The organism is Oceaniferula marina, from assembly GCF_013391475.1.
Lineage (GTDB): Bacteria > Verrucomicrobiota > Verrucomicrobiia > Verrucomicrobiales > Akkermansiaceae > Oceaniferula > Oceaniferula marina.
Genome location: NZ_JACBAZ010000001.1, coordinates 692058 through 749728 on the forward strand (window position 1 = coordinate 692058; position 57671 = coordinate 749728).

The 57671-nt window shown below is 48.0% G+C and carries 36 protein-coding genes (2 of these 36 cut by a window edge); 6 read left to right on the plus strand and 30 right to left on the minus strand.

The window, feature by feature from the left end:
• The 10 genes from HW115_RS02805 to HW115_RS02850 form a co-directional block, all read right to left on the minus strand.
• Positions 1 to 131, minus strand: partial view of a hypothetical protein gene (locus tag HW115_RS02805; protein WP_178931047.1) — the beginning only. The gene continues 448 nt to the left of window position 1, outside the view; the window shows 131 of its 579 coding nt (coding positions 1–131); it begins with the start codon at positions 129 to 131; its stop codon lies beyond the left edge, outside the window.
• Between the two features lie 131 nt (positions 132 to 262).
• A complete protein-coding gene (locus HW115_RS02810) occupies positions 263 to 724 on the minus strand; it encodes a hypothetical protein (RefSeq protein WP_178931048.1) in 462 nt (153 codons plus the stop codon).
• A 78-nt stretch (positions 725 to 802) separates the two neighbouring features.
• Positions 803 to 1540, minus strand: a complete 738-nt coding sequence (locus tag HW115_RS02815; RefSeq protein ID WP_178931049.1) for a PEP-CTERM sorting domain-containing protein — start codon at positions 1538 to 1540, stop codon at positions 803 to 805.
• 251 nt (positions 1541 to 1791) lie between these two features.
• Positions 1792 to 2457, minus strand: a complete 666-nt coding sequence (locus HW115_RS02820) for a response regulator transcription factor (protein ID WP_178931050.1) — start codon at positions 2455 to 2457, stop codon at positions 1792 to 1794.
• A 31-nt stretch (positions 2458 to 2488) separates the two neighbouring features.
• Positions 2489 to 4510, minus strand: a complete 2022-nt coding sequence (locus tag HW115_RS02825; RefSeq protein WP_178931051.1) for an ATP-binding protein — start codon at positions 4508 to 4510, stop codon at positions 2489 to 2491.
• A gap of 217 nt (positions 4511 to 4727) precedes the next feature.
• Positions 4728 to 7841 (minus strand): glycoside hydrolase family 2 TIM barrel-domain containing protein, encoded by a 3114-nt coding sequence (locus tag HW115_RS02830; protein WP_227021233.1) that lies wholly within the window; start codon positions 7839 to 7841, stop codon positions 4728 to 4730.
• Positions 7842 to 7947: 106 nt separating this feature from the next.
• Positions 7948 to 10458 carry a glycoside hydrolase family 95 protein gene (locus HW115_RS02835; RefSeq protein WP_178931053.1) on the minus strand — a complete coding sequence of 837 codons (2511 nt, stop codon included), beginning with the start codon at positions 10456 to 10458 and terminating at the stop codon, positions 7948 to 7950.
• 60 nt (positions 10459 to 10518) lie between these two features.
• Positions 10519 to 13155, minus strand: a complete 2637-nt coding sequence (locus HW115_RS02840) for an alpha-amylase family protein (protein ID WP_178931054.1) — start codon at positions 13153 to 13155, stop codon at positions 10519 to 10521.
• Positions 13156 to 13249: 94 nt separating this feature from the next.
• Positions 13250 to 13513 carry a hypothetical protein gene (locus HW115_RS02845; protein WP_178931055.1) on the minus strand — a complete coding sequence of 88 codons (264 nt, stop codon included), beginning with the start codon at positions 13511 to 13513 and terminating at the stop codon, positions 13250 to 13252.
• Positions 13514 to 13724: 211 nt separating this feature from the next.
• The gene (locus HW115_RS02850) at positions 13725 to 15206 is read right to left on the minus strand and encodes an arylsulfatase (RefSeq protein WP_227021234.1); all 1482 of its coding nucleotides are present in this window, start codon (positions 15204 to 15206) and stop codon (positions 13725 to 13727) included.
• A 258-nt stretch (positions 15207 to 15464) separates the two neighbouring features.
• Here HW115_RS02850 and HW115_RS02855 point away from each other — a divergent pair, with 258 nt between their 5' ends.
• Positions 15465 to 17342 carry a glycoside hydrolase family 2 protein gene (locus HW115_RS02855; protein WP_178931056.1) on the plus strand — a complete coding sequence of 626 codons (1878 nt, stop codon included), beginning with the start codon at positions 15465 to 15467 and terminating at the stop codon, positions 17340 to 17342.
• A gap of 145 nt (positions 17343 to 17487) precedes the next feature.
• On the opposite strand, the gene HW115_RS02860 is transcribed toward HW115_RS02855, so the two are convergent.
• Positions 17488 to 19806 (minus strand): carboxylesterase family protein, encoded by a 2319-nt coding sequence (locus HW115_RS02860; protein ID WP_178931057.1) that lies wholly within the window; start codon positions 19804 to 19806, stop codon positions 17488 to 17490.
• 338 nt (positions 19807 to 20144) lie between these two features.
• Here HW115_RS02860 and HW115_RS02865 point away from each other — a divergent pair, with 338 nt between their 5' ends.
• Positions 20145 to 20960, plus strand: coding sequence for a PEP-CTERM sorting domain-containing protein (locus HW115_RS02865; RefSeq protein WP_178931058.1), 816 nt, complete (start codon positions 20145 to 20147; stop codon positions 20958 to 20960).
• A gap of 111 nt (positions 20961 to 21071) precedes the next feature.
• Positions 21072 to 22655 (plus strand): arylsulfatase, encoded by a 1584-nt coding sequence (locus HW115_RS02870; protein WP_178931059.1) that lies wholly within the window; start codon positions 21072 to 21074, stop codon positions 22653 to 22655.
• Positions 22656 to 22678: 23 nt separating this feature from the next.
• Here HW115_RS02870 and HW115_RS02875 read toward each other — a convergent pair whose 3' ends face one another.
• The 13 genes from HW115_RS02875 to HW115_RS02935 form a co-directional block, all read right to left on the minus strand.
• Positions 22679 to 24322: a sulfatase family protein gene (locus HW115_RS02875; RefSeq protein ID WP_425498130.1), complete on the minus strand. Its 1644-nt coding sequence runs from the start codon at positions 24320 to 24322 to the stop codon at positions 22679 to 22681.
• Positions 24322 to 25830, minus strand: coding sequence for a sulfatase family protein (locus HW115_RS02880; RefSeq protein ID WP_178931060.1), 1509 nt, complete (start codon positions 25828 to 25830; stop codon positions 24322 to 24324). The genes HW115_RS02875 and HW115_RS02880 overlap by 1 nt, the downstream gene beginning before the upstream one ends.
• 66 nt (positions 25831 to 25896) lie before the next feature.
• A complete protein-coding gene (locus HW115_RS02885) occupies positions 25897 to 27315 on the minus strand; it encodes a sulfatase family protein (protein ID WP_319609253.1) in 1419 nt (472 codons plus the stop codon).
• A gap of 119 nt (positions 27316 to 27434) precedes the next feature.
• Positions 27435 to 29045 (minus strand): sulfatase family protein, encoded by a 1611-nt coding sequence (locus tag HW115_RS02890; protein WP_178931062.1) that lies wholly within the window; start codon positions 29043 to 29045, stop codon positions 27435 to 27437.
• A gap of 112 nt (positions 29046 to 29157) precedes the next feature.
• Positions 29158 to 29961, minus strand: coding sequence for a hypothetical protein (locus HW115_RS02895; RefSeq protein ID WP_227021235.1), 804 nt, complete (start codon positions 29959 to 29961; stop codon positions 29158 to 29160).
• Positions 29951 to 33655 (minus strand): pilus assembly PilX family protein, encoded by a 3705-nt coding sequence (locus tag HW115_RS02900; RefSeq protein ID WP_178931064.1) that lies wholly within the window; start codon positions 33653 to 33655, stop codon positions 29951 to 29953. Before HW115_RS02900 ends, HW115_RS02895 begins: the two co-directional genes overlap by 11 nt.
• Positions 33656 to 33922: 267 nt before the next feature.
• The gene (locus HW115_RS02905; protein ID WP_178931065.1) at positions 33923 to 35347 is read right to left on the minus strand and encodes a sulfatase; all 1425 of its coding nucleotides are present in this window, start codon (positions 35345 to 35347) and stop codon (positions 33923 to 33925) included.
• A 140-nt stretch (positions 35348 to 35487) separates the two neighbouring features.
• Positions 35488 to 37125, minus strand: a complete 1638-nt coding sequence (locus HW115_RS02910) for a sulfatase-like hydrolase/transferase (protein WP_178931066.1) — start codon at positions 37123 to 37125, stop codon at positions 35488 to 35490.
• 127 nt (positions 37126 to 37252) lie between these two features.
• Positions 37253 to 39697 (minus strand): sulfatase-like hydrolase/transferase, encoded by a 2445-nt coding sequence (locus HW115_RS02915; protein ID WP_178931067.1) that lies wholly within the window; start codon positions 39695 to 39697, stop codon positions 37253 to 37255.
• A gap of 262 nt (positions 39698 to 39959) precedes the next feature.
• Complete coding sequence (locus HW115_RS02920) at positions 39960 to 42851, minus strand: glycoside hydrolase family 95 protein (RefSeq protein ID WP_178931068.1); 2892 nt, start codon at positions 42849 to 42851, stop codon at positions 39960 to 39962.
• A gap of 443 nt (positions 42852 to 43294) precedes the next feature.
• The gene (locus tag HW115_RS02925; RefSeq protein WP_178931069.1) at positions 43295 to 44368 is read right to left on the minus strand and encodes a hypothetical protein; all 1074 of its coding nucleotides are present in this window, start codon (positions 44366 to 44368) and stop codon (positions 43295 to 43297) included.
• A gap of 34 nt (positions 44369 to 44402) precedes the next feature.
• Positions 44403 to 45182: a carboxylesterase family protein gene (locus HW115_RS02930; RefSeq protein WP_178931070.1), complete on the minus strand. Its 780-nt coding sequence runs from the start codon at positions 45180 to 45182 to the stop codon at positions 44403 to 44405.
• Between the two features lie 301 nt (positions 45183 to 45483).
• Positions 45484 to 46131 (minus strand): PEP-CTERM sorting domain-containing protein, encoded by a 648-nt coding sequence (locus HW115_RS02935; RefSeq protein ID WP_178931071.1) that lies wholly within the window; start codon positions 46129 to 46131, stop codon positions 45484 to 45486.
• Between the two features lie 799 nt (positions 46132 to 46930).
• Here HW115_RS02935 and HW115_RS02940 point away from each other — a divergent pair.
• Complete coding sequence (locus HW115_RS02940) at positions 46931 to 47278, plus strand: hypothetical protein (protein WP_178931072.1); 348 nt, start codon at positions 46931 to 46933, stop codon at positions 47276 to 47278.
• Positions 47279 to 47401: 123 nt separating this feature from the next.
• A complete protein-coding gene (locus tag HW115_RS02945) occupies positions 47402 to 48097 on the plus strand; it encodes an alpha/beta fold hydrolase (protein ID WP_178931073.1) in 696 nt (231 codons plus the stop codon).
• Between the two features lie 37 nt (positions 48098 to 48134).
• Here HW115_RS02945 and HW115_RS02950 read toward each other — a convergent pair whose 3' ends face one another.
• Complete coding sequence (locus HW115_RS02950; protein WP_178931074.1) at positions 48135 to 50054, minus strand: M48 family metallopeptidase; 1920 nt, start codon at positions 50052 to 50054, stop codon at positions 48135 to 48137.
• A 57-nt stretch (positions 50055 to 50111) separates the two neighbouring features.
• Entirely contained in the window at positions 50112 to 50705 is a 594-nt protein-coding gene (locus tag HW115_RS02955; protein ID WP_178931075.1) for a LemA family protein, read from the minus strand.
• Positions 50706 to 50839: 134 nt separating this feature from the next.
• Here HW115_RS02955 and HW115_RS02960 point away from each other — a divergent pair, with 134 nt between their 5' ends.
• On the plus strand, positions 50840 to 52051 hold the full coding sequence (locus tag HW115_RS02960; RefSeq protein WP_178931076.1) for a BamA/TamA family outer membrane protein: 1212 nt from the start codon (positions 50840 to 50842) through the stop codon (positions 52049 to 52051).
• Here HW115_RS02960 and HW115_RS02965 read toward each other — a convergent pair.
• The 4 genes from HW115_RS02965 to HW115_RS02980 all read right to left on the minus strand — a co-directional run.
• The gene (locus tag HW115_RS02965) at positions 52015 to 52626 is read right to left on the minus strand and encodes a hypothetical protein (protein ID WP_178931077.1); all 612 of its coding nucleotides are present in this window, start codon (positions 52624 to 52626) and stop codon (positions 52015 to 52017) included. The two genes, HW115_RS02960 and HW115_RS02965, sit on opposite strands and share 37 nt — an antisense overlap.
• Positions 52627 to 52786: 160 nt before the next feature.
• Positions 52787 to 53440 (minus strand): hypothetical protein, encoded by a 654-nt coding sequence (locus HW115_RS02970; RefSeq protein ID WP_178931078.1) that lies wholly within the window; start codon positions 53438 to 53440, stop codon positions 52787 to 52789.
• 175 nt (positions 53441 to 53615) lie between these two features.
• Positions 53616 to 56822, minus strand: coding sequence for an efflux RND transporter permease subunit (locus tag HW115_RS02975; protein WP_178931079.1), 3207 nt, complete (start codon positions 56820 to 56822; stop codon positions 53616 to 53618).
• A gap of 69 nt (positions 56823 to 56891) precedes the next feature.
• Positions 56892 to 57671 carry the 3' portion of an efflux RND transporter periplasmic adaptor subunit gene (locus HW115_RS02980; RefSeq protein WP_227021236.1) on the minus strand. The gene runs 513 nt beyond the window's last position, so the window shows 780 of its 1293 coding nt (coding positions 514–1293); the start codon falls outside the window, past its right edge — the gene reads right to left on this strand; its stop codon occupies positions 56892 to 56894.

The following is a 57671-nucleotide window of genomic DNA, read 5'->3' on the forward strand; positions in this document are numbered from 1 at the left end:
TCTGGGATTTCAACCTTCCAACCTGAAGTAGTTTTGGTGAATTTGAATGATGGCTTCCGTGGCATTTGTCTACCGCATTTACTGCCGGTATTGCCGGTATTGCCGGAATAAGTCAAGAATTGACGGAACATGGCGAATATTGGGAATATTGGGAATTGCAAGCATTGATACTCAATAAGTTACAGGTATACCGCTCGACTACGAATCAGGAGGCCGGGAGTTCGAATCTCTCCGGGTGTACCATTTATAAAGCCCTTGAAATCTACGTTTCAAGGGCTTTTCCATTTTTAAGAATCGCCCCTTTTCGGCAAAACAAAAGATTCTCGACTCCTGTCGTACTGGAAGAAAAGAGAGTCAGTGCATTTTTTGCCACACCAGCCTGAATTTTCCAATCCGCATTACTCGCTGATAGAAAATTCACATAGACAGCATACTCCGTGTTCACCGTTAAACCAGAAATGGTCATCTCCAGCTTCGCGGCATCACCATATCCGCCACTTGCACCATCTTTTTCATAGATTCCGTTATTTCCAGCCACGTCGAAACCAAACCCTGAACGAAAACGCCAGAGATTGTCACTCGTTATACTAGTCGTAGAAAAAGGCGAAGGCGTGCCACCTACAGCTTGTGTGTTGGTGACGCTGGCATCCACATAAGTGATCTGCCCTTGAGCACTCAGGGAACACAGAAAAACTGTTGCAGCTAAAACGGCGGATAGTTTCATTCAGGTTAGAATATTGGGCTTAAAAAAGGGTGTCAATCTTACGACTGACACCCTGTATATCACACAAATATAGAACTCTTAGCGGCGGCGACGGATCATCAACGCAAGACCACCCAGTCCGAGAAGAGCTGTTGAGCTAGGCTCGGGCACTAATTCATAAGATGCGCCATCATACCATACACGCTCCTCAAGTGAATTGTCATCAGAATCATCAACATAGACCTGAATTTCACCTGAGGCATTGGCTACGGCAGTACCTAAATACCCGCGGAGTCCAACACGATCAGAGTTTGAAAATCCTGTCAGTTCACTATACCCAACGGATCCAGCAGTCCCCGTAGCTGCATTGAAAGACGTAAATGTGCTGTTGTCGAGAGACCCTCTGATCCCACCACGGTCGCCGTCGGGATCGCCCCCAGACGCCCCAAAACGGACGTAATTGACGTATACATCATAGCTGGCACCATTTGTTAAACCAGTGATTACCTGGGTCAACACGGGTACGTCTTCGTCACCCGCCCCCTCCCAACTTTCCAGAACCGTAATAGAACTTTCACCAAAACCATCGCGCTGACGCCACAAAGCGTTCGTGCGGTTCTCTCCACCGCCGGTGACAGAAGTAGTGCTGGATATATTACTCAGGTTAGCAGCAACTGAAGTAAAGACAATTGCCGCCTGACTCGTCAGTGTGGCTAACGCGATCGTAGAGATTGTTGTAATAATTGATTTTTTTATCATTTTAATTTTTAGTAATTTGTGATTTTGAAGAACTAAGGCCGTTGAATGCTTATTGTTCTCGCGTTGTCTATCTGGCATATAAACCATAAAAAAAAACAGCGCTTCTCATAGTCACGGATATTCGTGACATATCGAAGGCCATGTAATGCCATTCAGCAAAACACATGAGACGATTGAAAGTCGGTTACGACTCTGAGGAAAAATACTTTATGGTCAACGAGTATTCCGGATGAATTTCTGTTCTGGCTACGTTCCACCTCAGTCACGGTACCACACCTTCGAACAGGGAGGCTGAAAATTCAAACTTCCCCTAAGATATATCTTAAAATTTACAGCAAGCCCTCCCGTAGCGCTCGGGCAACGGCAGCCGAATGCGAATGCACCTCCATTTTCTTGTAAATCCTTCGTATATAGGTGTCGGTCGTATGCACGCTGATTTCCATCTTATCACTCGCTTCACTGATGGTCATCCCTTGACTCAGCAATTCAAGGAGCTGTTTTTCTCGCGGAGCTAACTTGATATTGGATTCCTTTCCTCTCTTGGAGTGCTCCATGATAAAATTGATCATCTTATTATCCAGAACCGTCTCCCCATTTAAGACATCACGTATCCCTCTTACAATTTCCCCCACCGATGCACGCTTAAGCAGATAACCCGATGCGCCAGCATCAATGGCGGCGAGCAGCTTGTCTCGCTCTGAAAAAACCGTCAACACCAACGATTTCACCTTGGGGGCTTTCTCTGCTAACAAGCGAATACCATCCAGGCCACTTCCCCCAATCAAATTAATATCCATCAGAACGACATCGGGCCAAGCAACCCCATCTTCTTCAGCATACGCAAACATATCTTCATAACCCGAGAAGCCAGCGCTACAGTTTAACTCTTCTCGCCGCCCCAAAGCACGCATCAAGCCTTTGCGAAACATCGAGTCGTCCTCGACGATCCATACATTAGCGACATCTAAATCGCTGTCTTGAGTCTTATCTTTCATATTCATTATGCTAACATCCTAATATTACGTCCTAATATTCAACCACAAGCTTCAAGGTAGTGCCCTCACCGGGAACGGAATCAATCATCAGCTCCCCGCCTATTTTTTTTGCTCGTGTCCTCATATTATCCAATCCCGAAACTCGCTCAAGAGTATTTACGTCAAACCCGATGCCATTATCCCGGAAAACAATGATAAATCGATAATCACTAGAAACGGTTACTTCTACCTTCGTAGCATGCGCATGACGGGAGCAGTTGTAGAGAGCCTCCTTATATAATAACATGACCTGCCTTTTAAATGGAAAATCTACTACTCGATCGACGAGCTTGCCCTCGACAGAGAAAATACAAACGTTTTCCTCTAAGATGATTCTGGCTCGTTGCTCCAACCGATCTACCAAATCCGACAGGTAGATTTGATTTTTTCGGGTAAAAAAGACAGCTTCCTCTAATGCAACAGAAGTCTCGCGAGAAATCAGCTCCAGTTCCTCAAACTCCTCAGCCAATGATTCATCCTGAACCTCATCCTGCAAGTTACTGATTCCCAATGATATGCTACCCAGGTTACACCCCACATCATCATGCAAATCTCTTGAAATCTGCTCCCGAAGTCGGTGCAATGCCAATGCCTTCGCTCGACGGTTACGAATCACGAGGTAAACCACCATGACAAAAAAGATGATCATCAAGCCCCAAAGCAGGTACCTCCAAAATAATTCAATCGTTCGGTCTAGCTCAATGATCTGATGATGTACTACCGCAAGATCTCGCTCCAAAGCTTCTCTCTGAGCCAAGCCTTTTAGCCACAGGTAGGTATCGATAATTGGATATGAATCGACATACCCATCCACCAAGCGTTTTGTCTCGAGTGAATCCAACTGACCGTCCGGGGTATGAACCGTCACACCACAGTTCAGAGATAAATTTTCGTCACCTCCCCATACAATGATTTCACCAAATGCCAAAATGGAATCCTGATGATAATCTGATAGACCGGATGCCGTAACCTTCACGTACCGTCCTGAGACACCTCCCATAGGGACGGCAAAGGCTAGATCGGTCACGGGCCGAAAGTGCCTTTTAGGATGATGCTTTCGTAGTTTATAATCAGGTAAAACAAACATGTGGTATAAAGGAACCTTCATGGAGGCATCATCAAATACCTCAATCGTCAAAGAGTCAGGGTAGCCAAAATGCGGCAATAAGATATCGGAAGGTGGTTCTGCAGGATAAAAAGCCAGTCGCCCCATCGGCTTTTTCTCACCTAGATCAATAATGATTTCCACGCCCTCGCCATCACGTGCCCGGGGTAACTCAACAATAAAATCAGTATCTCGCACGTTCTCTTTGCCCAACGGAAACCCTAACGGACTCAAACGGTCGGCAATAAAACGTATGTCCCAGTATGGGTATGACTGGAAATGAGCTGACGTTGATCGCTGAGAGTAAGGTGCCACATTGACCATCCCCACCCCACGCTGCTCCATCACTACGATTTCACTCAACGCAAAAAACTCCATATCATTTACTACCTGTCCACGCTCCACAATGATTTTCATGTAGCGCGCGTTGATGTCCAAGTCTTCGAACATCACTGGAGCGACTCCTGGATTTTGAAAATCCGATTGTGTCCGGTCTATGATATGAACAACTTCTCCATCCTTTTTAGAACGAAACTCGACCCTGAACCGGCGGGGGAAGCCGTAAGATTGAAGCTGGTCACCCTGAGGATCAACAGCAGGGATAAGCGCAATCGATTTCACTGGAGTTGGGCGATTAAACTTTAGCTGCACCCACTCATTCATAGGCTCAGCCTCCGAGTCCGCATTATGGAAGATGCTATGGTAACCAAAACGCTCCGCCATCCATTTGGCATTTCGTTTCGGCAATGATGAAAGTTGACGCTCCAGCTCGCCAGCCCTCTCATCCAAAATGCCTTTCTGGGTATAAGGGTTGATCCCCTGACCATCATCATCGGAACATGAGATGAGTGTGATGGTTATTAACCCCAATAACAATCGAGTGAAAGGCAGAATAGGCAAATGCTTCATGAACTGGTATTATAGCAATTTTTCAGTCGATCACAAGGTCTCAGCCCCATCATTCAGATGAATCAAGGAATCAAGCTCAAATTGCCTATGCCATCATCATCAAAATGATGCCCATCAGGTGGCCCGCCTTAAGGCTGACCTCATTAATCGCCGTGAAAGCTGGCTTCCGTCATTAGGTGCATGATTCGATCTAGAAGGCAATGCTCACAAAACCGCATTATTCAGAAAACACGGGAATCATCCGAAATGCGTAGGTGTGAAAGTCACGATCTGCATAATAGACTCCATTTTTGAGGGGCACGGCACCCCAGCTGTTATTTCCACCAACACCAAGCTGGTGGGCATCAATGTTAAAAAAGAGATCCTCAGATCGATCCATTTCAAAAGCGTATTTGGAAGACTCCATCGTGGCGTCCGAGTAATAACGAGCTCCAATTCCAACGACTCCCTGCAGCGATTCGAAACGCAACCCGTTGCCATTGCCATCCAAGAGTGAGACCCATCGGACATCGGTTTTATATCCGTTTTCCTGAGGGCGCGCGTAATCAACCCATTGTGCATCAACACGACCACTAAACAATCCGATCCGTTCATAATTACGGTCCACATATGTCTCAGCAGGACCTCTGCCATACCACTTCATATGCTCCATCTCCCCGCTCAGTGACCACTTCATCCCCGTCCGGTGCGCTGTTCTTTGTTTTTTAGGAATAGCAGAATAGTCATAGCGAACCGTCACATCCACGGTCCCTCCTCCTGAAATTTCATAGTCCACCTTCGTTTTCGCTGACACTCCCCGATAGGAATAAGCCACACTGACTCTGGTTTTTTGAGGTGTCTCATTCTTCACAACAAACGAATTCACCTGCGGTTGCTGCATGCCCCTCCTCCATTTATTTTTCATCAGCGGGCCACCGAGTTGTGAGCCATTGCGTTTATTAGGCCGCATCGCCCCATGATCGTTATCGGTGTAAGGCCTCCACATATCCGGATGACATCCTGACACCCTATTTTTACCGTTCACGATGTAAGAGACCATCCCACCTGATTTTTTGTCCAAAGCCACGGAGAAACCCTGCCCAGAAATATCAACACGCGTATCAGATTCCACCACTTTGAGATCACTCGTAGATTCCACTGTTGTTGGCCGATAGCTTCCGGACAAAGGAAACTGTTCCCAAGAAATTTCATGTCCAGAGCTTAACATTGTAGAATCGTTTTTAACCATGAAACGAAGAGTCAGCATCAACTCCCCTTCTTTTCCTGTAAGGTCAGGTAGATTCAGTTGGACGTCTTTTTTCGTATGCGGCGCAATATCCAGCTCATCAATAGCCCCACTAGCGATCACAACGCCATCAGAGGTGACATCCCATACACCGGTTACCACATCCTTGAGGTTCGAAAAATTAAACCAGTTGCGAATAGAAATCCGACCATTTTTCAAGTCCGTCGGCTGAACGTGAACATTACGATAAACATATTTAATCGCACTCAGACCTGGACGAGGCGTCCAATCGGCCCCTACCAGTCCATTCATACAGAAATTTTTATCGTGATGATATTTCTGCTCGTGCCATCCCCCATAGGCAAAAAAGGTCTCTTTCACTGGACCTTTGCCAATGTTTTCCTTGTATTGGTCGGGAGTTTTCTCAATCAGTCCTTGATCCATCCAATCCCAGACAAAAGCTCCAGCGTGACTTTTATTTTTATAGATATTATCGTGCCAATACTCCTTAAGGTTGCCGTTCGAGTTCCCCATGGCGTGGGTATATTCACATAAGATTGACGGTCGACCATCTTTCGCAATCCAATCCTGAGGGGCATACATGCGGGAAAAAAAATCTCCCACTGAGTGGTCGCCGCCTTCATAGTGCACGGGGCGTGTCGAATCATTTTGATGCAACCATTCAGCGGCTTTCTCCAAATTCGGTCCACTGCCAGCTTCATTTCCAAGTGACCAAATCACCACGGAAGCGTGGTTTTTATCTCGATGATACATGCGCTGCACGCGGTTCAGGTGTGACTCCATCCAGTCCGGCGAGTTAGCCAACTTGTTCTTGGCATTATTTTCGTAGTCGTGACTTTCAATGTTAGCCTCATCAATGACATAGAGTCCATACTGGTCACAAAGGTCATACCACATTGGAGCGTTGGGGTAGTGACTGGTTCTTACCGCATTGATATTATACTCTTTCATCAATTTGATATCTCTCAGCATTTCTTCTTTACTGACGACCTGCCCATTGGCCGGACTGTGCTCGTGTCGGTTCACTCCCTTGAATTTAATCGGAACCCCATTGAAAAAATAAACGCCGTCTTTAATCTCAGACTTCTTGAATCCAATACGCTGAGGGATGACCTCGATCACCTTTCCTGCCGTATCTTTAAGTGTCACAGTCGCCAAATAGAGATACGGGTCTTCAGCGCTCCATTTGCGCGGGGAAACCACAGGCACGCAAAACTTCCCTTGAGAGGATTTACGAAACAGGCTTTTCCCTGCCGCATCAAATAGTTCCAGCTCAACCGTTCCGCCAGGATTTGCCACCTCGACATCCACCTTTAGTTCGGCGTTCACACATTCAGAATCGAGATCCGTCACAATCGAAAGATCCCGCACGTGAGTTGTCGCCCGAGAGGTTAGATAAACATCACGGTAAATACCACTCAACCTCCAAAAATCCTGATCTTCTAAATACGAGCCATCACACCAACGGTAAACCGCCACAGCGACCAGGTTTTTCCCGGGTTTGATGTGTTTGGTAATATTAAACTCAGCTGGGGTTCGGCTCCCTTGGCTGTATCCTACTTTTTCACCATTGACCCAAAAGTAAAACGCAGCCTTTACACCGTCAAAATTCAAAAACACCTCACGGCCCTCCCAGCTTTGAGGGATCTCCACATTGAGCCGGTAGGACCCTACCGGGTTATCATCCTGTGGAATATGGGGCGCATCCTTGGGAAAGGGGTACGTTCGATTGCTATAGAGCGGCTTGCCGTGCCCTTTCATCTCCCAATTGGAAGGGACCTCGATCGTTTGCCAGTTGGAGTCATCAAACTTCAAGGTGTGAAAATTTTCCGGTCGATCAGCAGGCTTAGCCACCCATTGAAACTTCCAATCACCATTCAACAACTGAAACCATGGCGAATTCTTACGGTCATAGGTTCGAGCCCTCTCTTGATCTGGATAAGTGTAAAAGGTCGCTCTAGGAGGCTCAACCCCTTGCTGAAGCAGCGCTACATTTGACCAATCTCTCTCAGACTCCTCTTCGGCAGTCACAACAAATCCACCCAGAGTTAACCACATGACCATGCCCGTTAGTATCTTGTTCATTCCCATCCCTTGTATTTTAGTTTCTTAATCGTTTTTCAGGTCTCGCCCCGCCTACTTGTGACCAAAATCAAAAGCCTCGATCTCAGACATTGCCATGACCACAAGGTCACAGACTTAGCTTATGATTTAACTTCAGCTTCTCCCCTTTTTGTAATTTGAGCGAAACTTTCTGATCTTTGTAACGAACCTGACAGCTACCACCGTGTTTCGATGTGATTGAGGCGTTGATGAGTTTACCGCCCTCCCATGCCATCGAAACTTCAAAGGCGCCACGTGCGACTAAGCCGCTGACCTCACCTTCGCTCCAGACTTCAGGTAAAGCGGGGAGTAGTTCAATTTCACCTCGGTGGCTTTGTAAGAGCATTTCGCTAATCCCTGCTGTGAACCCAGCACTCTGTTCCAAAGCATTACCGCCCTTCCCCATCAAGTTGGGGTGAATCACCTTCTCGCTATGGTAGCGTGTGATATATTCAAAGCTCTTTTCTACATCGTAAAAACGAGCATGCAGAGCCACCAACCAGGAGATACTCCAGCCAATCTTTCCTGCCCCCCGCTCACTTTGACTGCGAACCTCAAGCGTTTTTCTCGCCCCCTCAACCAACTTCGGCGCGTTGGCCGTGTTGAACTGGTATCCTGGATAAAAAGCAAACAGGTGGCTGACATGTCGATGCATAGGTTCACCATCAATGTAGTCCCGGGACCACTCACGGATACGCCCATCCGCTCTCAAATGAGTGGTTTCTAGGCGAGGCAAGACTTTATTAATTTCACGGGCAACAGCATCATCCTTCACCCCTAAAACTTCTGACGCTTCGAGATAGTCCTGGAATAGCTGCCAAGCCAGCTGCTGATCCATCGCAGTGCCCATATCCTCCTGCCCCCATCTTTTCTTTGCCCTGTCTTCCTCTTTAACAAGGAAGGTATTTTCCGGTGAGGCATCGGGCCCCAACACCAGCTTACCCGTCCGCGGATCTTCAACCATCCAATCGAGACAGAACATCACGTGCTCTTTCAACACCGGGAAGCCTCGTTCTTTAAGGAACTCACGATCCATCCCAAAACGATAGTGATCCATAATATGCGTCGCACACCAAGCTCCACCCATCACCCAGAAGGCACGTGGCGGCTTGCTGGGGAAAATCGAGTGATGCATACCATTAAGCACACCCACAGCGGCGCCGCGGCATCCTAACATTTTAGAAGCCAGTTTCTTCGCGGACGGCAACTGACGTTCCATCATCCCCACATAGGACTCGTGGCATTCTGAGAGATTTGTCACCTCAGCAGGCCAATAATACATCTGCGTATTAATATTGTGATGATAGTCACCAGACCACATGGGCATAAGCTCGGAATTCCACAATCCTGACAAGGGTGGTCCCATTTCACCCCGTGCCGAAGTGATCAGAATATAGCGCCCCAGTTGGAACAACTGCTCATCCAGCAAGCCGTCGTAATTCTCGCGATGGGATTGCCTGATCCCCTTCATCGAGCTGCTCCGAGCCAACCGCTTGTCCGTTGGGATGTCGTTCTTCTTTTTCGGCCCGAGACGTAGTTGCACTCGATCAAACAGCTCGCTGTGCGCACCGACGGCAGCAGCACGGGACTTCTCCCATCCCATTTTTTGGAACGCCTTAAGCAAGAGTTCAGAATCCTTGATGAGATCGCGATCCAAAGGTTTGTAGCTATCATTTTTGTTAAAATTAGTCGAGCCAGACATAATCACCAACAACTCACGGGCACCACTGACACTCAACACACCACCTTTAGACTCCACCTTACCTCCCACAGTAAAAGCACGCGCAACCGCAGCGTAACTGGTATCATAGGCAGTCTTTTTTTGTCCATGGGCAGCCCCCTTCAGGAAAATCCCATGATCTCCCAAACTTCCCGTTGCCGGCTTCTGGTGTGGAAAATTAACCGGGCGACTAAAATGAAGTGTTGTTGAAATGGTGTCCGGTCCAGATGCTTTCATGCGAATCGCAACCACATTCAAATCATCGGCAATAAAGGTCTCCCGCTGGTAGGTCGTTTTATCTAAGGTATAACGTGTATGTGTCACACCAGTGGACAGATCCAAGGCGCGGACATAGTTCTGCACCTTCTTTGCTCCACTTGAGTAATCATAGTCGAATTCAAGCAAACCAAATGTCACATATGAGCCCATACCTTGAAAACGATTATTCGCTTTCACCAGCAACTCGCTGTCGATCAGTTGATGCGCTTCATGTGCTTTTCCGTCAAAGAGAAGCTTACGCACCTGATCAACTGTTTTCGTTTTATCTGGAAGTTTGCCAAAGATGTATTTCTCATCCGCAGTCGGTGGCAGCCACAACTCTAAATGATTAAACTGAATCACGTCTTTCTCAATGCCACCAAAAACCATGGCTCCAAAGGTGCCATTACCGATGGGAAGCGCCTGCTCCCATCGCGATGCGGGTCGTTCAAACCAAAGCGTGTTCGCAGACTCCTCTGATTGGGGCTCACCCGTAAAGACCGCCTTTCGGTCATAACCCTCCAGTTTGGTGGATGTCCATGGTTCGCGCTTAGCATCAACGCCCCCCTGAGCCAACAAGACCAGAACCAGAGTCAACCAACATTTTTTTTTAATCATCATATCTAAATACAAATCCTGTTTCTTCAGCCCACTCTAGTCAGGCTAAAACCGTTAACTCGTTCAATTTTTCTTCTGCGCACCAGTCAAATCCTTGTGACTCAGCAGCTCATATTTCAGAAATACAAAATCTGCAGCTGACTGAATCTCCAAAGCAACCTTTTTATCAGAGCTAACCACAGACTCAGAAAGTTTTTCGGTGCGTAAATCCGTAACTTTAAGCTTATCGCCAGCCTCACAAAAACGAATACTCACATGACGAGCCGCTTCGGTATTCTTACGCTCTCGAAACACGAGAAGATAACCCGTTTTTGAGCCAGGTTTAACCCACTGAAATCCGCTCCAAGCAGCGCCGTTCGGCTCATCACCCATCGCAAAAACATAACTTTGATAGAGTTCATGTTGAACCGGCTTGTATATAGAAAGCAAGTCACGGACTTCATCCCGGTCACTGCCTTTGTAGTAATAAGTCGACTGGAAAAAAGTTGGAATACCCATCAGCCCAAGTGCCACCTCATATCCGTGCCCGTAAAGGTGTGCGTCACTCTTTTGCCTGTTCACTCGAGCAAAATTCTGAATAGGCAGCTCAAATTTGTTCAAGTTGACATACTCAGCCAACTCACGGTTTTCACGTAACATCAACGTCGGCTGAGGAATTGTATTGGCAGGCGTGTTTGGTTTTCGGTTAGACAGCCAGACACACCCAAAATCGCGAGCCCAGAAATACCCGAATCGTGGAGCATTCTCTGTGACATCTACAGCCATACGCGCCTTATGCTCCGTATAAAGCAAAAAGCTGCGCAACTTATTCCAGTGGCTGTATAGATGGTCATAATTGGAAATATGTGCGAAGTCATACTTCCATGTTTCAAACCCACCTTCATCGAAATTGCGCTTTAGATCGTCGAGTTCGGCTCGGGCCGCCGTCCACAGGCCCAATCGAAGCCCCTTGCTTGCAGCGGCATCGCGAACAACACTCCACCCCTTCGGGTACCAGTCGTCCCTTGTGCTCCATTCATTTTTCTTTTTATCCGCTTCATTGGAACGACCCTTCTGCCAACCATCGTCAATCTGTAAAACATCAATTCCAAGGTCAGTTACTGAATCGATTTCCTTCAAGACCTCAGACTCCGCCGCTCTAGACATGGAGTCGCCTCCTCCATTACCACTGCCCCAGGTGTTAGCCTTTACCCACACATCACGCTTTGGATCTACAGGAAAACGAGCCCGATCAAACTCTTTCATAGCGAGTTCGCGCTGATCGGAGGAAGCTTCAGAGTAGAGCACAGTCCATGTCGCCCAACACCAGCGGTATTCCTCTGGATGCAAATACTCAGCGGAAAGCCCCGAACCCGTATTATGCAGACCAGCTTTATCTTTCTTAAACGCCCCAGTATCCACACCTGAACGGTTCACACACTTGTGCGACTCTTTCACCCAAGCAATCCCACCCTTGTTGTTTTCCGCAAACAAAACACTAGCCCAATCTACACTATCCCCCGTCATGGGCTCTTGCCGCGACATATGGTGATCTTCAGTATGGCGGTGCTGCGTGTCGTTATAGTAGCCGAATGCGGTCAAGCGATCCTGCTTCACAGGTAGAAAATCAACACGCCGCTCAGAAGCTTCATTTTGCTTCGCGTTAACCTTTTTCGCCTTGCCGCCACAATTCATGTAACTGGATAAGCGATAGCCATCAGGCGCCATACTGTTCAACTCGCTGATCCGTTTGGGATCACCGTTAAGATTCAATGCCCCTGCAGCCTTTCCGCCCTCGCTCTCGTATACCCAGACCTCAGAAACACAAACATTCACCCCACCTTCTTTAATCACCTTAATGTTCACCGCATCCCCCACGCGAACAGAATCAGGAATGTCAAAAGACACAATCTCTGGCATTTTTTTGTCACGCCAACTCGGCAAAGCCACGGGTTTGACCACTTGGACTTTACTCTCGCCATCCATGCTCAATGCTTGGATCGACTGAATCCTTCTAGAGCCCGAACCAGCATCCCACCAAGACACCATCACTTTGTAATCACGGTCATGGCGCATGCCCTCCATCTTCAGCTCAATATTCTTCGGCGCATAAAGAGTGCTCAATTGGTAGAGTTTGGCAATTTTGTGTTCTTGTGCCGACTCAGGAGCTACATGAGAAACACCGGAAATCACCTTAAATTTTACACCATCCGACTTTGTCTCCTGCTTTGATCGAGCGATATTTTTGCCACCTTTAAGCCATACTTGTGTCCTGATGCCCGGAGCTTTCGGGTAAACCCAAATCGCATACTTGAGCTTCACCCCGGTGGACGGGTATTCCATCTCTGCCAAAACCTCCAAGTGATCCGATGTAAACCCCTCATCATCAGAAGGAGTCGCCGTAAGCGATATCAAACGAGCTTGACCTTCAGTAAGACCAGGGAACTTCCAATCAGCATTTTCCGTAACAGGTCCTTCAACCCATTCATCTCCAGAATTTAAATCACGAAGACTGGATGTCACCAAACCTTTCTCTGTCCACCTCCACTCACGCGATACCCTGCCGGTGCTAACGGTAAGCAGATTACCCTTTGATAAAACCTCTGCATCAGCAAATGCCGCTTTTACCTCAGGTAAATCGGCATACATATCCGATATCGATATCATGCTGGCAAAAAGACCAACAGCTAGAGAAGCTTTATTTATACTCATCATTTTCATGTTTAACCCAATCGCCAGTTACTGGTTAAAACATACACAATGCCACCAGTTCAGTAAGTCCCGCCTATCCGTGACAACAACGCCCTGTGCCCGATCAACCAGCATTCAAATAGTAACGTTGAATATCACGAAAAATATTATCCCTCCGGCGACGGGCAACCTCCACATCTTTTGTTTTTAGTGAGAATCTTCTACGCTCGGAGGTTCCATCACCGTGATGAATCGTTATATTACACCACCAAATTTCTCCATTGATCCAAATATGATGATTCCGGTTTTTTCCCATGGTCTTCGTTGCTAATTTACTTGTTCTCATAATGATTTGATTTGGATAACCGAGGACGACAACAATCATCATACATTATGATCATCGAACTAACCTCGTTCATTTATATCCTGCCCTAAAAGGGCCAACCAAGAAAGTCACGAACATCAGGGACTCTGAGCCTTATCTTCGATGTAACGAGGCTCAATCAAGCAAACAAGGATCCATCAAGACAGACAAACACATATTCATCCTATAGTGATCATCCGCGCAACGGATTTCACTACCGACCACAGAGACCCTTTTACTTCTTTGGCTGCTCAAGCACCTCTGCCGCCAATCTAAATTTTTTATGTTCGGACATCGTATGTAGCTCATCCATCTGCTTATACAGCTCAGCGACCAACTCTGGATATTTTTTTGATAAATCCTTTGTTTCTGAAAGGTCGTTATCCAAGTCATAAAGTTCCATTTTCGGCTTCCTTTGAGTATTGGTGTTCAGACACACCAATTTCCACTTCCCCTGACGAATGGCACGCTTTCCCTTCCCTTCATAAAATTCCCAGTAAAGGTTTTTATGTTGGGCCTGCTTCCCCCGCCCCAACAAAGTGGGCACGATGGAAATCCCATCCGTATCTAGCTGAGGCTCGGCTCCTGCAAGCTCTCGCAATGTTGGCGAAATATCCCAGAATGCGGAAACATGGTCCGTTGAACTACCTGCTTTGATCTTTCCTGGCCACCATGCAATCATCGGGACACGCACCCCTCCCTCATACAGATCCCGCTTACCACCACGAAGTTCACCGCTGGAATGAAAACTATCCCGACGATGGCCACCTTCCTGCATCGCCCCATTGTCACTGGCAAACATTACCAGAGTATTCTCCGCAAGCCCTAATTCATCGAGCTTCTTCAAAATCAACCCTACATTGTGATCCATATAAGAAACCATCGCCGCATAGGTTGTTTTCGGTTCACGCTCCCACGAGTAGTGTTGGTGTTCCTTGGAATCCAGAACTTTTTCTTTAAGGATCGGGCGATATTTTGCCTTCCATTCTTCTTTGGCGCGCAAACTGGCGTGAGGCAACTGAAAGGCTAAATGCAAAAAGAATGGCCCATCTTTCTGACGCTCAAGATACTGCAAGGCTTCATGAATCACATTCTCACTACTGTATTGGTCACCAGCATGCTGGGTATTATTTGGATATTGAACTCTCTGAGTGTTTCTCCAAAGGTAGGGAGGATAATACCAGTGAGCTGCGGTGTGTGAAGTAAACCCAAAAAAATAATCAAATCCCTTTTTCTTCAACAACAAAGCATCATCCGTGTTGCAGCCCAAACCAGATTTACCAATCAAGGCAGTGTGATAGCCTGCCTTTTGAAGCGCACTCGGGAAGATTTGATCCTGAGGGTCAAGGCGCATCTGCAAATACCCATTTCCGCGCACGTAAGTATTCCCGGAATGCTTCCCTTGCAACATACAACTCCTGGAAGGTCCACAGACAGTACTACCTGAATAGTGCTGGCTAAACACCATACCTTCTACCGCCATTTTATCAATGTTAGGCGTCTGAATGACCTTCTGCCCATAACAACCTAGATCTCCATACCCGAGATCGTCAGCTAGGATATAGATTACATTAGGCTTTTTCTGATCCTTTTCAGAGCCCCATCCAAAGCTACTAAAAGCTAAAAAAACAAACCCCGCCATCCATACCAACTTCATAAATTCTTTGCTCATTCCTAATTTCGTTAAATGTCTCACCTCTCTAAACCAAAGGTTCAATGATCATACAATAACCCCCAATCTTGTTGAGTCACGCTCATCCGTGACTAGTATTGATACAAAGGCTAAGCTTATTTACACTGTGAGGCATGCTTGATCAAGCATCACTGACGGCGAACATCCTCAATTCTATTACCCATGGCTCAAGCACTCTCAATCCAGACCAAACTCTCCCTAGCCCTTCTTTGGCTTGGATCATGCATCTCACCGATTCAGGCTAGCCCGGACCTAGGAGACCACCCTAATTTCGCACATGCCATGCAGGTTATCACTCGAAAAGTTGATAACTTCCCCGTTGTTTTTCACTACGGACAAGTTCGCCCCGATTTTAATGACACCTCCAAAAATCCCCACCGCTCCAGGCTCGACCTCAACGGGGAATGGTTATTTCGATTTGACCCCCAGTCCATAGGAGAAAAACAACGATGGTTTTCGACAAAGACCCATCTTAAAGACTGGCATCAAGTCAACGTCCCACACTCATGGGACTCCATGCCCGGAGGAAAGTATTGGGATTGGCAAAACCGAAGTGTGACCAATCCACCGCATTACAACGGGTCAGCATGGTATCGGCGCTCATTCGAGTGGACACCCCAGCAAAATAAACGGCAAAGAATCGTCTTTCTCGGCGTCCAACAGCGAGCCCGGGTTTACTTAAATAACTCAGCAATCGCGATGCATGAAGGTGGCGGCGCTCCTTTTTCTATCGATATTTCCGAGCGCCTGAAACCTGGAACCAATACGCTCGCGCTCAAAGTCACTCGCCTGCCTAATTTCAAACTCCATAAAGATGGCAAAAAATGGGATGAAATCCACTACACCCACACCCTACACCCCAAAGCCCCCGATTGTTGGCCTTACGCTGGTATTCTTAGAGATGTCTACCTCAGCGAAGAAGCGGCAATCAGCATTCGTAAAACGCAGATCTGCACTCAAAATGACAAATTACAAACGACCGTCATCATCAGCAATAACGGCAAACAAACATCCAGCGTCTGGGTCAAACTTAGATGCTCAGCCCTCGCAGTGCCCCGCCACACAAGCCATGAGCTTTTACGTCTAGCTCCAGGCCAAACAAGAGTGGTAAAGCTATCCCTCTCCTTATCAACGGATGCCAAATCCTGGAGCCCTCAATCCCCCCACCTCTACAAAGCCCATATTACTCTTCACCGAGAGAATGGCCAAGCGTTCGACCAACTGGTATCCACATTCGGCATTCGAAAGTTCACTACTTCGGGACCTCAGTTCACACTTAACCAGCAAGCTATTTTCCTCAAAGGCATCTCCCTTTATGAAGAAAACCACCACCGGGGAGGCGCCATTACCCGTAAAGATCATGAAAAACTCTTTCAGTTAGCCCGACAATCCAACTCAAACTTCATCAGGATGCACGTCACGCAACGAGCTCCCTACGCCTATCAACTGGCAGACCAGCAGGGATTTCTGATTTGTGCGGAATGGGCAGGCTTCTGGTATACGAAAGAAGCCATGGCTCAACAAAGCCAAGACAAACAATCCATCTACCAAACCCTAGGTCGCTGCGCCGTATGGGACCTCATGAACCATCCCTCGGTCGTCCTTTGGGGGCTACATAATGAAGCACACCAGTTCTGCCCGGAATATGAAACATTTGTAAAAACAGGTCGCTCGTTGGTCCAAGAACTCGATCAGGAAAAACGCCCGATCACCTGGGCTGCCTGGCATCCAACCAAAGGCACGCCACATTTCGAGCATGCCGATGCCGTTGGTTTCAACGAATACCGTGGTGCGATGGACCCGTTTGAAGATCTTGCCCCGGACCTCAACAAAGCAATCAAAAGCAACCCGAGCAAACCCCTCATCATCATGGAAAACGGAGCTTGGTCCAAACGAGGCGAGAGAGGACCCGTTACCCAGAAAAGCACCGAAGACTGGCAAGCCGACCTCCTCAAAAGACAGTGGAACGTGCTCACGCAATACACACCTGCATTTTCTGGCTACACCTACTGGCTACTTAGCGATTACCGATCACGTAAAACCTACACGGGAAACAGAAGATCCAATGGCTACTCCCGTATGGGCCTCTACGATGAATTTCACCAACCCAAACTCGTCAGTGAGGTGTTTCGGGATTTAATAAACCCACTCAAAAAATAGGTGTTCTGGTCACGCCCATTCAAAGAATGAATCACGCGTGCCGCTTTTATCTGTTTAAAGAGCCAAGGAATCAGCCCCAGCTCATTTCACGCATGCTTCGATGAACCATGCCCCACACTTGGGATACTCAGTGTATTTCCAGTTACTACTTTGACTGCGAGAAGATCCAATCGATCAGATTCGTACCAGGAGTAGTCATACTACCATAAGCAGCACCATAAGGAGCAGTAATAGGATTAGCCCAAGCGGGTGTTGTCACTGCATGCCCAACACCATCAAATTCCGTATAGGTCCAGTTTGGGTGCCCGGCTGCGAGCATGGCGTCATGCATCGCTCTGGATCCTAGATACGACACAACGGTATCGCTATTTCCATGAAAATTCCAGATCGGAACACCTACCAAAGTGGCTGCCTCCGTCGGATCCCCTCCTCCAGCCATCGGAGCCAGACAAGCGAACCGTGAAGGATCGCGCATCACACAGTCCCATGCTCCAAATCCGCCCATGGACTGCCCAGTGACATAAATACGATCCGGATCGATATTGAACTCCTGCTCAAGAGCATCAATAATTTCGTAAACCATTGTCATCGAATCGGTAATCGGAGTCGCGCTGAGATCATATTGTCCAGCTCCCCATGGCGTCGCGGCCCAGTTGCTTTGACTCTGAGGAGTGATCACAAAGGCGGGGTATTGAGCCCTAACTTCTTTACTGGACAACTCCTTCATTGCCTCAATGGACCGACTGGTATTGTCCGTTCCCGTTCCGCCAGCGCCGTGAAAAGCGATGACCAGTGGATACTCCACATTTGGGTCGTAAACATTCGGTTTGAGTATCCGGTAAGGCAGGCTGCCCGTACCGCTGCTGTGAAGTCGTGCTTCAAAATTGCCTAGTGGCTCAGAGCCGATTGTAAAGAAATCACGTAGCACCTCCCCTTGTACGTAGAAAACGTAGTCTCCATTGGCATCGATGGTTGAGTTCTGGTCAATGCTTGTCGAAAGAAACGGGGCCACTCCATCGGGAGAGTGCGGAGCCTCACTCCACCAGGCGTGCTCCCCGCCTAGATTCGTTTGCCTCCTCGGAAAGAGCAGCGACGGATAAAGTGTTCTCACAGTAAGTTTACAGAGGTGTTGATCACCGACCTCGAAGTCGACAATTTCCACTTCGATATCTGCCGCCGCTAGTGCGCTACCGATATAGAAAGCCAGGTTTCCATTTGTGCTAGCTGCCTGCGTTCCCGCATCCGCAGTCAACATCCGCCCGTCAGGATATTGGTCTCCGCCCGCACCGGAAGTGCCGTTATGCCTTGCGAAGCTCACCGTTTGACCACCGCCATCGCCGCCATAGATAAATTCAACAAGAAAGCCATAAGCCTTGGTTGGAACCAATGGAATCGACGCATTCAGGTCGAAGTGGACGTATAGCCCTCCGTGCGTCAGTCCTGCTGGTATATCAAAATACTCACTATACAGAGATGTCATGCTTGTTCCATCTAGGGCGTCATCGTCAGAGAGACCATCGCCCTTTACCCATTCTGTAGAATCATTCGAATCACCCGTTGGATTCCATTCAAAAATAGTCAGCTTAAACTTATTCTTATACTTCATGTTCCAACCATTGCCTTGAACTAATGATAGCGATTTCATATCGAACGCAGTCGCCGGCTGAAAGCTCATCCCGTACCCGCTACCGTTAGAAACGCCTTGAGTCGTGTTAGTTATATTATAAGAAATCTGCGCACTATCGCCTAGCGCCTCAAGGGGACTCATACGCAGATTACCAACACTCGGAGGAACGTAGATAGTGTTCTTACTCAAGTAAAAACATAGATCAGCATTGCCTCCTTGGTCTGTATTCGCGGTGGTCGTAGTGCCGATCTGCCGACCACCGGCATAAAGGTCACTTGTATGACTTCTCCGGTAAGTGATGTTATCAGACCCATGTCCAGAATAAAGTAGTTCAATCGTAAAACCATAGGCAGTGTTTGCCGCCAAAGTAACAGGACTACTCAAATTGAAGTGAATATAATTCAGCGCAGGCATGCTACCAAGTGGGGTCTCAAAATCCTCACTGTACAACAACGTCATGCCCGTGCCATTGAGAGGATCACCATCTGTAGTTCCATCGCCCTCTTTCCACTCTACCACATCCTCACCATCGCTGGAAGGATTCCATGTGAACAGTTTAAGTCTAAGATAAGTTCCAGCATTATAGCCCTGTTTAGTGGCCTTAACCACAGTGAGTCGTGCCAAATCAAACCCAGTATCTCCTGTTTTGAAAGTTTGTCCAGCAGCGACACCAATACCATAACTTTGCTGCGTAGTCGCCGCACTTGCGGGATGCGAGATAGGAGTACCTGCACCGGTTGGCTCAGTAGTCTCGGCGATGATCGTATTAGCGCCTAAAGCAAACGTGCAGCTCAACGAAAACAAGAGTGATCTAATTACGATTTGTTTGAGTTTCATATGATTGATAGAAGTTCGTTCTTGAGGGGAGGATATTACCTCATCAGCCTGTGCATAGGGCTTTGGAGCCAGGCATCTGGATATCGATTCGTTACAGCGATGAAATCATTGACGGCTTGAAGGGAAATAGATAGTCACGAGTACGCGGGACTCGCCGTGATGATGATGACCCCGACCCTGAGCACCTCTGGTTTCACCTTTCTGAAAATTACGGGCTACCCTGCCAAAAAGGACTGGCCAGCATGTCACGTAATTACGTGACTTCAAAAAAACTAGCCATCTGTATTATAAGCTTGAGTTACACAGTGCGGGGTGACAATTTTTTAGTGTGGGCTGGCATGATGACATCACACACACAACAACAATCCATTTGTGTCACGGATATCCGTGACTATCCAAAACATCCGCCTTGCTTCTATCTTTTTTTACACCCAAAACATCATAATATGAAAACAATAATTAATACCATAACGGGCCTCAGTATAGCTCTGACAGCCTCGACACATGCTGCATCATTGATCATCGGCGGCAGCGCGCCGACCGAAGATGTCGTATTTTCCCAGACCTCTCATAACAACAACTCGGGCTCCTCGGTTACAACATCCACCGGGCAAACCTTTGCTACAACAACCGCATTTGATCTAAGTGCGATTTCAGTCTTGAAGGGCAGCACTCAAAATGGCTACGTAGTTGGGGATCAAGTACGTTTGCAGATTTTCACTGTAACTGATGGCGCTACTGTCGCCACGAATTGGAAAACCGGATCGGGCACAAGCGACCCAGTGGCTTCTGCTGGCATTACTCCTATCTTTGATTCGGCATTTGATATTACCACATCCGGGACAGCCAATATAGCCGAGGGGACGCTTCTGACTTTTGATATAGGAAACCTTAGCCTATCAGCCAACACAGATTATGGATTCGTTTTTACATTTATTGATGCTGCTGGAGGCCCCAATAATATGAACTTCAAGCAAAATACTCTATCCAATGATTTTGCGAACGGCATGAAGATTTCTAGTAGTGCTACTAATAATACTACAAGTGTAAACCAAGATCTAGCCTTCTACGTGGTATCGGCGGTTCCAGAACCTTCCTCGACTACCCTACTCGGTCTCGGTGGTCTCGCACTCATCTTGCGCCGTCGCAAGTAATTGGAATCAGTATTTACCTATTCTTTATAACCCCCCGGTGGCTTCCATGGTCGCCGGGGGTTTTTCTATCCGTGTAAGAGCTCGACACAAATCAAAACTACTTTTCTGAATATGCGATACATCAAAGACATAAAGCTAGCCTTACTATTTATACCACTCCGCAAAACAGATGAGACGATTGAAAGTTTTAAAGCTGTGAGGAAATGCACTTCGTGGTCTACCAGAGTTCCGTCTGTTTTGCTACTTGGTATTAGCATACTCTCGCTGACTTCCGCCTCAGGAAAAGAAATCCAACCTAACATCATCTTGGTGATGACTGATGATCAAGGTTATGCCGATTTAGGATGCCATGGTCACCCTTTTTTAAAGACCCCAAATATCGACAAGCTCTATGGTGAGGCGATACGTTTCACTGACTTCCACGCCAGTCCAGCATGCGCTCCGACTCGCAGTGCGCTCATGTCAGGCAAGGCCCCTTTCAAAGTGGGAGTGACCCACACCGCAGAGCCACGAGCTAGACTGAAACTAGGTACCGTCACTGTAGCGGAGGCTCTCAAATCGAACGGCTATGTAACTGGAATTTTTGGGAAATGGCATTTGGGATGGGAGAATGAGTATCAACCTGAGAACAGAGGATTCGATGAGGTATTTATCCACGGAGGCGGAGGAATAGCCCGTAGCCAACCGAAGGCTGAAACACCTTTGAAAAACGGTAAGGAGAAGGGCTACTTTAATCCATTCCTAAAGCACAACGGTTCCTTTGTACAAACTGAAGGTTACTGCACGGATGTGTTTTTCCAGCAAGCTCTTGGGTGGATGAAATCTAACGTAGATCAAAACAAGCCGTTTTTTGCTTACATAGCAACCAATGCCCCACACTCCCCATACATTGTAGATCCGAAGTACAGCAGCCCCTATAAAGACAAGTGTGATCTCCATACAGCTAATTTCTATGGAATGATCTCAAATACCGATGAAAACATGGGCACCTTGATGAGCTCCATCGATAAGTGGGGAATCCGTGATAACACGATACTCATCTTCATGACGGATAATGGCTCTTCCAAAGGGTCTAAAGTTTACAATGCCGGGATGAAGGGGAAGAAATGCCAGCCATCGGAGGGAGGCGCTAAGGTACCCCTATTCATACGCTGGCCGCAAAAGCTCACGGCGGGACTTGATGTTGATCGCCTTACGAGGCACTACGATCTCTTTCCTACCTTATTAGACCTGTCCTCAGGCCAACTGCCCGCAGGGCTTGAGCTTGACGGTAGAAGCATGGTTCCTTTGATGAAAAATCCTCAAACAAAGGAATGGGAAGACCGTAATACCTTCATCCATGTTGCCAAGTGGCCCACAGGAAAAAGAGATAAACACAAATATGCTAATTTCGCGGTACGCAATGAGCGCTGGAGGTTAGAAGGCCCTTTTAAAAAGAACAATACCACATTGAAGGACACTAGGATTCAACTCTATGACATTAAGAATGACCCCGGGCAAACCACGGATGTAAGTAAAAAACACCCAGAGATCTATAAAAAAATGTTATCATCCTATGAGCAATGGTGGGAATTATGTCTACCACTCATGATCAACGAAGATGCCGATGCTGCAAAAGAAAACCCATTCCTCGAGCAATACGAGAAACAACGGGCAGAATCAGGTATCCCAAAGTGGACCCGCCCACGTTTCTAAAAAAAACACACTATTCTGCACAATTATTTCCCCTTCTTCTTAGATTTCTTTTTTTTCGTGTATACTTCCTTTTTCATCGCGTTAGAAATTGCGATGGCATTGGCTCGATCTTCTTCGTCATAGTCCCAATAATCGTTTATCACCTTGTTAATCAGGATTTGAGGATCGTCCTCTTTGTATTTTGCTCGGAGCTCTTTGAGTTCGATTTTGAGTTCCGCAACGACCGATGCGTATTCAGGATTGTCGTAAAGATTATTCATCTCCTTCGGATCTGTCTTAAGATCATAAAGCTCCCACCCTGGAGGCGTGCTTGGGGTATCAGCTCCGCGAAACCACAACGTGCCATAAAACATAATCAGTTTATAACGCTTCGTTCGAATGGCAATATGCGCGGGGTTTGCATGACTCGACATGTGCATCCAGTAATGATAGTAAGCTGACTGTTTCCATCCCTTCGGTTCCACGCCCGTTTCTAGGATCGATTTAAAACTACGGCCCTGCATGTATTCTAGTGTTTTCACTCCAGCGAAATCCAGCATTGTTGGAGCATAGTCCACATTCTCGACGATTGCATCCGCACGACTCCCCTTCTCTATCGCCTTCGGATAACAGATGATCAATGGCATTCTCATGCCTTCCTCATAGCACCAACGCTTGTCCATGTAATCGTGCTCACCAAGGTAGAAGCCCTGATCGCCGGTATAAATGATGACTGTGTTATCGTAGAGACCTTCCTTTTTCAGGTAGTCGATGACGCGTTTCAAGTTATCATCCACACCTTTGACGCAGCGCAAATAACGTTTCAGGTATTCTTGATAAGCCATGCTCTTGGCCTCGTCATCGCTTAGATTTGGATCATTTGCCCAAGCTCTGATGTAATTCCGCCGCTCATGACGTCGACCAATTGATGTCCCAATCTTATGAATCAGCTCATCATTGTGGCCACGCGTTGCAATCGACCCATGATTACCACGCTCATATAAACTCGCAGGCTCTGGAATGTGGACATCGGCGAGATAAGACTCATAGCGTGGCGCATACACAAACCTATCGTGTGGTGCCTTGAAATGATACTTTAGGAAAAATGGCTTCGTTTGATCGCGCCCCTTCAACCACGCCAAAGCAGAGTCAGTGATACAGTCAGAGGAGTGCCCTTCCATCTTGACCAAAGTTCCTTTAGTATCTCCATACGTGCCCTCAAAAAACTCGGGGTTGATATACTTCCCCTGTTCAGGCACGACTTTGTAGTAATCAAACGTCGAGGGTCTCACCTTAAGGTGCCACTTCCCCACGACAGCGGTAGTGTAGCCAGCCTTTTTCATCTCAATGGCCAAATAATGATTCTTAGGCTGGAGGGGTTCACGTAACGTGATGACACCGTTTACAGCGCTATACTGCCCGGTCATGATCGATGCCCGACTTGGCGTGCAGATCGAATTGTTGCAGAAGGCATTCTCCATGAGCATGCCCTCCTTCGCCAACTGATCAATCGTAGGCGTCGGATTGAGCGACTGTAGTCGTCCACCATAGGCTCCAATCGCCTGACTGGTATGATCGTCGCTCATCACGAACAAGATGTTTGGTCGAGTCTGATCTGCCTGCAAACTGACAGAGCTCAGACCAATCAGAGCGATCGTGGCAAGATGTAACATTCTCTTGTAAATCATCATTTTTGTTTTGCTGATTTTTTATTGTTTTTAAGCTTCGTCCCCCAGGTCGGCCAATCACGAGCTTCAGCCTGAACGTTTAAGAATTGTGCGTTTATTCTCTTCTTCATCGCTTCAAATCGCTCAGGATTTTCAGCGGACACATCACGGCTTTCTCCAGCATCATTTTTTAGATTATAGAGCTCAAATTCGATGAGTTTAGACTCTTTCACCACATGCATACCCGCTCTATTTTTTGTGGACTTGTCGTCACCACCAAGTGTTTGCGCTGCAATGATTTTCCAATCACCTTCGCGCAACGCCGCCTGCTTGCCTCCACGAGAATGATACATCCACCAAAAGAGTGGCTGAGGTCGACTCACTTCTTTCGCGCCGAGTAGCAGCGGCACAAAGCTGCCCCCGTCGACTGTAACGGTAGTCGTCATTTCGGCTCCCCCCACCTCACACAAAGTCGGCAATATATCGGTGCCATTAATCGTGACATCGCTAACCGTCCCCGGCTTCACCTTCTGAGGCCAGCGTACAATCCCTGGCACGCGATGCCCGCCCTCGTGCATGTGCCCTTTCGCACCACGGAAAACTCCAGGTGAGCCCCAGCTCCCTCCCTGACGATGCTCTGGCCCATTGTCACTGGTAAACATGACAAAGGTATTTTTGCTAAGATTCTTATCATCCAAAACTTTCAATAGACGCCCCACTTCATGATCCATCTCAGCGACGCATCCGTAATACCTATGAACTAATTTGGGATTCGACTTACGAACGACACCAGGCCCTCCAAGTGGTACTTCGAGTGCCGCAGTTCGGGCCGCATCGTTATTATAAATATCACTCCATTCCCGAGAAGGAGTGATCGGCGAATGAGACTCATTCAACCATAGAAACATACAAAATGGCTTATTCGGATCCCGATCCTCACTGTCGAGCCAGTCAATGCACTCTTCCACCGTAACTGTCGCCTGAGATCCGGTCAGGTTTCCTGCAGGTTTCCCATTGCGAACCAATGAATCTGGGTCGCGAGAGAAATTATGTTCACAGGCAAGCCAATGATCGAAGCCAAAAGCATCTGGCCTGGCTAACTTACCCTTCGCGTCGGTGAATCCACCTAAGTGCCACTTCCCGGAAAACATCGTCTGGTAGCCAGCAGCCTTTAGCATACTTGCCACCGACTTCTCCTCTGGATGAAGGTAAAATGGCTTTGAACCTGACAAAAAGTCATAGATACCCACTCGATACGGATGCCGCCCGGTCAATATCGCAGCCCTAGAAGGAGAGCAATTATTAGATGCAGAGTGACAGTCAGTGAACCGGACCCCCTGCGTTGCTAGTTGATCCAAGTGTGGTGTCTTGACAACAGGATGCCCATAACAGCCCAGATCTCCATAGCCTAAATCATCAGCCAGTATAAACAAAATGTTCGGCTTTTCGGCAGCCATATCCCCAGTTGTGATTACTAGGGAAACGGCCGCAAAGGCAATCGTGCGAAGCGTTGTTTTTAATTTCATCATAAGTTCAATTAAGGAGCGGATTTGACCTTCTACCACCTAAACCTAAAATCGTCTGCTTAGTGCCGATCAATTCCTTTCCGGAGCACAGCGTTCGCCGTCAACATACCGTTTTAGAAGAGCACGCATAGCAGTCACTTTTTCCGGGTGCTCATTATAGAGATTCTTGGACTGTCGTGGATCTTCCTTCAGGTTAAACAGAAGGCCTGGATTGTTTTTTAGATACGCCTGTAAACCGAAATGCTCCAAGTAATACTGGGATTCCTTTCCAGAAGCTCCGGTCGATGTATCAATGAGAACCCAGTCTCCTTGACGTAAAGCATACTTACCCGTCTTCGTGTTCTGAACTGTCGCCACACGCAGCGGGCCCGCACAATCTTTCCCCGTCAAAACAGGCAGGAGGTTATAGCTATCGATGGCTTGTTCGTTGGTGAGTTTAAATCCGGTGATTGCTGCGAATGTGGCTGCGAGATCAACTTGGCTAACGACTTCGTCCGAGGTCGAACCCGCTTTGATCTGGCCGGGCCAGCGGACGATAAAGGGAACGCGGTGCCCGCCTTCATAGAGGTCATGCTTTATCCCACGAAATTTGCCTGAACTCCATTGGTCAAACTGTCTGAGTCGTCTGTAAGCAGCGTTTTCCGCGCCGTTATCCGCGGTAAAAATGACAATAGTATTGTTGCTTAGACCTTTTTTCTCCAAGACATCGAGGATTTTTCCGACCATCGCATCGGTCTCGATCACAAAGTCACCGTAATAACCAGCATGTGACTTACCATGAAATGGCTTGTTAGGAACGATGGGATAATGAGGTGAATTAAAGGCGAGATAGGCAAAGAAGGGCTTCTGAGCGTCTTGCTTCTCGATCCACTCGACGGTTTTTTGAGTGATGGTGGGGAGAACATCATAGGGATTCCAACCTTCTGCCATGGGGCCAGGTCGAAAACTGCCTCCACCGGCTAGAGGATTTGATTTGATGACGGGCTTCGTCGGAATGGTTAAGAAACGATCACCTTCGATCCAGCAATATGGCGGCATGTTAATCGTGCCATCGCCATAGTAATCATCGAAGCCCTGATCCAAAGGTCCCCCGGGGAATCGCTTCGTCCAGTCGTATGATTCGGCCCCTTTGGCCTTTTTACCCACGCCCGGCTTTCGGATCGCATCCCAGTCCCAACCGAGGTGCCACTTGCCAAAGCACGCAGTGTTGTAGCCCTGCTGTTGAAACATGCGCGCGATGGTAAACTCGCCCGACTCAAAAACCGAATCTCCGAAAGCACCGACGATCCCATGGAAGCTTCGCCAGTGGTGCTGGCCTGTGAGCATCGCATAGCGACTTGGCGTGCAAATACCGGACGAACTGTGCCCATCGGAAAAAGTCATACCTGCGCTCGCCAGACGATCGAGATTCGGAGTTTGAATTTTTGCCTCGGGATCACCGTAAGACACATCAGCTACGCCCATGTCATCTGCGTAGAGAATGATCACATTGGGAACTTTGGTTGACGCGAACGCCGACGCAACGCACAGACTCAGACAAAGGGTTGTTTTTAATATCATGTATGGAGTGAGATGTTGGAAGGAACTTTCATCGGGAGATAAAGGGCTTACTCTTTTAACTGAGGGAAAGTGGTCATCAAATTTTTATCAATGATAGGCCATCCATCATTTTTCAGCTCAGGACCAGGTGTTGTTCGTCCTCTTCTCAGAGCCTGGTTGAAGGTTTCGACCATGCTTTGAATCCGTTCGGGATGGGCATTTTCGAGGTTCTTTGTTTCGGCTCTATCGTCTTTTAAGTTGTAGAGCTGAACTTTTTGAGCAGTGGTTCTCGTTTTACGAGGGAAAGCTCCAGTCCCTGTTTTTTTTGTTAAAAGTAGCTTCCAGTCACCTTGGCGAATGGCAAAGTCACCATTACCAGCATGGTGAATCGTGAAAGGGCGCACTGGTTCGGAACTACCTTTCAAAGCAGGCAGGAAAGAAAAAGAATCTTCGGCTGCATTCACTGAAATTGAAGATTTTTTACCGATAATATCAGCAAAGGTGGCATAGAAGTCAGTGGTGCATACGGTTTGATTTATTTTCAGACCGGGTTGAATACCTTTGGGCCAGCGCATAAGGAAAGGGACACGGTGTCCGCCTTCATACAATGCTGTTTTTGCTCCACGATAGGGACCAGAGGGGGCATAGCCCGCCTTCATCATATTTGGCAGGGGGATATAAGCGGCAAAGCCGTTATCAGCCGTAAAAATAACCAGGGTGTTTTCATCCACGTTAGATTCTTTTAATTCTTCCAGCACCTGTTCAACGACCCAATCGGTTTCTGCTATAAAATCGGCATAGTGACTGAACTGCGAGTAGCGGCCTTTGAATTTTTTGCCTGGTGTTACAGGTGTGTGGGGTGAGGTAAGGGCAAGGTAGAGGAAAAAGGGTTTTTCTGTATTTTCGGCTTGCTCCTTAATGTATTCACGGGACTTCGCCGCCAAAGTTTCGAGAGCTTCACTTGCCTCAAAACCTTCAGATGCAGCGCCATAGCGGATATGGTCGTTGTATTCATTATGTTGCCAACCTTTGATTGTAGTGGGTAATTCAGTGGCTTTATTACCCTCCAAGTAGAGGTAGGGTGGCATATCCAAGGAAGCGAGAACGAAAAAGGCGCTGTCAAAACCGACGTCTACGGGACCATTTTTAAATGGCTTGGTATAATCAATCATCCATGAGTTGAAAAATTTTTCCTTAGGCCGTGAGGCTTCTTTTCTCTTCTCTTCTAGAAGCTTTTTGTATTTTTCGCCTTTATGATCAAACAGAACCCAATCAACGCCTAAGTGCCATTTCCCCACCATGCCGGTGTGATAACCCTCGCTCCTCAAGAAGGCAGGAAGATTCACGCGATCAGGATCCATGAGAGCCGGGCTGGTCGTGTTAAAAATTACGCTCTTTTTTAAACGGCTACGCCAGTTGTAGCGTCCTGTTAAAATACCGTAACGCGTAGGAGTACAGACGGCGGAGCTCGTGTGCCCATCTGTAAAGTTAGCACCTTCTATTGCCAAGCGGTCTATTGCCGGTGTGGGGATGATGCTGCCCGCATAGCTTGCTTCTCCCGGGCCCATATCATCCGCTAGAATAAGTACAATGTTGGGTTTATCTCCTGCTGAGGCAGGGAACAGACCCCCTGTTAACAGAGTGAATAATAGGGCGCTTAATGTAGTGTTGATTTTCATGATCGAACTCCCAGTGATCTTTCATTATTTCCCCGCATCATAGAAAGCTAGATGGTTCTCCATAGTTAACAGGCAGCGTTTCTTTAATCACTTTAATTGAAGACGGATCCTACTACTGATTGGCAGGTATGAGCGGTATGTCCGCTATTGACAGAGCCACTTTGAGATACGAGCCACTCGTAGGCTTCGGATAAACCACCAGCACCTTTCTGTCACCATTCGCGCTCTTCACATAGTTTTTAAAAAGAAAGGCTTTACGTTTGCCATTGAGAGCAACGACCTTGAGAGCCAACTTATCAGCAGGAGACGTCTTGAATATCTTTTTTTCGCTCGCTTTGATAATGTACTTTTGCTTACCAATTTGGGTATGCAGCTCGTTATGCGAGTAGTTGAGAACCAACACGGACCCCGCTGGTAGCTTCTTTGGAGAACAATCGATTATCTTAAACGTCGGCTTCGCCCATTTTTCTTCGCTGGCTGGATCAGAAAACACTAGGGTGAGTGACTCTTTTGAGGAAGGCGACGGTATTCTCCATTTGAATTTTGGCCTCCCGGTTTCATCGATAGCGTCAAAAATAATCTTTGAGGAAGCCTTATTGATAAGGATCGGTTTACTGATTCTGTAGTTATTGATCCGAAGCGAGTAGGGCTTCTCCGAAGAGCCCGCAGCATCACGCATCTTCGTGGGCACACAGCGCTCATCAACCCAAAGTATCGAGGGCAGTATCGCCCCGATATCTTCAGATTCGGTTGCATTTTTTGACGTTAAAATTGGCAGCGGCAGAATATAGGTGTAGCCTAGATCCTCTTTGGGCTCCTTCTCAGCTTCTTGGGCTAAGCTTACTTGAAGGGAAGCTGCGGCAAGAATAGGTAGAATCAAAAATTTTATCATCGGTTGTACTTGCTTAAAGTTCATTTACGTTGAGCCAACGGAAACTAATCATTTCAAATTTACGCCCGTGTTGAACTTGAGAACTTGAAGGTTCAGGCCCAATGCCATCCCAGTCGGGATCGACTGGTTCGGCGATCCGCTGCACCACGGCTTCAGCGTAAGCTCTGGTGACCTGGGTGCCATTTTTTGACTCACCATACACACGAATCAGAAAGCTATCACCCCGGGTTGAGAGGCGGGGCCCCAGAGCTTGCAAAATGTCGCCTTGCTGAAGATGTCCTGCCATATTTCTGGTGCGGCTTTTAGGAAAATTTGAGAGCCCCTCGTATTCAACGTTCGCTAAACTAGCGATGTCACTGTGAACTTTGTTCGATCCATAATAATGATCATAGTAATCGAGCTCCCCTCCCCCCGAGGACCGCCCGAGCCCCAGATCAACAAAGCTTTCGCCTGAATCATTGCCATTGAGACCTGATTTATCAATAGCTGCCTGGAGAGCGCCACTGAGACCTGTCTCTCTAGAATCGAGCCTGCGATTCACGAAGTCCCCGACGGATAGGAAAGGGCCTCGGGCTCGGACTTCCTCTACGATGTGCTCAGCGAGCTTTGTTAATTGATCATCATCGAGTTCACGAAACCCATTCCAGTATGAATCGTCCTGCAGCGTGTCACTACCAACATCCAGATTATCACCCTGCGCTGGGTGCGAACGCGAGAACACTGTCATTTTTTCTTCACCCTTGCCGTTGTAGCCGTAGTCGCTTGTGGAGGCACTGGATAGAAATGACTTCCAGGCGTTCACGGAGGTGCTATTGGGGTTAAATCCACCTGGCACACCGAGATATTCGGCGACTCGATGGTAACCCTCTTCAGCTGCGATGTCACTTTCTCTGGATTTCATCATCAGGAGATAGGGTGACACCCATTTACCAAGGTCAGGCAAGGTCGGGTTCCATTCCATGCTCGTATTGCTGGATGTATTCCTCTTCGTCTGTGAACTCATGAAAAAACGATCCCACATGTTGAAATTGAGTTCGTATGCCAAGTCGTAGTAAAGCAGTTGATCGGAGCTGCTTCCTTGTGTGACCAGATCGATGTTACCCGTCATCCCTGAGGAATTCGCCACACTTGTCTTCTCCCTGTCGTAGCGAATGTCCGCGTAGGAATTTCCTAATGTGTAGGAGGAATGCCAGATGAAAGGGCTATAATTCAGGTGCTGCAACATCCCTAACGAAGGAACACCGTAATCTGGTTTAGGAAGATCAAACAATACCATATCGACCCCTAGCAGAGTGCCTTTCGTAGTGAAGGGAGACGGGGTATTAAAATCAGCCCGTGGCAATTTGGCGAAGTTTTGATTATGATTCACAGAAGGCTCCATCAAGGGCGGCACGAGTCGTGATTTTCCTAAAGTGTCATTATTATTACCCGACCGGCTATTCACAGCACCTGGCACATACCAGCTGGCCCGCACATTGGCGTTGGCAACCGGTGCAATAGGTAAAAACTGGCTTCCATATACATTCAAGCTATCCCAATTTTCATCGAGATAAATATATCGATACCCAAATACTCCAGACATCGAACGCAGCCATGTGTCCTTATCATTCAAATCGAACATTCTTTTATTATTGGCAAGGTTCGTCGTGTCATAGGGAGCTTTAACATATTTATACCCCTCCTCTCCAATAAGAACAGATTGATAGAGATCATTATTATTTTTGATGTCACTCCAATCACTATGGGGCGCTTCCCCATCATACAGAAACCAGGTTCTCTTGAAAGTCACCTTCCCTTTTGGCGTGCCTGCATACTGGATGCTGTTCACCGAACTGGTTTGTGCAACAGCCAATCTCACCATCTTATCTTCCGTTCCTTTGAATGAACTTGTCTGAACAGATGGCTCACTCACCAAGCCAGCTTCCACTTTAAAACACTTGTCGTAGATACCCACACCATATGAACTGGGAGCTAGAATTAAGTCACCTGGTCGGGTAGCCGCATTCCAATCCACGGTGGACTGTGGGATAAACTCCAGATACTCACCTGGAGCTAGAGCTGGACACTCAATTTTAAACATGGGAGTAGATATAGGATTCTCAAAACTGGTCGAATCACTGGTTACTACCCAACGCTTGCTAAGAACCTTTCCGAAGTCCGCTACAAGGGCTTTGTCAACTTGGGAATCGATAGGCCCGGTTGAGATCAACCAACTGGTTCCTATTTTTTGGACATTCCTGCATACCATCACCTTGGGGTATTTTGATTGCACGTAGTAGTTCTTGGCATTGATGGTGACATTGTAGGGGTTCCATAGGACTACTTTTGGAAAAAACCCGTAGTGCAGTTTGTAAAAATTCACATTCGTGTCCACCGCTGGATTACCCACCGTTATTTTGCCACTTCCATCTTCTTCATAAAGTAGGTGCATTTCGTTTTCGCAGAGGGTCATCACCGGGTGAACTGCGGCACTCGTATTATTTTTGATATCTGGAACCTGCAATATTGAACTTCCAGTCATCGCCTTGAGATCTGAATCTCCAGCATCTGCCCCGACACCGGCATCTGCCCCTAAATCATAACCTGTTCTGACTGGGGCTACAGGATCGACCGAGTAACTATTCCCAGATCCTGTGACGGGGAGGTTCAACCAGCTTTTGATGAGTCCCAGCTTGGGGCCGTAGGTCGTATGGAAACCTTTATTGAGTGCCAGGTTGGGATTGCTTTCAAGGATATTATAATCCTTTGTAATAGATCCATAGGATCCCCAAGCAGGAAGAGCGGCATTACTCTTGCTCGCTTGATACTTTGCATACGCTATTAGATCCTTCTTCAGCCCTCCATTGAGGGAATCTGTGAGTAAAGATATGGAGTAGTGAGTGTAGTCTGCAGCGAGATCACGAGGTAGATCGTTGTCATCCACAGCAACGCCCACGGTGCCGAGCGTGGCGAGTTTAGCGATTGCCTTCTTTTTTAAGCTCACGAGATCTCCGTGATGAAAATTGCCCACACCGTGTGGTGCAAAGTATGGAGCTATATTCTCGCCACCAGCCTCTTGAAGACCTACGGGGCGTTCCTTTCTATTGTCATGGCTGATGTTAGCTTTCAATGAGAGGTCATCAACGTACCAGGCGTAAGAGCCAGTAACTTGACCTGATTTGCCGTAGACAGGGACACGTTCTACTGTGATTTCCGGAACCTCTGAATCCGTGGAAGCACTAGTGACAGCTCTACGTAAGGAGACAGGGGAAGAAAGGGGTTCTCCGGGAATGGGGTCCTCGCCTGACACCAACCATGTAAGTGGGTTGTCAAAAAACAGGCTCGTATCATTCCCAGATCGAGCATCAAGCAAGGAACCAGTATCATCATCTCTGGTAACAATGTCTGTGCTCAAGTCGTCTGGCATTTTACTGGAATGCCAAACACCAATCCATGAGCCATTAGCCATGTCCGGATCAAATATGTCAGCTCTCGCGGTTGACCGTTGATCCTGGCCAGTATGTTTTTGAAGCTCTCCAATAGCCAACATCAGAGCCAACCGGGCATTTACCCTTGCTTCCTCCATTGCATTATCATTATTGGCTGAACGCACCTCTATCGTGCTCAGTGTTATGATAGCCAAAACGATCATCATCAAAAGAACCATCACTGAAATGGTGGCAATCAAAGCGAAGCCGCGATCTGTCGAGCTCGCTTTGATGTGTGGTTTTCTTTTCATGATGGTAGCTGCGATCAAGAATGTTCTATCGGGGTATCTTCAGTTTACCAGAATACGATCGTTCAGTCTAAATAAGATACATCGAAATCACCCCGTGGTAAGTCACGCCAATCCGTGACACCCCCAGTGGCAATATGCGTACCTTAAGATCATTGTAAGATTACTAAACAAAAAGGTAAAGGGCAACTCTACAGCTATAGACACCCCCATTGATCAAGCCTCATCAACGGTTATCGACATAAAGAATATCTGATGGCGAGCGCAGATTTACTTCTTTTTTTTCTTCTTCACCCTTTCTCCCCTACTCGGATCGTAGTTCGGATTGGGTTCATTGGGGATAACCGCATCCATGTCTTTCAGCCAGGTATCGAGCTTCTTCTTTAACCGGGAGACCACCTCAGGGAGGTCACCGGCAAGGTTCTTTTTTTCAGATCGATCTTTGCGTAAATCATACAACTCAAATGTCCCGTTTTCATATTCTTGAACAAACTTGTATTGATCGGTCCGGATGATGGAGCATGGTCGAGTCCACGTGTCATTCTTCGCATTCGATGGATTCCCCTGATAACTGGCAATATGCCAAAAAAGAGCGTCGCGTTTCAACTTCCCTTTACCATCAAAAATGGGCAGCAAGCTTTCTCCATCCAAGGTCAACCCATCAAGCCTCCCCCCCCCTGCATCCAAAAATGTTGGGATCCAGTCCAGCAAGCTTACAGGCGTCTTGGATATACCTGGACTGGTGACCCCCTTCCAATAAACCATCGTTGGAACCCTGATGCCACCTTCATAAATGGAGGCTTTACAGCCCCGCAAGGGCAGGCTTTTGGCACATGCTGGATTAGTACCATTATCCGAAGTAAAAACAATAAGTGTGTTCTCATACACCCCCTGCTCCTTCAAGCTTTCGACCAGTTTACCAAATGCCAGGTCCATGGCATACACCATTGCAGCGTACCCTTGATTGCGATGGGTCTTTGAGGGGGGGCGTTCGGCAAATAATTTGACATATTCCGGCTTAGGTTCGACAGGCCGGTGCACCAAATAGGGTGCATACACGAGGAAAAACGGCTCGTTTTTATATTTTTTAATAAAGCCAATACTTTCCTCAGTGAGGCGGTCAGATAAATATTCACCCTTCGGCCCATCTGGAAGCTGGGTATTTTTGTATGGACTGAAAAAGCCACCCGCGGGGTGCCCCCAGCCACATCCTCCAGCATTCATCTGAGTAAACCCATGCGCCTGGGGTAACCCCTTCCCCTCATCCCCCATATGCCACTTCCCGGCATAGCCACACTTATAGCCAAGACGCTTCATCAACGTCCCGATCGTAGGAGCATCACCTTTGTAAAAATGATTGGTCTTAACATCCTTGATTTTTTTCAACCAATCCCGTGTACCCAAATAGTACTTAACATTATAGATCCCATGGCGTGGAGTGTTTTGCCCGGTCACCAGACACGCACGTGACGGAGAACAGGAAGGATAAGCATAAGCATCGGAAAAGACCCTCGATGTTTTCGCAAAGGCATCGATATTCGGGGTCAGATGAAAAGTATTTCCGTTACAACCCAGATCCCCCCACCCCAGGTCATCAACAAAAAACAAGACAACGTTCGGAGGTCTCTTCTCAGCGGCAAAACAAGAGGTGCCAACCATCAAACTCAGAACCCCTACCCATAAAATCTGCTTCATTATTGATACTCTTTTATTCATCATTTAGTTTGTGTTATAATTTAACCGTTAGATCAAAAACGACCAGCTTACAAAAAACTTAACACCTCACTAACCCCCTGTATTGTCACGAATCTTCGTGACAATAAAAACAATGGAAATTATTTGTCTTTAGTCACATACACATAAAGAGCTCCAAAATCTTTGTTTGGACCGTCACTAAGCCATGTCTGTAAATCATAATCACCCGCCTTAAGCTTGAGTGTAAATTTAGCGGATTTCGCCGTTTTCTCAACTTTCTGCTCTTTTTCTACCTCGCCAATTTTTATTTTTGCGCTGGTGACATTAAGTGCTTTGTTCGCTTCTTGAGGAAAATGACACAGTTCAAAGGTATAGGTTCCATCCCTGACTACCTTTACCGCCCATGCTCCATTCAGCTTATCGGCTCTGCCTTTTTTGATATGGCCACTCGACCATGGTTTGGCGCCAGTGTACCAATCCATAGCCGTCAAACTTGTATCCGGACATTCTGGTGCTCCGATTTCATTCCGACTTAACGTCGTCGCCGGATCTGGCATTGATTTCCAGTATTCTTCGTACTTGGCGCTCAGCATTTGCACAACTTCCGGGTGTTGGGATGCGACATCATTTCTTAATCGAGGATCATTTTTTTTATCAAATAGCTTTCTCCCGTCAAGGCGCCAGCGAGCTGTTTTAACAGAACTATTAACTCCCTTTCTCACTCCTCTTTGACGTGGACATTGAATGATCAACGTTCGATCTGCAGGATATTCATCCTCTTTCCCAGTCAGCAATGGTTTCAAGCTAACACCATCAAGACCATCAGGTCGTTCAATACCACAAAGATCTAATACCGTAGGGACAAAATCAATGATACCGGTAATGTTCTGATTTATCTTAGCCTTGGCACCTGGCAGGCGAACCATGAATGGGATATGCTGCTTCGCATCCAGAGAATTCTCTTTTCTATCGGTCAAATGAGGTGCGCCACGATCAAACATCCCCTGATCAGACGCAAAAATAACAACCGTTTTATCGGCAATACCCATTTCATCGAGTTTTTTCATCATACGACCTACATTCATATCCAGATTCTCAATCATTGGATGCAACGCCGCCATTCCCCGTTTACCATCGGGGCTCTCAAATGGACCGTGAACCGCCGGTGTCGACAAAAAACAAAAGAAAGGTTTTCCCTCTAACCCTTCCATCCACTTCATCGCATTGTCAAACAACACATCCGTGCTATATCCCTTACTAAATACCTTTTTACCGTTATGAACAAATACAGGGTCGTGGTGGTTGTTACCGTAGTAATCTTCTAACTGACCTATACTGCCGCCGCCCAATACATATGTTTCCTCAAAACCACGGTCCTGTGGACGGTGCGGATAGGAAAAACCCAAATGCCATTTTCCATACACACTCGTCTTGTAGCCGTTACGCTTCATGATATCGGCTATGGTTTCATGGTCTTTATGCATAATCGACCGTCCTCCAATCGTATCATAAACCCCGGTCCGAATCGCATACTTACCAGTCATGATTACCGAGCGGCTAGGCGAACAATAGTTTGGCGCATAACAATTTTGAAAATCGACGCTTTGCGCCGCCAGACGATCCAAGGAAGGAGTCTTAAGTTCGCTGTGCCCGTGACATGCCATTTCATAATAACTTTGGTTATCGGATAAGATAAACAGGATGTTGTATTGGGTCTTAGCAACGCTGCATTGCATGAAGACAACCATCAACAGTGGGATTAATGTGTAGTATTTCATTGAATTAAATTGGGATGATTTGTTCTTACCTCCATTTCAATGGATATTCATTGCAGAACAAGAATTATATCAAGCATAACGGTGACGACCAAATCAACAGCTTATCCACCGACAAGGATGTTCATATCTACTCTGTGATGTATGCTTCTACTTTAAAGAAACATCTGTCCAAATTCTCGGGTATAGCAAATGTCACTTCTGTCGAATCACCAGAGGAGGGCATAATCGGGTCCATTGATACTTCTTGCCACAGCCCTGTAAGGTTTTCATTATACAAGATTCTATATCGACGCTTCGAAAGGTCATCGTTACTCGAAAAACGGATCGTTACATCATCTTCGAGGGATCTGGAAGATTCAAGCACCCCGAAAAAGCTTTTGTTGTCTGTCGGCATCGTCCCGGCAACAAATTCATCATAGTCCAGTTGACCGTCATTATCAGAATCGACTGTTCCATCAACTACGGTGTTGGCTCCAAAGTGGACAATTTCCCAACCATCCCAGATTTCATCGCCGTCATCATCATGACTGTCATAGTCGTAACTAGCGCTAATCGTCATGGCGGAAGAAATCGCGTAAGGCACCGTAAATGTTGTCACATCATTTGCAGAATCAGCAAAAGCCCCACCGTTTTCACTGACCCAGGAATAGAAGTGTTTACCTGCCGGACCAGGGTCGGCTGCGACATCGATGATGCGCCCACCGGTGTAGACTCCATCCCCAGTTCCGTTCTCTACCGTAAGCAGGTAGGATGGGTCGAGCGGTCCGGACTCCTTAACAATATCTATATAGCACGCTCCAAAGTCCTGAATCAAGAATACGTCAGGCTCAGGCTCAGTCTCTCCATTCATCCAGACCTGAAGATCATAGTCTCCAGCATCTACGGTGATTGATATCGATGTCGATGTCGCAGTAGGGTCATCAACAAGCCATTCCCGCACATGATCTCCGAGTTGAACCCGAGCTTTTTCAATCTTCAACTCTTGCGGAGCCTCCTTCGGGTATTGACGTAAGGTAATGGTATACGTTCCTGGTTCCATCACTCGAACCGCCCACTTCTCACTTTGCCCGTTGTCACGAGTACGATCAATATGAGATTTCGCATATGGGATATTGCTGCCTGTGTACCAATCCATCGCAGTCATACTCGTATCCGGAAATGCAGTGGCTCCAATCTGATTTCGGCTGAGTGTCGCAGCCTGTTCAGCTTCACTGACTGGAAGCGAATCCCAAAATGCGTTGTAGAGCGCCGTCAGATCCGCTTTAGCCTGTAGATATTCTGCCTCATTGACCTCCAACGGATGACCTTCAGGCAACTTCAGAAGATTCAGCTCACAACGTGGGTCAGCAAGCTTATCAAACAATTTACTGCTCCCATCCAGACGCCAGCGACTGGTCTTAACAGACATCGAATGCCACTTTTTGGCTTCACTCGTACGCGGAGTCTGCGTAATTATATGTCGATCCGCTGGATAAGTAGCAGGGTCCCCAGTCAGTAATGGCCTTAAGCTAATGCCATCCATATCTGCCGGAATAGGGATGTTGCAATAATCCAAAATAGTTGGCGCAAGATCAATCAATCCAGCGAGATGAGTGTCCACTCCACGAGGAAGATTTGGGTGCGACTGCGTAGTGGTACCAACATGGTCTGGCATTCGAATCATGAACGGGATCTGGGTACGCGCATCTTGTGAAGTTTCCTTGTCTGCGGGATCATAGTGTGGCGCTCCACGATCAAACATGCCTTGATCTGATGCAAATATGACAATGGTATTATCCGCGAGTCCTTCCGTATCAAGAAAAGCCAATATCTCGCCTACATTATCATCCAAATTCTCAATAATGGGATTAATGGCCTTATCACCTGACACAGGGTTATTAAGATCAGGCCCCGAGTAAGGCCCATGAACTGCAGGCGTCGACAAGTAGCAGAAGAAGGGCTTACCATCATTAAGATCCTGAAGACCTCCAATCCAAGCCATCGCCGCATCAAACAACACATCGGTACTAAAGCCCGTGGGTTGAACCTGCACACCGTTGTGGAAGTAAACTCCATCGTGGTGCGTGTTGCCATAATAATCCTCTAACTGGCCAAGACTTCCACCATTCAGAACAAAGGTTTCATCAAATCCCCGATCTGCTGGACGATGCGGGTAAGAGTAGCCCAAATGCCATTTACCGTAAGCAGCGGTATGATAATTATGGCCTTTCATTATCTCAGCAAGTGTATCATGGTCCTTATGCATAATGGAACGACCATTCAGTGTATTAAAAACACCCGTGCGGATACACTGCTTACCGGTCAGCGCAATCGAACGACTCGGCGAACAGTAACTCGCAGCATAAAAATCCTGAAAATCCACACCTTGTGACGCAAGCGAATCAATATGTGGCGTGCTAAGCGTAATGGGGTTCCCATCATCATCGTCTAGCCAAGGTGTAAACCCGTGACAGGATAATTCGTAGTAACTCTGGTTGTCCGAAAAGATAAACAGCACATTTGGCGAGCCTTGGGCCTGGATGATATGCGTAAGAGCTATCATCATTAGGGGAATTATTTGTAAACACTTCATATTAGGTATTGGTCTGAATAGTAAAGAACAGAGCTTTTTTCGTGCTCGGGACATCTGGGATAGGAATCATTGGAATTGGTCCATCCTACAGACGTCCACAGTCGATCTTCCGCTGTATGGATGAAGTATAGCCAGTTGTTGTTGTTTGTATTGTCACGAGTACACGCCACATCGCGCAGGTGATTCATACTCAAAACCTTGAGCATCAGCAGTGCTGTCATCTCCCACCGACATTCGACCGTTTCGCCTCCGTCGAATCGTGTTAGCGTAAGTCCCCTGCTACGTTCTTTTTCTCCCCTGCAGCCAGTTTTAATGACACTTTTTTACCCGCGAAGGTAACCGTGCATGGATTACCACGCTTGGACAATATCATCGCGTCGGTCAGCTTTCCCTCTTTCCACTTCATAGACACCTCGAAGCCACCACGAGCAACCAAGCCAGTAACTGAGCCTTCAGACCATGCCTTGGGCAATGCCGGGAGTAGCTTGATCTCGCCAGTGTGGCTCTGCAACAACATCTCAGCCACACCACTGGGGTAACCGTAGTTACAGTCCTGAACCTGTCCCTGGCTTCCCATCAAGTTCACATTGAAGCCACGAATGCGATTCAAGTTATTCACCCACAACAGTGCGCGCTCGCCCATGCCGAAACGGGCGAAAAAATTGACGTAATACAAATTACTCCATGTCACACGGCGCCCACCACGGTCGGAGTCGGTGCGAATCTCAAGTGTTTTACGCCCCGCCTCTAGCATATCCGGTGCATTATCGACATGATACTGGTTACCGGGGTAGAACCCCCACATGTGTGAAATATGCCGATGGTCCGGCTCCGATGATTCATAATCTTTACTCCACTCCTGAATGGTTCCATCCTTCCCAATTTTCGTCTGAGCCAGGCGGGGAAGCTTATCCGCCACCTCCTTAGTCAGCTCGTCTTCGATCCCGAGCACCTTTGAAGCCTCCAGAAAGTCAGTAAAGATCTGCCAGATGATCTGCTGATCCATGGCACAGCCCATATCTAAAACACCCCAACCACGCGTTCCCTTTCCTCCTCCCGGAGTAACAGAGAAAGCGGTTTCCGGCGAATAATCAGGACCGCCAACGAGTTTACCCGAGCGTGGATCCTTAACCAACCAATCAAGGCAGAATAAGGTGTGATCTTTAATGATTCCATAGCCTTCGGTCTTCAAATAGTCTTTATCACCCGCAAATCGATAATGCTCCATCACGTGAGTCGCATTCCATGCTCCACCCATTGCCCACATTGAAGCTGGTGGAGTGGGAGGATAGGCAGTCATATAAATCCCGTGCAGCAATGGTAAAAACACGCCACGACAGCCAAACATCTCAGAGGCAACTCTCTGACCTCGTGGTCGGGCTAGTTTGAGTAAATCAAACAACGGCTTATGCATCTCCGTCATATTGGTGACTTCAGCGGACCAGTATGACATCTGCACATTAATATCATGGTGATAATCCGAGTTCCACGAAGGCTTTAATTCAGAATTCCAAATACCACGCAAGTTCGCAGCCATCGACCCTGGGCGTGAAGACGTGATCAAAAGGTAGCGCCCCATATGAAACAGCTGCATGGTCAAATAAGGGTCATACTCGTCTTCAGCCATCTCGCGTGATCGTTTGACGCGCTCATCCGTCGGCATGTCATTCTTGAGATTCGGACCAAGCTGGATATCAACGCGTCCAAAAATTTCCTGGTGCGCTTCCACCGAATCAGCTTTTGCCTTTTCAACTCCCTTTGCCTTGAGCTTTCCCAGTAATTGAATACACGTTGCCTGTAGATCCGTGGTCGATGGTTTAAATGGATTCGCCGCATTAAAATTCGTAGCCCCCGCTATATAAACGATCATCTCCTTTGCGTTACGAACCGAAAGCACACCGTCCTTAGAAACAACCTCTCCACCTTTCGTCGTCGCCAATGCGACCGATTGATAACTCGTTGCGATATCGCTAGGCTTATCGCCATGAGCCTTACCGGAAAGAGTGATCATGTTTGTCCCATGACTTTGAGTGACTGGTTTCTGGTGCTCGAAATGCATCGGTCTATTGAACTGCATATCGGTAGAGATGGTTCCTTCTCCGGTAGCGCGCATCCGCAAAATCATTACATCCTCATCGTCAGCAATAAACACTTCTCGCTCGTAAGTCGTGCCTTCAAGCTCAAAACGAACCGTCGTTAAGCCGGTCTCCATATCCAATTTACGATGATAGTTTTCAATCGATTCCTTCTTAGGTTTTTTACCAAAATCGTACTTAAACAACAACTCCCCCAAGGGCTGATAAGCACCAACGTCATACTTATGTAGCAAATGCTCACGTGAATAGGCATGAGCCTCCGGTTCCTGCCCGGCGAAGATCATCTCGCGAATTTTAGAGATCTCCTTCTGCTTGCTAGGATAAGGGTTTTCTACAATTTCCTTTGAGATATTCGGAGGCGTCCACAACGTATCGTGATTAAACTGAACAACATCCTCGGTTACACCACCAAAAACCATGGCTCCGAAAGATCCGTTCCCAATTGGTAATGCCTCTAACCAAGTTCCGGCAGGATAGCGAAACCATATGACCGTTGCCCGATCAAAAACCGTCTCACAGCGCTTAAACACGGCTCTTCCAATCGACTGTGTGAGCTTGGTCTGCAGTTTGGGTAACTTCTTTGCAGACTTGCCACCTTGGTTCGGCTTGCCGCCCTTTGTTGGCTTCCCGTCTTTTTTAGGCTTTGCATCTTTTTTAGGCTTTCCCTTCTTTGGAGCCAACTTATCGACAGCCTCAAGTGCCGCTTTATATTCAGGATCTAAATCAGCCAACAAACCTTTCAGTTTTGCGTATTCCGTATCGTATTGTTTTTGCAGTTTTACATAGGCTTCATCTGCCTTGAGCTTCTTGAATATGGCAGCTCGGGCGTCCTTATCGAGTCCCGTCACTAATCCGGCAGAGATTTGTTCCTCACGTAAATTTCGCTTCAATCTGGTGGCTTCTAGATGTACCATCGCCACCTCATCATTGGTTTTATGCTTAGTTAGAGCGGCACTATATGCCTTATTCGCATTCTTCCTAGCATCAGTAATCGTCTGGGCTTGAACCTGCAGCAACACGCTGATAAGCAAAATAGGTATTAGTATTAGTTTTTTCATAGGTTCTATTGAGGTTGATTGGGAGGGTTAGCAATTATAGATTCGGCTATTCAGGAATGTATCCACATTCCAATATTGATCAACATACTTAAAAACTGATTTTAGGTAAGTCACGCACATCCGTGACCTTGTTGAAGGTTTTACCCATTTGCGAACCAAACCTAGAATAAGGGTATTAAAGCAGTCACCCTTACCCAGTCAAAAATGGAAAACTCATCAGTCATGACGGCCTGACATTTTTATGACCATCGTTTTCACAACCTATTTTTCAGAGCTTGCCCAGGCACGGATATACTCCTGATCCAACTTGGAGAATCGTGAGACCGGAACATTTTCAAACACAACGCCATCCCTCCGCAATAGACTTACCTCTACGCGTTGCGATACATACGTAATAGCCGCTTCGATCTGCTCCCCGTTTACACTCTTAAAAACACGATATTTCAAGGAAGACTAGGCTTGGATACAGCATCTTTCCAGCGTTTCCAATCCTCCAGTTGCTCACTACGTTCAACGATTTTTCCATTCTCAACGGTATGAAGATAGGTTCGTCCACCTTTATCACTTTTGACAAGAAACGGTCCAAATGCAAAATGTGACCATTGGTATTCTTTAAAAATTTTAAGCAATGCCCTGGGCGCGAAATACCACTGGTTGGCTCCCCGCAACTTAAACTCCTTATCCAAAGAGCGGGGGAAAAGTCCATCCCCGGCATTTCCGACGAAAAGAACAGGCTGATTCAGTTGGCTGAGTTCATCCAGTCCACAGTGGCCCCGAAAATGCTGCTCCCATTCCCGGATGTCAGAACTCTTCCCATTGGGAGGCTCCCCTTGATCAAACAACTTGAACGTAAATCCATAGTTGATGCAGCGTTCTCGCATTTTCTGATCAAACCCCGACTGCACATGCGCTTTATGAACACCTTTAAAATTAGCACCAAGGCCCTCACCATGCATCAAAACGGTCTTACTTTTAAATGCATTATTCGTTTTTTGATTCAAGCGATCCATGGCATCCAAGATAGCGTCAAAATGCACCTGCCACTGGTCCGCTGTAGAAGCCTTCCCTCGAAGTGGATCATTTTCATCAAAACGACATGCCTTGACCATCCCGCCCAGACCTGCATCATCAATCGCATTATATGTCTTCGCCACTGCCGTTGCCCAACTCTCCCGCTGGGACTCACGATCAAGACTCCACTTTCGGTGACTGATAACGATAGACAAAAAACGATCTCCTTGCTCATCTTTGATGCCTTTCAAGAATGCAACAAGCGGATCCTGCCCTTCCCTTGAAATAGGCACAGTAATCATATTCACCCCCATATCTTTTAACCGCACCACGTATTCTTTCGCGGCAATACCATAAAAAAGATCAGGCACCTCATGAATGCCCTGATCCTCCTTCGCCGCCTTTTGCTCAACACCAACAATAGGTTGATTAAAGTCGAGAGGCTTGGCTAGACAGGGCACAAGCACAGCCATGCCTGCTGCCATCCCGAGAACAATCTTCTTCATGAAGCCCCTTTTCATCACACCTTCAATACGTTGATCATTGCGCTGCGCGCTTTTGTTTAAACAACCACGGAATCAAATCAGCTTCCTTCCAAGCGTGCTTCGATGAGCCATGTCCCACACCCGGATACTCCGTGTATTTCCAATTACTATTCCCTATGGCCTTCATCGCCTTGTCCATCTCCCGGGATGCCGCTGTCGGGACAACCGTGTCATTACCCCCGTGAAAACACCAAATCGGAAGATGCTCCAGTTTTTTAGCCTGGCTCAGGTCTCCAGCCCCGCACACGGGAATAGCAGCAGCGAAGAGATCAGGCTTACGCATAATAATATCCCATGTCCCGTAGCCTCCCATCGACTGACCAGTCACATAAATCCTATCGGGATCAATACTGAATTCTTTCTGAAGCGACGCAATGATTGCAATAACAGTCTGAATCGGTTCTGAAATTTTAACATTCTTAAGCGAATAACATCCTTTCCCCCACGGAGTATTGGCCCACTGTTTTTTAGCCGGACACTGCGGAGTGATGATAAAAGCCGGATAATCCTTCCGAACTTTCTCCGTGGATAAAAACTGAAAGGCATCAATCGCCCGGCTTTTGTTATCCGTCCCCCTGCCCCATGCGCCGTGTAAGGCAACAATGAGTGGATATTTTTTTTCTTGAACATATGCATCAGGCTTCAGAATTCGATAGGGCAATGACAGCCCCCCCTCACTAAAGACCCTAGCCTCGATGTCCGCTTCTACTGCAATAACTTGGACAGGAGAGGCAACCATCAAGACAGCCACCAGTGAACGCAAGCCGGCGGCCACGGTTGAGGTTTTACGCAGGTGATGAAAAACGAATGAAATACAGTGACTAAACATAAAAAGATCTGAAGTGACGTTTCACCTCAAGTCTACTCCCTATTACCACCATCAATCCACCACAAAAATGTCACGAATATGCGTGACGCTCTATGAAATTTCATCTTTGCACCATTTGATACCAAATCATGTATAAAACCAGCCTTTTCAACTTAGATTTCAACGTATTACAAGCGCCCCATGCACAACAGAGGGTGTCGGCTGATTCGACCAACACCCTCTTGAAATCATAAAGAGTATGGCTTGATTAGCGACGGCGACGGATCATCAATGTAAGCCCACCCAGTCCGAGCAGCGCAGTCGAACTTGGCTCGGGAACGAGTTCATAGCCGACACCATCATACCATGTGCGATTGTCGTTACCGGAAAAATCATCGATATAAACATGAGCAAGCCCTGCCCCATCAACAGTGACTACGCCCAAGTTAATCTGATGAAGGTAACGAGCACCCCCGTCATCAACTAGAATGTCTGGATCAATGTCAGCATTGTCTGCCACCGGGGCATCATCCCATTCGTAGTCAGTCAGAGCTCCACTTACTAATCCCGCACGAATGTCCCATCGGTTGTTTCCTGTTGGTGCAGCACCTCCTCCGACCCAATAGTAGGCATAGAGATTGTAGTTACCTGCTGCTAGTCCAGAAATCGTGGTACGAATTTCAGGGGCAGAGGCAGCAGGTGCTACACAATAAATATCCGGCCCCACATTTCCGTGAGATGTGCGAATATGCCAAGTTGTACCGTCCGCGGGTGCATTAGTACCGCTCGTAGTGACCGTAAGCGCAGATCCATCGGCCAGGGTGGTATTTGTAGGATCTGCATCTACATAAGTAATGGCAGCCTGTGCTGAGCCAGCGAGTATCACGCTTGCTAGTGGTAGTAGTGTCTTTTTCATTTTTATAATACGTTAGTTGTAAGTTTGAAGAACTTAGGCCGTTGAATACCAATTGTTCTCGCGTTGCCTATCTGGCAGACAAACCATAAAATAAAACAGCACTTCTCATAGTCACGGGTACCCGTGACATGTCGAAGGCCAAGTGAGGTTTCTTACATGGTTGGATCCGCTAAAGGCGGAGGTTGTTTTCGGTTAATCCGACATAATATGCCCTTCTTCTATCAGGCAGCCTTTGAGGTTCACCAGTCGATGAAACACACATATGCCGTGATGGTAGTTTTCAAAAACCTCCTGTCTAAAAGGTTCAAAGCTATGCCTTCCCTTAATGGTTTCTTGAAATTCAGGAAGGAAGCTTTGTTTACCCCCTCAGCATTAAAAACGTCTGGTATGAATGTGCAGAAGGGTTTTGTTTAAAAGCTTTCAAGATAGCGAGCTGACGTAAATAACGGTATTTGGCCTACTTGAATCTGGCTTCTTGCCACCCCTTGGTATTTTTAAATGTCCCTTTACCGACCTCCTCCCATTTCCCCCCATCAATTGAGGCGAAAGCTGGGCGTCTATACTCATAACCGTAAATAGATTATTTCACAAGTCACCAGCTACAAAGCAAAAACGCTGAAGGTCCCCCCCCCTGTTTCCCTTTCTGACTCGACAACTGGCCAGATATCGGATAGGTTGTGCTGCTCGAACTTACGCAAGTTCTCTTCATCAGCGGATCTAAAGGCCCATACAGCCCCCACAGGTCTATCTGATCTGTCAGCTCTCATTCTACCCGTTCACCAATCCCCCCAGATACGTCATGAAACTACTCATGCTTCTCCCTCTCATCATCTTCCTGACACAATGTGCAGGTAGTGGCGTCCGAATGAGTAGATCCGCGCAAGAGCAAAGTCTTGCAGCGGGCCTCCTCACCCAAAACATCCGGACCAACATTTCACAAAAAGAGCTATCAAGCTCTCCCAATTGTTCCTCTCCGGTCGTCCAGAGGGTCTCCCTGCAATCTTCGGCTCGCGGCCCCTCTGGCAATCTAATGACCGCACGTGAGCACTGGTACGTTGACAGCTGCGGTAGAAGCGTAATCTACCAAGTCGATTATTACGGCCCCATCAGCGAGCATACAGCCATCGACGTTAAACCGCTGCGATGACTCATCTCTATCGTCCACCCTTGCCATCCACCATTCCCCCGATCAATCAAGCCGCCAGCCTGCAATACGCTGATGAGCTTTCTTGACAAAGCGGCACCTCATCGTGCGTAATAGGAAGCAATCATGGATCCCACCCTTCCGACTTGGACTTTTTTACCTGGACTACACGGGACAGGAGACCTCTATTCCTCTGTCCGGGCCCATTTACCTGAGGGAATCAACGCGGAGTTCATCAACCTGCCAAGATCTGGCAAACAAACGTATCCGGCCCTCGCCTCATGGTTGGATGGCTCGCTGGCCAAAGGTCAAGCCCGGCTATGGATTGCCGAATCATTCTCGGGGCCCCTAGCCCTGCGCATGGCAGCCTTACGCCCGGAAGAATCCAGCGGAGTCGTCCTCGCCGCATCCTTTTGTGATACCCCGCTCAACCCAGGATATGCCATGCTGCCCTTGCGTCCACTTTTCATGGTAAGCCCACCGCGTCACGCCCTTAAGCACTACCTCATTGGAGATGACGCCAGTGCCGCTGAACTAGCAGAACTACGATCCGTCATCCGTCAAATCCCATCCGGGACCCTGGCCAAACGAGTGCGCTCCGTCCTCTCATTGGACGAATCAGACAACCCCGACCTCTCGGACACCCCGATGCTCATCTTGCAGGCCCAAAGCGATAATCTGGTTCCGTGGGAAGCCCAAAGTCGTCTGCTCACATCCTACCCCAAGGCATCGGTGCACTGGATCGAGTCCCCTCATTTGGTTTTTCAAAGGGAACCGCGCCAATGCGTCAAACATATCCTCCAGTTCCTCCAGGAAACCTGAAGCCTAGCTTGAGAACATTACAAGCCAAACGCAGCAATTACTGGTGCATCCTGACAAAAGGAGGCACGGCACAGCCAATCGAATCAGCTACGACTCTAATGAGTTCGGCTTCCCCGGCTTCCACGACATCGTCGTGCATGACAATGCGACCACAGACCTGTAAAAGCTGTTGTTTAACCAATGGCGTCGCAAGATTGAATCGGTCCAGTGATTGATCAATCCGCTGCAATCCGCAATCCTGGGGTGGCAACATTTGTAAGGACCATGCACTATCTGCCAATGCGGTCTGATAGGCATCCGCCATCTGATTTTCACCTCCCATGGCCGCTAGTGTTGTCCATAAAACATTCGCATCCTCGAGTAAATCCTCCATCTTCCGATAGCGAATTCCAGGAAAGGCCTGACGTTTGAAATGAACATCCAAATGCCGCTGCAAGACTTTCTGAATCATCATTTCAAACAATTCAACCTGGCCATCACTCGAGATCAACCATTGGGTCATCTGAATGAATCGATCATATTCAGGGGGAGAGAGGCGACGTAACGAAGGGATGGCCAAATCGATCAATGCAATTTTCATCTGAGAAGACTCAGCATGAGTTTCCACCCGCCAACGCTTCGAGTTCTCTACGGCAGCGTCTCCTAATTGCTGGCGAATCGATTCGGTTTGTCGCTTCCGCATATCAGGCTCATCGGACAAGAGCATACCAAACATCAACGCCTGTGCCTGAGAGCGATCATGACAGGCATCCAACCATTCCGGTTTTATCGACTGGAGCATCGATTGTCCAAGTTTGACATCCACCCTGGAATCTCCACCCATTTCACGGATCTGCCCCCCGTCAACACTCGGCGACGATGAAAGAAACACGGTCCCCTGGCTCAATCCACTGCTGGCGGCTGCCAATGGCCGACCAGAAGAAACTCCGTCCATATCGGGAATATCGGTTTCCAAAAATTCACCATCCCAACTTTTTTGTATGGCTCGGATACGGACATCCAAGGGTGGATGAGTCGCCAAGCCATAGCTGAACATACCACCATCCGCAAAAAAGAGGTGGCTGGCTTCTGCCGCTTTCGGAGACTCCATTTTTGAACCGTATTGCATCCCTCCGATTTTTTTCAAGGCATTGGCAATGCCGTCAGGGTTCCGGGTGAATTGCACCGCCGAGGCGTCTGCAAGGTATTCACGCTGGCGGGAAATGGCGGCCTGAATCATCCGTCCAAAAAAGACGCCCACACTGCCCACGATCATCAAACCAATCCCAGCCAGAAAAATAGCAATCGCAATTCCTGCCGCTCCTCCATTGCGATCATTTCTGGAACTCCGCATCGGCATGAAACGCATCGCGTGAAACAGCATCCGACCAATCATGGAAATCATGAGAATACCAAAAAGCAAGCCCATCAGGCGCATATTCAAACGCATATCTCCATTGAGAATATGACTGAATTCATGGGCCACCACCCCCTGAAGCTCATCGCGCGACAGCCTCTGAATACAACCACGGGTCACAGCGACCACGGCATTTCCAGGCTCAGAACCGGCAGCAAAAGCATTGATTCCAAGCTCGTCATCCATAATCCAAATCTCAGGAACCGGGACACCCGAAGCAATCGCCATTTCTTCAACCACATTCACATAGCGCTTTTCTTCCGGGTCCGTCGTGTGAGGGTCCACTTGACGAGCCCCCATGTCTCTGGCTACCACAGCACCACCACCACTAAGCTGCATCGTCTTGAACAAACTGCCGATCCCCATCATGCCTCCGGCACCTACCGCAGTCATAAGAAGCACTTCGGGCATCCACAAGCCGTCACTCATGCCAAGGTAGGCCATCACCCCGGCAACAATGGCATAGACGGATAGAATGATGCCTACAACCGCCAGGATGTAATACACCACCAGCCACCTCGTCCTACGCCGGGCATCGTCTTGAGCTTCAAAGAAGTTCATAATTCTAACAACGAAACAATCGAATTGTTTGACTTAACTTCTCTTTGCAATGATTGATTAAAATTCAACTTTAATCGCTTCACGTTCGCTCTCATTGGCGACTTCAAAGAGAGAGGCTTCACCAAAGTTGAACATCCCGGCAATTATATTGGTCGGAAACACTTCCCGTTCCGTATTGTATGTTGTAACCGCGTCGTTGTATGCTTGTCTGGAAAAGGCCACTTTATTTTCCGTGGATGTTAGTTCTTCGCTAACTTGCATCATATTGGCATTACTCTTCAAATCAGGGTAAGCCTCAGAAAGGGCAAAAAGGCGACCCAGAGCACTACCGAGTCCGCCTTCTGCAGACATCAAGGCACTCATGGATGCCGCATCTTCGGTATTCGCACCTTGCCGGGCATCACTGGCCATGTTTCTCGCCTGAATCACCGCTTCGAGGGTTTCGCGTTCATGTTTCATAAACCCCTTGGCCGTTTCAACCAAATTGGGGATCAAATCGTAGCGACGCTTGAGCTGCACGTCGATCTGGGCAAAGGCGTTGCGGTATCGGTTCCTCAATTTAACCAAACCGTTGTATTTTGCCATCACCCACAAGGCCAACACAATGGCAACAAGCAGTAAAACACCGAGAAAAATCATAAATTCAAACATCTCTTCTATTTTTTGTAGTTAATACGCCAAAAATCATGCGCGACCACAAACTAATGGAAATACGGCAATTTACCATTACAAAAAGAACGCAGCCTTCTACTCAAGGTGTCATAACGGCTCGCACAAAAATCATCTTGTCGAAAATCTCCAGCTTTGCTTGGATTCATTCAATGCGTATCACCTCCTGCCCATGGCTTTGCGGCTTTCTTCTATTCAATCTCCCCTGCTCCGTTTCTGCGGGAGAAGTTGAAGAAGTGGGGCTGGCTTCCCCAGCTCAGGAGAACAAAAGAAATGTGACCTTTTTTCATCCTGATGATGGTTGCTTTGATCTCAGCGAAATGATCAAACATCCACTCGGGGCTATTCCCATGGTGATTCCGATCACCGAACCTGCTGTCGGTTATGGAGCGGTGGGTAGCCTTATCTTTATTTCCGAAAATGGCGAAGATGTGGAAGGAAAGAAGATCAGGCCCAACATTCTAGCCATTGGCGCACTCGCCACGGAAAATGGATCCGATGGCTATTTTGCTGGTCACTCCGGAACTTGGCTCGATGGCAAGCTCCAAACGCTGATCGCGCTCGGCGATGTCTCCGCCAACCTCGATTTCTATGGTATCGGATCCAACTCGAGGTTCGGCCCCTTTCAATACAATATCGAAAGCCAGTTTATTAAAACCGAGGCTCGTTACCGTCTCGGCAACACCCGCTCAATGCTGGGAATCGCTTACACCTATGGTGATATGTCCACCCGCTTCAAGGCAAGCAACCTTCCCCCTGGATTTCCGGAAAAACAATTCGATTCCGAATTGGGCGGCATTGGATTGCTCTACAATTTCGACAGCCGCGATAATATTTTCACACCTAATCATGGGCTCATGGCAGAGGCCTCCATCACCTTTCATGATCCGGCATTTGGTGCCAGCGCTACCTACCAGAGAGCAAACCTCACCAGTCTCTATTTCAAGCCGCTGAACGAGAATTTGGTATTGGGGCTAAAATCCGTCGTGGACATGAGTTTTGGTGACGTCCCATTTTACCAACGTCCCTTCATCCAACTCCGAGGGGTTCCCGCCATGCGCTATCAAGGAGAGCATGTAGCCTTTGCAGAAGCGGAACTCCGCTGGAAAATCCGCAATCGGCTGAGTCTGGTTGGTTTTGCCGGAGCTGGTGTCAGCATCAGCGACTTTGGTCCCTTCGACGATACCGAATCTATTTGGTCGGGAGGCACCGGCATCCGCTATGAAATCGCACGCGATCAGCAACTTCACATGGGTCTCGACATCGGTTTCAGTGAAGAAGACACCGCCATCTATGTCGTTTTCGGAAGTGCCTGGATGCGCCCGTGATCCATAACGCTCTCCTCCACTTCACTTGATTCGGGAGCTTGCTCCAATCCCCCCCGTTGGTAGACCAAGACATGAGGGGCTACACTCGAGATCACAGCACCATCACGACGCATCGCCAGTGAAAGCCCCTGTTGACCAAACAATTCAACCTCCAAGGGGTAAGCTTTTGGACAACGCATCAAGTATCCCACAAATAGCTTATTGAACTGAGATACGTAATCCAACGGGACACAATCATCATTCGGCATTCCATGTTCCATCTTGGCGACATAAACTGGGCGGTCAGACTTCAAATAAAAATGTTTCACCCGTAAGGGTTCCACACTTGGATCTTCCCCAAAAGCAACCCGCCTGGTAATTTGTTTCAATGATAAATGCTTTTTGCGCAACTTAGCATTCCAAAGAGACTCAGATAAATCACGACGATAATAAACAAGGTTAAAATCATAACGGTCACTCAACAGGGCCCGGCTTCGAACAGACATCGTGATCTGAAAGGCATCTGCTTGATTTAAATCAACGGCTTCCTCAGTCCCTGAACCAAACACACCTCTGCGCGATCCATAATGAATCAAATTAATCGAGGCGCAGGCGATGGCATAGACGTCGGAGAGAGGAAAGTCAAAAAAGAACCGGGCATGGGGGGCATACGGCTTCATGTAGTGTGAGGGTTAGGGAGTGAAGAGTTAGGGGACGAATTGTTCTGTCAGCGAATGAAATAAAACGATTACTCACTCAACCGGCTTTTTGCCTTTGGGCAATACGGTCTGAGTAAACAAGAACGTGGGGAGAGTGTTTTGAGGAGGCTTGCAGTTTGGAAACTTCACGCCGGTCCGCCAGGTTCAAACCTTGGGCATCAAACAAACTGGTCACCAAGGGAAAACCCATTTTAGATCGCATCAAATACCCCTCAAACTGCTCACCAAATGATTGAATGTAATCTTCCGGAACACAATGGTCCGTTGGAACATCATTACCATACTTTGCCACATGCACAGGTCGATTCGACTTAATATAAAAATGCCTCAGGCGGTTCGGCTTGATGGTCGCCTTATCACTAAATTGAACCCTACGGGTAAGACGCCTCAGCGTGGGACAACCTTTGCGAAACTTCGAACTCCATAATCGATTGGCAATTTCCTTGCGGTAATAAACCAGATCGTAGTCATAGATCTCGGACAAAGGATCTACGGTGCGATGTTTGAGTGCTATTTGTAAAGCGTCGACATGCTCAAGGTCAATGGCTTCTTTAGTATCCATACCAAATGCCCCTTCCGCTGAGCCATGGTAAATCAGGCGCATTGCGGCACAGGCAATGCCATAGACATCAGACAAAGGAAGATCGAAAAAATAAACCTGTTGCAGGTTCACAGACGTTTTGTTTTTCATGGGAGGGGGTAAAATCAGGGGAGAAATCACAGGGGATAACAATCACACGGGGAAGTGTCATTGCATGGGGTGAGAGATCGTAAAACCAATCACCCGTACAGGATAACCATCTGAGACAGAAGGTCAAGCCGAGATTAAACACCTGTTCGAACGGACCTACCCGATAGCCAGGAATTTATGAACCACGCTTCTTTGAGCTGATGGATTTGAGATCCTCAAGCATCATATAAACCGAAGGCACCAGCAACAAGGTGATCGTGGTCGCAAACAGGATACCAAACCCCAAGGATACAGCCATCGGGATTAGAAAACGAGCCTGCATGTCCGTCTCAAGCAACATCGGCATCAGACCAGCGAAGGTAGTTAACGAGGTCAACAAAATCGGGCGGAATCTTGCCGCACCGGCACGGCGAACTGCGACAATCAAGCTCTTTTCATCTTCGCGGTGCCGGTTGACATATTCGACCAGCACCAGACTATCGTTCACCACCACCCCAGCCAAGGCAATGATTCCCAGCATCGACATAATACTGAGATCCATGCCCATGAAAATGTGTCCAGCCACGGCACCGACCATACCAAAGGGAATCACCGACATAACAATCACGGGCTGAATATAGGATTTTAAGGGAATCGCCATCAAAACATAGATCCCCAACAGAGCAAAAATAAACTTGGTCCCCATTTCAGAGAGGCTGTCACTCTGGTCTTTCTGCTCCCCGAGGTAGTCCCATTTCACACCAGGAAAGCGTGTTGCCAAATCATCCAGCACCTCCTCATTAAAGCGGCCCACAACCTCGTTGGCATTCGCCACGGTTCGATCCACATCTGCACTTATTTTAATCGCCCGCTTCCGGTCGACCCGGTGAATCGTGGCGGGGCCACGTTCGGGACGGGCCGAAGCAACCTCGGCAAGAGGCACTTCATCCAGAGCAAGCGTTCGCAGGCGCACATCTTCCAAATTCTCCAAGGACCTCCTCTCACTCTTGGGGTAGCGAACCATGACCTTCAACTCATCACGACCACGTTGAATCCGCTGAACCTCCTCGCCGTAGAACGAATGCCGAATCTGCACCGCGACCGATTGCAAACTGAAGCCCATCGCCTTACCTGCCGGGGTCAATTCATCGTAAACCAGCTCACGTTTCCCCCTCCGACTATCGGTGGAAATATCCTTTACCCCCGTATACTCAGCGAGCTCGGTCGTGATATATCGGGCAGCCTCTTCCAAGGTTTCCGAATTACGACCCGATATTTCAATATCGATTGCATTCCCCCCTGCCGAGGTCTCCTGCTTGAAACTCAACTCCACGAGGCCTGGAATTTTACCGATCTCCTCGCGCCATTCATTGATAAATCCATCAGCTGATAAATCTCTATCCGCTGCGGGACTCAACTCAACCGTGACTTCCCCAAGATGGCTACCCAAGGGCGTAGCCACTCCACCAAATCCCGTCTGAAACGGCTGACTTCCAGCGTTGGCTAAAATATGAACCGCAATCGGGTTTCCAAAGTGATCCTTATGCCGCTGCCCTACCTTCTCGGCGGCCTTGGCAATCTTTTGAATTTCCTCTTCGGTCAACTCAAAGGGAACCCCCACCGGCAACTCAAACTTTGCCGTCACCACATCTCCCTCCACCTTCGGCATAAACTCAAACGGAACCCACTTCCCGACAACCAATCCGGAAACAAGAAGCAACAAGGCGATAAAAACCGACCAAACCGCATACCGATGCTCGAGACAACGATGCAGCGCAGGTTGATAGACTTTTTCCACAAACTGCTCCAGCCCTTTCGCCACCCGGCGCTGAACCCGGAACAAAATATTCACCTCCTTGCTATGATCATGAGGCCGCAACAAGGCCAAATGTGCCGGCAGCACAAGTTTCGATTGGACCAATGAAAAAAGCAAAGTCGGGATCACCACCAGCGGTATGTTCGGCCAGATTTTACCACTCACACCACTAATACCCAGCATCGGAGTGAAGGCCGCCACCGTGGTCAGCACTCCAAAAATCACCACAGTCCCCACTTCATGGGTTCCGCGCCAACTGGCCTCCCGGGGGTGCTCCCCTGCTTGGATCCGACTATACACATTTTCCCCGACCACAATCGCATCATCCACAACGATACCAAGCACCAGGATAAAGGCGAACAGGGTGATCATATTCACCGAAACATCCAGCTCCGGCATCATCCAAAGCCCTCCAGCAAACGACACCGGAATGCCCAAAGCCACCAAAAAAGCCAGACTCGGCCGGAGAAAGAGAGCCAGCACGACAAAAACCAAAATCAAGCCCGTGGTTCCATTCCGGATCAGGAGGCTCAAGCGCCCTTCCAAAATCTTACTCGCATCGTTCCATAGCTCAAGATGAACCCCCTCAGGCAGTTGGGAGGGTGCCACATGTTCGACATAGTCACGAACCGCATCAGCCATCATCAACGTATCTTGCTCGCCGGTTCGAAACACATTAATCAAAACCGCCCGGCGGCCGTCAAAACGAGAGCTCAGATCCACATCCTCGAAGCCGTCGACAATGGTAGCAATCTCACGTAGCAAGAGCTGGGACCCGTCAGGCCGGGTGGTCACCACCACATCCTCAAACTCTTTGGATGTGTACCGTTTACCCTTTGCCCGGATCACCACCTCTCCGGCCTTTGTGCGGATCGAGCCACTAGGTAGATCGAGGGAGGTTTGCCTAACAGCTTCCGCCACCTGGGCCAAGGTCAGGTTATGGCTTCGCAAGGTTTTTTCTGAAACCTCGATGGAAATTTCATAGGGGCGGACGGCAGCCAAGGTAACCTTGGTAATCCTGGGAACCCCACGGATCATCCGCAGTAATTTTTCCTTCGAACCTCCGACTCCGGCCGGAGGGTCCGCCGGTTGATAATCGAGCAACCCGTCGCGCACGGTTTCCCCAATCTCCCGCAACGTTTTTTCATCAACATCTGCAGAAACCGCGATGCTCATCACCTGCATATCCAAACGGGCCTCCTCCAACACCGGCTTTTCTGCATTCACCGGAAAGTTCGAGATTGCATCCACCTTGGTTTTTAAATCATCCATCACATCCCGGACATCATACCCGGTTTCAACCTCCACAGTGACCGCACCAATCGACTGCATCGCCGAGGCAGTCACACGTTTGATGCCGTCCACATCAGCGATGGCATCTTCGATAGGTAACAAGATTCCGTCTTCCACTTCCTCGGGAGTGGCATTGGGAAAGGGAACCTGGATCATGACCGCATCCAGGGAAATATTAGGGAAGACCTCTTTCCTGATTTTGAACCACGTCGCGAATCCCGCAAGGATCAGCAAGGCCATCAGGAAGTTGGCAGTCACATGGTTTTTACTAAACCAATGGATGGCTTGTCTCATATTTGTATTCTATCGCTGATTTATATTCGATCGCCCAAACTTCGTGATATTGGAAGCTACTCGCCTGCATCATGGTGACACCCTCTGAAGCTTCATACCCACCACGGGTGTTTCAATAGGACTGACAATCACCAGATCCCCTTCCTCAATCCCCGCTTTAACAAGTACCGTGGTTTTCATCGTCCGGGACACATCCACGTTCACGACCTTCAACCTCTCCTCCTTGTCTAAAAGGAGAAGGGTGTGATCCTGAGTCAGTGCAGATCGTGGCAACTCCGCAACCCCGGGCATGACTCGCCCCTTGATTCGAGCCTGCACAAACAACCCCGAAGGAGGCAGCTCAAAAGGAGCCTCGCCCGGACTGGGGAGAACCGCAACCACTTGGTTCATCGTCATGGTATTTCGATCCACTTGACCTTCACTTCGAACAATGCGGCCACTCCATGAGCGAAGTTGTCCGCCGATTTTGGCCTGCAATTCCACCTCGGCCCCTACCACCCCAGCATCCCCCTGATCAAGGAACCCGAATTCCTCCAATGTGACCGGCACCCTGACCTCAAAAGCATCCGTTGAATAAACATCCGCGAGCCTGGCCCCTGGCGCCACATAGGAACCAAGGTCAGTGTAGGTCATTTCCACCAGACAGTCATAAGGTGCTCGCAATTTTGTCCGTTCCACATCCCGCCCGGCCTTATCCACGCCCGCTTCCGCAGCGGCGACCCTTGCCTTGGCACTCACAATCTGAGGTTTTCCCAAGACCAAATCAGAGGCCTCCCCCCGCCCCAGTTTGGCCCAATCCCTCCTCGCCTGCGCCGCCCTTGCCTCTTCTCTCTCCAGACTTAATTTGGC

What these genes read in the sequence shown, in the direction of transcription:
- HW115_RS02920 (WP_178931068.1), bottom strand. Translation starts at nt 42,851, where the DNA reads ATGAAAAAACTAATACTAATACCTATTTTGCTTATCAGCGTGTTGCTG.
- HW115_RS02880 (WP_178931060.1), bottom strand. Translation starts at nt 25,830, where the DNA reads ATGATGAAATTAAAAACAACGCTTCGCACGATTGCCTTTGCGGCCGTT.
- HW115_RS02895 (WP_227021235.1), bottom strand. Translation starts at nt 29,961, where the DNA reads ATGAACTTTAAGCAAGTACAACCGATGATAAAATTTTTGATTCTACCT.
- HW115_RS02940 (WP_178931072.1), top strand. Translation starts at nt 46,931, where the DNA reads ATGAAACTACTCATGCTTCTCCCTCTCATCATCTTCCTGACACAATGT.
- HW115_RS02925 (WP_178931069.1), bottom strand. Translation starts at nt 44,368, where the DNA reads ATGAAGAAGATTGTTCTCGGGATGGCAGCAGGCATGGCTGTGCTTGTG.
- HW115_RS02865 (WP_178931058.1), top strand. Translation starts at nt 20,145, where the DNA reads ATGATGACATCACACACACAACAACAATCCATTTGTGTCACGGATATC.
- HW115_RS02845 (WP_178931055.1), bottom strand. Translation starts at nt 13,513, where the DNA reads ATGATGATTGTTGTCGTCCTCGGTTATCCAAATCAAATCATTATGAGA.
- HW115_RS02870 (WP_178931059.1), top strand. Translation starts at nt 21,072, where the DNA reads ATGCGATACATCAAAGACATAAAGCTAGCCTTACTATTTATACCACTC.
- HW115_RS02910 (WP_178931066.1), bottom strand. Translation starts at nt 37,125, where the DNA reads ATGAAATACTACACATTAATCCCACTGTTGATGGTTGTCTTCATGCAA.
- HW115_RS02840 (WP_178931054.1), bottom strand. Translation starts at nt 13,155, where the DNA reads ATGAAAATGATGAGTATAAATAAAGCTTCTCTAGCTGTTGGTCTTTTT.
- HW115_RS02875 (WP_425498130.1), bottom strand. Translation starts at nt 24,322, where the DNA reads ATGATTTACAAGAGAATGTTACATCTTGCCACGATCGCTCTGATTGGT.
- HW115_RS02935 (WP_178931071.1), bottom strand. Translation starts at nt 46,131, where the DNA reads ATGAAAAAGACACTACTACCACTAGCAAGCGTGATACTCGCTGGCTCA.
- HW115_RS02975 (WP_178931079.1), bottom strand. Translation starts at nt 56,822, where the DNA reads ATGAGACAAGCCATCCATTGGTTTAGTAAAAACCATGTGACTGCCAAC.
- HW115_RS02855 (WP_178931056.1), top strand. Translation starts at nt 15,465, where the DNA reads ATGCAGGTTATCACTCGAAAAGTTGATAACTTCCCCGTTGTTTTTCAC.
- HW115_RS02810 (WP_178931048.1), bottom strand. Translation starts at nt 724, where the DNA reads ATGAAACTATCCGCCGTTTTAGCTGCAACAGTTTTTCTGTGTTCCCTG.
- HW115_RS02945 (WP_178931073.1), top strand. Translation starts at nt 47,402, where the DNA reads ATGGATCCCACCCTTCCGACTTGGACTTTTTTACCTGGACTACACGGG.
- HW115_RS02830 (WP_227021233.1), bottom strand. Translation starts at nt 7,841, where the DNA reads ATGAACAAGATACTAACGGGCATGGTCATGTGGTTAACTCTGGGTGGA.
- HW115_RS02915 (WP_178931067.1), bottom strand. Translation starts at nt 39,697, where the DNA reads ATGAAGTGTTTACAAATAATTCCCCTAATGATGATAGCTCTTACGCAT.
- HW115_RS02955 (WP_178931075.1), bottom strand. Translation starts at nt 50,705, where the DNA reads ATGTTTGAATTTATGATTTTTCTCGGTGTTTTACTGCTTGTTGCCATT.
- HW115_RS02820 (WP_178931050.1), bottom strand. Translation starts at nt 2,457, where the DNA reads ATGAAAGATAAGACTCAAGACAGCGATTTAGATGTCGCTAATGTATGG.
- HW115_RS02900 (WP_178931064.1), bottom strand. Translation starts at nt 33,655, where the DNA reads ATGAAAAGAAAACCACACATCAAAGCGAGCTCGACAGATCGCGGCTTC.
- HW115_RS02905 (WP_178931065.1), bottom strand. Translation starts at nt 35,347, where the DNA reads ATGAAGCAGATTTTATGGGTAGGGGTTCTGAGTTTGATGGTTGGCACC.
- HW115_RS02890 (WP_178931062.1), bottom strand. Translation starts at nt 29,045, where the DNA reads ATGAAAATCAACACTACATTAAGCGCCCTATTATTCACTCTGTTAACA.
- HW115_RS02860 (WP_178931057.1), bottom strand. Translation starts at nt 19,806, where the DNA reads ATGAAACTCAAACAAATCGTAATTAGATCACTCTTGTTTTCGTTGAGC.
- HW115_RS02815 (WP_178931049.1), bottom strand. Translation starts at nt 1,540, where the DNA reads ATGCCAGATAGACAACGCGAGAACAATAAGCATTCAACGGCCTTAGTT.
- HW115_RS02950 (WP_178931074.1), bottom strand. Translation starts at nt 50,054, where the DNA reads ATGAACTTCTTTGAAGCTCAAGACGATGCCCGGCGTAGGACGAGGTGG.
- HW115_RS02970 (WP_178931078.1), bottom strand. Translation starts at nt 53,440, where the DNA reads ATGAAAAACAAAACGTCTGTGAACCTGCAACAGGTTTATTTTTTCGAT.
- HW115_RS02825 (WP_178931051.1), bottom strand. Translation starts at nt 4,510, where the DNA reads ATGAAGCATTTGCCTATTCTGCCTTTCACTCGATTGTTATTGGGGTTA.
- HW115_RS02835 (WP_178931053.1), bottom strand. Translation starts at nt 10,458, where the DNA reads ATGATGATTAAAAAAAAATGTTGGTTGACTCTGGTTCTGGTCTTGTTG.